The organism is Candidatus Amarolinea aalborgensis, from assembly GCF_900491745.1.
Taxonomy (GTDB): Bacteria; Chloroflexota; Anaerolineae; order SSC4; family Amarolineaceae; genus Amarolinea; species Amarolinea aalborgensis.
In genome coordinates this window covers 1-55546 of sequence record NZ_UETR01000021.1, presented here as the reverse complement: position 1 = coordinate 55546, position 55546 = coordinate 1, and the positions used below count along the sequence as shown (strand labels likewise).

Annotated in this window: 52 protein-coding genes and 1 tRNA gene (1 of these 53 cut by a window edge); 17 read left to right on the top strand and 36 right to left on the bottom strand. The window is 61.3% G+C overall.

What is annotated here, in order from left to right:
- Window positions 1-755 carry the 5' portion of a M28 family peptidase gene (locus tag ACPQ6D_RS18530; RefSeq protein ID WP_423225832.1) on the bottom strand. The gene continues 466 nt to the left of window position 1, outside the view, so 755 of the gene's 1221 nt are visible here — the first part of the coding sequence; the start codon lies at window positions 753-755; its stop codon lies off the left edge, out of view.
- Window positions 756-835: 80 nt separating this feature from the next.
- On the opposite strand from ACPQ6D_RS18530, the gene ACPQ6D_RS18525 reads away from it, so the two are divergent.
- The gene (locus ACPQ6D_RS18525; protein WP_423225831.1) at window positions 836-1285 is read left to right on the top strand and encodes an acyl-CoA thioesterase; all 450 of its coding nucleotides are present in this window, start codon (window positions 836-838) and stop codon (window positions 1283-1285) included.
- Window positions 1286-1437: 152 nt separating this feature from the next.
- On the opposite strand, the gene ACPQ6D_RS18520 is transcribed toward ACPQ6D_RS18525, so the two are convergent.
- From ACPQ6D_RS18520 to ACPQ6D_RS18485, 8 genes are all read right to left on the bottom strand, one after another.
- On the bottom strand, window positions 1438-1833 hold the full coding sequence (locus ACPQ6D_RS18520) for a DUF4760 domain-containing protein (RefSeq protein WP_423225830.1): 396 nt from the start codon (window positions 1831-1833) through the stop codon (window positions 1438-1440).
- Window positions 1834-1839: 6 nt separating this feature from the next.
- Window positions 1840-2235, bottom strand: a complete 396-nt coding sequence (locus tag ACPQ6D_RS18515; protein WP_423225829.1) for a hypothetical protein — start codon at window positions 2233-2235, stop codon at window positions 1840-1842.
- Window positions 2232-3161, bottom strand: coding sequence for a helix-turn-helix domain-containing protein (locus tag ACPQ6D_RS18510; protein WP_423225828.1), 930 nt, complete (start codon window positions 3159-3161; stop codon window positions 2232-2234). The genes ACPQ6D_RS18515 and ACPQ6D_RS18510 overlap by 4 nt, the downstream gene beginning before the upstream one ends.
- A gap of 62 nt (window positions 3162-3223) precedes the next feature.
- On the bottom strand, window positions 3224-3853 hold the full coding sequence (gene scpB / locus ACPQ6D_RS18505) for an SMC-Scp complex subunit ScpB (protein ID WP_423225827.1): 630 nt from the start codon (window positions 3851-3853) through the stop codon (window positions 3224-3226).
- A gap of 5 nt (window positions 3854-3858) precedes the next feature.
- Window positions 3859-4440, bottom strand: coding sequence for an Asp23/Gls24 family envelope stress response protein (locus ACPQ6D_RS18500; RefSeq protein WP_423225826.1), 582 nt, complete (start codon window positions 4438-4440; stop codon window positions 3859-3861).
- 114 nt (window positions 4441-4554) lie between these two features.
- Window positions 4555-7497 (bottom strand): YfhO family protein, encoded by a 2943-nt coding sequence (locus ACPQ6D_RS18495; RefSeq protein ID WP_423225825.1) that lies wholly within the window; start codon window positions 7495-7497, stop codon window positions 4555-4557.
- Between the two features lie 40 nt (window positions 7498-7537).
- Entirely contained in the window at window positions 7538-9751 is a 2214-nt protein-coding gene (locus ACPQ6D_RS18490; RefSeq protein WP_423225824.1) for a hypothetical protein, read from the bottom strand.
- A 53-nt stretch (window positions 9752-9804) separates the two neighbouring features.
- The gene (locus tag ACPQ6D_RS18485; protein ID WP_423225823.1) at window positions 9805-11238 is read right to left on the bottom strand and encodes a glycosyltransferase family 39 protein; all 1434 of its coding nucleotides are present in this window, start codon (window positions 11236-11238) and stop codon (window positions 9805-9807) included.
- A gap of 203 nt (window positions 11239-11441) precedes the next feature.
- Here ACPQ6D_RS18485 and ACPQ6D_RS18480 point away from each other — a divergent pair, with 203 nt between their 5' ends.
- Window positions 11442-11651 (top strand): hypothetical protein, encoded by a 210-nt coding sequence (locus ACPQ6D_RS18480; RefSeq protein ID WP_423225822.1) that lies wholly within the window; start codon window positions 11442-11444, stop codon window positions 11649-11651.
- 95 nt (window positions 11652-11746) lie between these two features.
- Here ACPQ6D_RS18480 and ACPQ6D_RS18475 read toward each other — a convergent pair whose 3' ends face one another.
- From ACPQ6D_RS18475 to ACPQ6D_RS18450, 6 genes are all read right to left on the bottom strand, one after another.
- A complete protein-coding gene (locus ACPQ6D_RS18475) occupies window positions 11747-12331 on the bottom strand; it encodes an ANTAR domain-containing response regulator (protein ID WP_423225821.1) in 585 nt (194 codons plus the stop codon).
- Window positions 12332-12397: 66 nt separating this feature from the next.
- Window positions 12398-13936 (bottom strand): sensor histidine kinase, encoded by a 1539-nt coding sequence (locus tag ACPQ6D_RS18470; RefSeq protein ID WP_423225820.1) that lies wholly within the window; start codon window positions 13934-13936, stop codon window positions 12398-12400.
- A 75-nt stretch (window positions 13937-14011) separates the two neighbouring features.
- Window positions 14012-14085 (bottom strand) — tRNA-Pro (locus tag ACPQ6D_RS18465).
- A gap of 815 nt (window positions 14086-14900) precedes the next feature.
- On the bottom strand, window positions 14901-15557 hold the full coding sequence (locus ACPQ6D_RS18460) for an endonuclease III domain-containing protein (protein ID WP_423225819.1): 657 nt from the start codon (window positions 15555-15557) through the stop codon (window positions 14901-14903).
- Window positions 15558-15575: 18 nt separating this feature from the next.
- Complete coding sequence (locus ACPQ6D_RS18455) at window positions 15576-16298, bottom strand: RNA methyltransferase (protein ID WP_423225818.1); 723 nt, start codon at window positions 16296-16298, stop codon at window positions 15576-15578.
- 9 nt (window positions 16299-16307) lie between these two features.
- A complete protein-coding gene (locus ACPQ6D_RS18450) occupies window positions 16308-17543 on the bottom strand; it encodes an aminotransferase class V-fold PLP-dependent enzyme (RefSeq protein ID WP_423225817.1) in 1236 nt (411 codons plus the stop codon).
- A 664-nt stretch (window positions 17544-18207) separates the two neighbouring features.
- On the opposite strand from ACPQ6D_RS18450, the gene ACPQ6D_RS18445 reads away from it, so the two are divergent.
- Entirely contained in the window at window positions 18208-18474 is a 267-nt protein-coding gene (locus ACPQ6D_RS18445; protein ID WP_423225816.1) for a hypothetical protein, read from the top strand.
- Complete coding sequence (locus ACPQ6D_RS18440; RefSeq protein WP_423225815.1) at window positions 18447-18779, top strand: type II toxin-antitoxin system PemK/MazF family toxin; 333 nt, start codon at window positions 18447-18449, stop codon at window positions 18777-18779. The genes ACPQ6D_RS18445 and ACPQ6D_RS18440 overlap by 28 nt, the downstream gene beginning before the upstream one ends.
- 94 nt (window positions 18780-18873) lie before the next feature.
- On the opposite strand, the gene ACPQ6D_RS18435 is transcribed toward ACPQ6D_RS18440, so the two are convergent.
- The 4 genes from ACPQ6D_RS18435 to ACPQ6D_RS18420 form a co-directional block, all read right to left on the bottom strand.
- The gene (locus ACPQ6D_RS18435) at window positions 18874-20787 is read right to left on the bottom strand and encodes a protein kinase domain-containing protein (protein ID WP_423225814.1); all 1914 of its coding nucleotides are present in this window, start codon (window positions 20785-20787) and stop codon (window positions 18874-18876) included.
- Window positions 20788-20961: 174 nt separating this feature from the next.
- A complete protein-coding gene (locus ACPQ6D_RS18430) occupies window positions 20962-21735 on the bottom strand; it encodes a hypothetical protein (protein ID WP_423225813.1) in 774 nt (257 codons plus the stop codon).
- Window positions 21736-21810: 75 nt separating this feature from the next.
- Window positions 21811-22647: a vWA domain-containing protein gene (locus tag ACPQ6D_RS18425; protein ID WP_423225812.1), complete on the bottom strand. Its 837-nt coding sequence runs from the start codon at window positions 22645-22647 to the stop codon at window positions 21811-21813.
- A gap of 103 nt (window positions 22648-22750) precedes the next feature.
- Window positions 22751-23383 carry a Uma2 family endonuclease gene (locus ACPQ6D_RS18420; protein ID WP_423225811.1) on the bottom strand — a complete coding sequence of 211 codons (633 nt, stop codon included), beginning with the start codon at window positions 23381-23383 and terminating at the stop codon, window positions 22751-22753.
- A 151-nt stretch (window positions 23384-23534) separates the two neighbouring features.
- On the opposite strand from ACPQ6D_RS18420, the gene ACPQ6D_RS18415 reads away from it, so the two are divergent.
- A complete protein-coding gene (locus tag ACPQ6D_RS18415) occupies window positions 23535-23822 on the top strand; it encodes a nucleotidyltransferase family protein (RefSeq protein WP_423225810.1) in 288 nt (95 codons plus the stop codon).
- Window positions 23819-24061, top strand: coding sequence for a HepT-like ribonuclease domain-containing protein (locus ACPQ6D_RS18410; protein ID WP_423225809.1), 243 nt, complete (start codon window positions 23819-23821; stop codon window positions 24059-24061). The genes ACPQ6D_RS18415 and ACPQ6D_RS18410 overlap by 4 nt, the downstream gene beginning before the upstream one ends.
- Here the strand turns inward: ACPQ6D_RS18410 and rarD are convergent.
- On the bottom strand, window positions 24022-24897 hold the full coding sequence (gene rarD / locus ACPQ6D_RS18405) for an EamA family transporter RarD (RefSeq protein ID WP_423225808.1): 876 nt from the start codon (window positions 24895-24897) through the stop codon (window positions 24022-24024). The two genes, ACPQ6D_RS18410 and rarD, sit on opposite strands and share 40 nt — an antisense overlap.
- Window positions 24894-26999 (bottom strand): molybdopterin-containing oxidoreductase family protein, encoded by a 2106-nt coding sequence (locus tag ACPQ6D_RS18400; protein ID WP_423225807.1) that lies wholly within the window; start codon window positions 26997-26999, stop codon window positions 24894-24896. Before ACPQ6D_RS18400 ends, rarD begins: the two co-directional genes overlap by 4 nt.
- Before the next feature lie 484 nt (window positions 27000-27483).
- Between ACPQ6D_RS18400 and ACPQ6D_RS18395 the strand changes: the two genes are divergently transcribed.
- From ACPQ6D_RS18395 to ACPQ6D_RS18385, 3 genes are read left to right on the top strand one after another with little or no spacing between them, the layout of a single operon-like run.
- Window positions 27484-28461: a hypothetical protein gene (locus tag ACPQ6D_RS18395; RefSeq protein WP_423225806.1), complete on the top strand. Its 978-nt coding sequence runs from the start codon at window positions 27484-27486 to the stop codon at window positions 28459-28461.
- Window positions 28451-29377, top strand: a complete 927-nt coding sequence (locus ACPQ6D_RS18390; protein WP_423225805.1) for a DNA-methyltransferase — start codon at window positions 28451-28453, stop codon at window positions 29375-29377. Before ACPQ6D_RS18395 ends, ACPQ6D_RS18390 begins: the two co-directional genes overlap by 11 nt.
- Window positions 29374-29826 (top strand): hypothetical protein, encoded by a 453-nt coding sequence (locus ACPQ6D_RS18385; protein ID WP_423225804.1) that lies wholly within the window; start codon window positions 29374-29376, stop codon window positions 29824-29826. Before ACPQ6D_RS18390 ends, ACPQ6D_RS18385 begins: the two co-directional genes overlap by 4 nt.
- 243 nt (window positions 29827-30069) lie before the next feature.
- Here ACPQ6D_RS18385 and istB read toward each other — a convergent pair whose 3' ends face one another.
- From istB to ACPQ6D_RS18370, 3 genes are all read right to left on the bottom strand, one after another.
- The gene (istB, locus tag ACPQ6D_RS18380; RefSeq protein WP_423222637.1) at window positions 30070-30825 is read right to left on the bottom strand and encodes an IS21-like element helper ATPase IstB; all 756 of its coding nucleotides are present in this window, start codon (window positions 30823-30825) and stop codon (window positions 30070-30072) included.
- Entirely contained in the window at window positions 30816-32363 is a 1548-nt protein-coding gene (istA, locus tag ACPQ6D_RS18375) for an IS21 family transposase (protein WP_423224337.1), read from the bottom strand. Before istA ends, istB begins: the two co-directional genes overlap by 10 nt.
- Before the next feature lie 223 nt (window positions 32364-32586).
- The gene (locus tag ACPQ6D_RS18370; protein ID WP_423223169.1) at window positions 32587-34251 is read right to left on the bottom strand and encodes an IS66 family transposase; all 1665 of its coding nucleotides are present in this window, start codon (window positions 34249-34251) and stop codon (window positions 32587-32589) included.
- 314 nt (window positions 34252-34565) lie between these two features.
- Between ACPQ6D_RS18370 and ACPQ6D_RS18365 the strand changes: the two genes are divergently transcribed.
- Window positions 34566-35138 (top strand): CPBP family intramembrane glutamic endopeptidase, encoded by a 573-nt coding sequence (locus ACPQ6D_RS18365; RefSeq protein WP_423225803.1) that lies wholly within the window; start codon window positions 34566-34568, stop codon window positions 35136-35138.
- A 44-nt stretch (window positions 35139-35182) separates the two neighbouring features.
- Here the strand turns inward: ACPQ6D_RS18365 and ACPQ6D_RS18360 are convergent, their stop codons facing one another.
- The 7 genes from ACPQ6D_RS18360 to ACPQ6D_RS18330 form a co-directional block, all read right to left on the bottom strand.
- A complete protein-coding gene (locus ACPQ6D_RS18360) occupies window positions 35183-35407 on the bottom strand; it encodes a type II toxin-antitoxin system HicA family toxin (RefSeq protein WP_423225802.1) in 225 nt (74 codons plus the stop codon).
- A complete protein-coding gene (locus tag ACPQ6D_RS18355; protein WP_423225833.1) occupies window positions 35404-35613 on the bottom strand; it encodes a type II toxin-antitoxin system HicB family antitoxin in 210 nt (69 codons plus the stop codon). Before ACPQ6D_RS18355 ends, ACPQ6D_RS18360 begins: the two co-directional genes overlap by 4 nt.
- A 451-nt stretch (window positions 35614-36064) precedes the next feature.
- Window positions 36065-36394 carry a HigA family addiction module antitoxin gene (locus tag ACPQ6D_RS18350; protein ID WP_423225801.1) on the bottom strand — a complete coding sequence of 110 codons (330 nt, stop codon included), beginning with the start codon at window positions 36392-36394 and terminating at the stop codon, window positions 36065-36067.
- A 13-nt stretch (window positions 36395-36407) separates the two neighbouring features.
- Window positions 36408-36686, bottom strand: coding sequence for a type II toxin-antitoxin system RelE/ParE family toxin (locus tag ACPQ6D_RS18345; protein ID WP_423225800.1), 279 nt, complete (start codon window positions 36684-36686; stop codon window positions 36408-36410).
- A gap of 225 nt (window positions 36687-36911) precedes the next feature.
- Window positions 36912-37214, bottom strand: coding sequence for a HigA family addiction module antitoxin (locus ACPQ6D_RS18340; RefSeq protein ID WP_423225799.1), 303 nt, complete (start codon window positions 37212-37214; stop codon window positions 36912-36914).
- A gap of 133 nt (window positions 37215-37347) precedes the next feature.
- Complete coding sequence (locus ACPQ6D_RS18335; RefSeq protein ID WP_423225798.1) at window positions 37348-39534, bottom strand: serine carboxypeptidase; 2187 nt, start codon at window positions 39532-39534, stop codon at window positions 37348-37350.
- 252 nt (window positions 39535-39786) lie between these two features.
- The gene (locus ACPQ6D_RS18330) at window positions 39787-40572 is read right to left on the bottom strand and encodes a hypothetical protein (RefSeq protein WP_423225797.1); all 786 of its coding nucleotides are present in this window, start codon (window positions 40570-40572) and stop codon (window positions 39787-39789) included.
- Between the two features lie 26 nt (window positions 40573-40598).
- Here ACPQ6D_RS18330 and ACPQ6D_RS18325 point away from each other — a divergent pair, with 26 nt between their 5' ends.
- On the top strand, window positions 40599-40769 hold the full coding sequence (locus ACPQ6D_RS18325) for a hypothetical protein (protein WP_423225796.1): 171 nt from the start codon (window positions 40599-40601) through the stop codon (window positions 40767-40769).
- Window positions 40770-40865: 96 nt separating this feature from the next.
- On the opposite strand, the gene ACPQ6D_RS18320 is transcribed toward ACPQ6D_RS18325, so the two are convergent.
- Entirely contained in the window at window positions 40866-41345 is a 480-nt protein-coding gene (locus tag ACPQ6D_RS18320; protein ID WP_423225795.1) for a hypothetical protein, read from the bottom strand.
- A gap of 142 nt (window positions 41346-41487) precedes the next feature.
- On the opposite strand from ACPQ6D_RS18320, the gene ACPQ6D_RS18315 reads away from it, so the two are divergent.
- Complete coding sequence (locus ACPQ6D_RS18315) at window positions 41488-42168, top strand: response regulator transcription factor (RefSeq protein WP_423225794.1); 681 nt, start codon at window positions 41488-41490, stop codon at window positions 42166-42168.
- Window positions 42169-42176: 8 nt separating this feature from the next.
- Window positions 42177-43637: a sensor histidine kinase gene (locus ACPQ6D_RS18310; RefSeq protein WP_423225793.1), complete on the top strand. Its 1461-nt coding sequence runs from the start codon at window positions 42177-42179 to the stop codon at window positions 43635-43637.
- Window positions 43638-44382: 745 nt separating this feature from the next.
- On the opposite strand, the gene ACPQ6D_RS18305 is transcribed toward ACPQ6D_RS18310, so the two are convergent.
- The 4 genes from ACPQ6D_RS18305 to ACPQ6D_RS18290 all read right to left on the bottom strand — a co-directional run bounded on the left by ACPQ6D_RS18305 (window position 44383) and on the right by ACPQ6D_RS18290 (window position 49873).
- On the bottom strand, window positions 44383-45615 hold the full coding sequence (locus ACPQ6D_RS18305) for an ABC transporter permease (protein ID WP_423225792.1): 1233 nt from the start codon (window positions 45613-45615) through the stop codon (window positions 44383-44385).
- 26 nt (window positions 45616-45641) lie between these two features.
- On the bottom strand, window positions 45642-47291 hold the full coding sequence (locus tag ACPQ6D_RS18300; protein WP_423225791.1) for an efflux RND transporter periplasmic adaptor subunit: 1650 nt from the start codon (window positions 47289-47291) through the stop codon (window positions 45642-45644).
- A 106-nt stretch (window positions 47292-47397) separates the two neighbouring features.
- On the bottom strand, window positions 47398-49092 hold the full coding sequence (locus ACPQ6D_RS18295) for an efflux RND transporter periplasmic adaptor subunit (protein ID WP_423225790.1): 1695 nt from the start codon (window positions 49090-49092) through the stop codon (window positions 47398-47400).
- 31 nt (window positions 49093-49123) lie between these two features.
- A complete protein-coding gene (locus ACPQ6D_RS18290; protein ID WP_423225789.1) occupies window positions 49124-49873 on the bottom strand; it encodes an ABC transporter ATP-binding protein in 750 nt (249 codons plus the stop codon).
- 321 nt (window positions 49874-50194) lie between these two features.
- Here ACPQ6D_RS18290 and ACPQ6D_RS18285 point away from each other — a divergent pair, with 321 nt between their 5' ends.
- From ACPQ6D_RS18285 to ACPQ6D_RS18270, 4 genes are all read left to right on the top strand, one after another.
- Window positions 50195-51418 (top strand): MFS transporter, encoded by a 1224-nt coding sequence (locus ACPQ6D_RS18285; protein WP_423225788.1) that lies wholly within the window; start codon window positions 50195-50197, stop codon window positions 51416-51418.
- Window positions 51419-51497: 79 nt separating this feature from the next.
- Window positions 51498-53003: a MutS-related protein gene (locus ACPQ6D_RS18280; protein ID WP_423225787.1), complete on the top strand. Its 1506-nt coding sequence runs from the start codon at window positions 51498-51500 to the stop codon at window positions 53001-53003.
- Window positions 53000-54505, top strand: a complete 1506-nt coding sequence (locus ACPQ6D_RS18275) for a MutS-related protein (protein ID WP_423225786.1) — start codon at window positions 53000-53002, stop codon at window positions 54503-54505. The genes ACPQ6D_RS18280 and ACPQ6D_RS18275 overlap by 4 nt, the downstream gene beginning before the upstream one ends.
- Window positions 54506-54606: 101 nt before the next feature.
- Window positions 54607-55533, top strand: a complete 927-nt coding sequence (locus ACPQ6D_RS18270; RefSeq protein ID WP_423225785.1) for a hypothetical protein — start codon at window positions 54607-54609, stop codon at window positions 55531-55533.
- The last annotated feature ends 13 nt before the right edge of the window (window positions 55534-55546 follow it).

The following is a 55546-nucleotide window of genomic DNA, read 5'->3' as shown; positions in this document are numbered from 1 at the left end:
GGGTAGGCCGCACTCTTGTAGCCAATCATGTCCATGATGAAAGCGCCTTTGATACGCGCGCGCTCGGCGGCGCTCAAAGAATTGACATAAGCCTGAGACCCGATCAGCCCCTGCTCCTCGCCGGCAAACGTTACAAAACGCACAGTGGCCTGCGGTGGATACTGCGCCAGGATGCGCGCCATCTCCAGCGTGCCCGCCGTACCGCTGGCATTGTCCTCTGCGCCAGGGGCGTTGGTGGCGGCAGAAGCCGAAGTGGAATCATAATGCCCGCCGATCAGGTAGACGTCATTGGGGCGGGTGCGGCCCGTGATCTCGGCCACCACATTGTGCGCAGTCCCATAGGAACTGCTGAAGGCCTGCAAGGTCGTGACATACCCCAAGGCTTCGAACTGAGTCTTCAGCCAGTCGCGTGCGAGCTGCTGGCCGACGGTGCCGGTTCGTCGTGTCGTGGTGGCCGGGGCCTGGATTGTCGCCAGGAGCGTGATGTCCGCCAGCGTGCGCGTGGCGCTCACAGCCGCCACCAAGTCGCCGCGGCTGTGATCGGGCGTCAACTGCTGCACCCACCAGGCCTTGCCTGACGTGCGCCACAAACTGTCACGCTGGGCGATTTGCTGTGCAAACGCCGGATTGGCGCCCCAGCCGCCAATGTCCATCGCAAGCGTGCGCCCAGGACTGGCCGCCTGCAGTGGCCCTAGGTCGCTCAGTAGAATCATGACCAGAAAGCCAACCAACAGGAAGCGTTTTCTGCGTGACATGCGCTGACTCCTTTTACTTTGCTTGAACCGATTGCCTATGCTATGCTAGGCCTTATACGGGATTCGAGACGGAGGAATCTGTGACCGATTTGCTGACGCGTCGTGAGTGGCTGGAAGGAAACGAGGCTTGCGTTCTTGTGTCGGTGCGCTACGCGGAAACAGACTCGATGGGGATCGCGCATCACAGCAACTACATCATCTGGTTCGAGGAAGGGCGCAGCAGTTTGATGCGCTGCCTGGGCCTTCCCTACAGCCAGGTCGAACAGGCAGGCTATTACCTGACCGTGGCGGAAGTGATGGCGCGCTACATCACTTCCGCCCACTACGAGGACATGCTCGTGATCCGCACGCGCTTGGGCGATTTGCGCAGCCGCGGGCTGCGTTTTGACTACAAGATCGTGCGCGCGCGTGACAACCTGACGCTGGCCACCGGCTATTCCAGGCATATTTGCATTACCCACGCCGGGCAACCGACGCGCATCCCCGAGACGATCATGACACACCTCGCGCCTGTTGCACCGGCGCCCTGACCACAAAATGGGCCGGGGATGAACACGGAGCGCCGCGGATTGCCTGGTCTTATCCATGTTGTGCGCCGAGCAACCGATCACCCGATCAATGCGCTCGCGACAAAAGACCACACCATCTTGTCTTCTGGCGTGGTCTTTTGATGATCCGTGAGCTACAGTTTCGGTGGATTGGCTGTTTTCCAGGCCCGGCAGCGCTGCACCAGAAGCTCAAAATTCTCATACAAGCGCGCGTCAATCTCCTGGCGCATGCCCTTGAGCACCGGCTGCACGCGTTCCCACAGGATTTCGATGCCCCCGAACAGGTCAAAGAAAAGATCGGCATCTACCAGGTCGCGAGTCACCAGGACGCCGAACAGTTCCATCATGCCGCACGTGCTGCTGAAATAGCGCCATTCGCGTGAGCCGATGGGATAACGGCGTTGAAAATCCGCATAGTCTTGAGCGACGAAGCTGGCGTACATCCACATGCGCGCCTCGTGCGCCTCGTCACGGTTGGCCAATTCCCACAATTTCAGGATGACATCCACATCCTGCCGATTAGGCGCCATGGCTCCTTACTCCCAACGATCTACAATATGACGCTGGACGACGACCGACGCGCCGTTTGCCTCTTGCAGCTCAACTGCGCCCAAATCCCACCACAGTATGGCGCCGGTGAATACCTCGCCGCTGCGTAGGATCAGGGTCAGTGGTCGCGCGTTTTCCTGCGCATCCACCAGGGCCGAAGTCAGGCCTTTGCGGGGCCAATTCTGCCGCCAACGCAACTCATCGGGCGCAACCTCATAATAGGTTGCCATCTTCTCCAACAGTTGCTCCTCGCCGATGGCTCGGTAGCGCTGCTCAATCTGCCGATAGATGCCGGCGGGGATTCCGCTGGCGGCTTCGATCTCCCAGGGCGTTGGCCCACCTTTGACCGCGCGCAGGTAGCGCACATAGTCCCCCAGGCTCATAACGCCGCCTTCTGGGGGGAATGGCGATAGTAGGCAATGGCCAGTTTCTGCACCGTCGTTTCTGCGCCGGACGCTTCACGGATGGTGATGGCGTAGGGACTGAAACCGATGACCTGGCCAACAATCTGGCTGCCATCAAACAGCTTGAAATCGAGCTGCCTTTGCTCCTCCTGGACTGCTGTCAGATACCGGAATTCGAACTCGTCCACCGATTCAGGCAGGTACGGACGCTGGCGTTTGCCTTTGGGACGCGACGGGTGCTCCTCCACGATCCGTTTCTGCAGCGTGCCGAGCAGCTGCGACGCCTCACGTCGGTTCAACTCGCTGAGCGGCTTGCCAGCCTGCGCTTCCAAGTCCGCCTGTTCCACGCCCAATCGCTTTCCCAGGTTGACCAGATGCGCGACCTGGCTGGCGCGTACGGGGCCGGGCACGGGCGGCGCGCGGCGCTCACGGTCGGGCCGTTCCGGGCGTTCACGTCGAGGCAGCCGGCGATCGGGCGCACTGTAGCGTGGCGCGCCGCCTTCTGGCCCTGGCCGCGGCCCTGGTTCGGAACGGGGAGGGCCTGGCGGCCGACTATAAGCGGGGCGTTGACCGCCCATCGGCGCGCTGTACGGCGCGATTGAGTCCGCGCCAGGGCCAGCATGCGTTTGAGGCGCTGGCGCCGTTGAGCGCGGCGGCGCTGAGGTGGGTGCGGGGCGTGGCGTGTTCGTTTCACCCGGCGGGGGCGACGGCGGCGGATCGGACTGAATCTTGATCTCCCAGGGTTCTACATAAAGCGCACGGGCCAGCCTTTCAATGTCTTCAAGCGGAATCGGAGTCTCGCCCAATTCATAACGCTGCAGGACTTTGGACGAGATGCCGGTGCGGCTGCTTAATTCTCCAACCGTCATGCGTTTGCGTCTACGCACTTTCCAGAGGTCTTCCATGATTGACTGCTCCTCGCTATTGGACGCGCCTGAATCTAGCGTATGGTCTTCATCGCCGATCTTCAGGCGCTCGCGGTTTTGTCGTCCGCCGACGCGACCGCCTGCGCATCACGTGCGGCCAATTCGGTAACCAGGGCTTCGGGCAGCGGCGGCAGGTCTTCGACGCGACTTAGGCCAAAATACTGTAAGAATTCAAAGGTGGTTCCGAACAGAATGGGGCGCCCCACTGCGTCCAGGCGTCCCTGCTCTTCGATCAGGCTGCGACTCAGCAGGGTGCGCAGCACGCCATCACAGTTGACGCCCCGAATGGCCTCCAATTGTGTGCGCGTGACCGGCTGGCGATAAGCAATCACCGCCAGCGCCTCCAAGGCCGCAGGCGAGAGACGCGGACTGGTGTCAACACCCAACAAACGCTCAATGGCAGATGCGGCTGCCGGGCGCGTCGCCAACTGGATCTTGTCATCCTTACGCTGCAGGCAGATGCCGCGGCCATCGAGATCGCGGTCCAAGGCTTGCAGCGCTTGCTCAATCTGTTCTGCTTCCACCAGCAGCACGGCGGCCAGGCGTGCCACAGTCAGCGGCTCCGCCGCGGCGAACAATAGGCTCTCCACCAACGCGCCCAGCGCCTCAGGGGAGGTGTTCGCCGCACCAGTCCCCCGCGCCTCGTCTCCTGTCACCTGATCTATGGTCATGAGGTCTAGCGCTGAGACTCCTTCTCGATGGTTGGGCTGTCGGCATACGGCGCATGGTCAATTTGCACCTCCGCCTTGCCCAAGCGCAGGCCCATGCGCTGCTCGATCACTTCACGCGTGACCGCTAGAATTTCCTCTGTCTTCATCGGCACTTCGATGTCCGGGGTTGTGCGCACGAACAGCCTGATATCCACGCTGCCGCCGTGCGCTTTGACCTCGGGCGTGACGCTCACCACGTCGGCTAGTTGGTCCAGATGCCACGTCAGCCGGCGCGTGACCGAATCAGCCGTCAGCGTAGCTCCGCCCGCGCCGGCGGTTTGCACTCGCACCGTGGCAGGCTTAGTGCGTCGTATCTCGAACCAAATGAGTGGAATGAAGAGCAACGCCGCCGCGACGACCACCGCAACCTGGGCCAGTCGGAAGCGGAATCCGAGGTCGTAAAACCCCTGCGTCAGTGATTCATTCAGAAGGCTGATGAGCTGCTGCGCGAGGCTCAGCGCGCCAAATGGAAAGATAGCGACGCCAACGACGCACAGAAAAAGGACAACAAAGAGCAGAAAGATGATAACGCGGTTCAGACCATTCATGCGCACATACCTCAAGCAGACAACCCTCATCTACCGCGGCGCTGGCAAAGGCCGCTCCTCTGACATTATACCCGACTTTCAGATTCGCGTCTATCTCTGCGCCCTCGCGTTGCGTCATGAGCGAGGCGAGCGTTGTGACCACAGCCACAACACACTGACCAACGCGAGGGTTGCCATCGTAATCAGCGCGCCGAGGCGGACTGAATCGGGCGCGTAATCAAAGGTAATGCGATGCATGCCCGGCGGTAGGCGCAGTCCCCTGAACAACAGGTTGGCTTGCTCGATGCGCGCAGGTGCGCCGTCCACCGTCGCATGCCAGCCAGGAAAATTGGCGTCGCTCAGAACGAGGATGCCGGGCGCGGTCAGCGTGGCGCTGATTACCACCTGTTCTGGCGCATAGCGCTCAATCAACGCATGACCGGCTTCCTGGCCATCCTGACCTGCGGCTGCAGGCGCCGTGCGGCCGGTTTCCAGGACGACGACCTGGTCAGGGGCAAAGCCTGGCTGGCGCAGCGCGGCCAGGGCCGCGTCAGCGTTGGCCGCCTCGATCACATGCGCCGCAGGAACGACGTAGACACGCGGCAGCACATCGCGTTTGTCGTAGATCTTCACATCGCCCGAATGCACGCGCTGAAAATCGCCTTGCCCTGGCGTGATGAGGGCTTGACTGGCGCTGCTGCGGGCATCAATCAAGCTGATCGCTTGCAGCACGAATCGGCCAGTGTCCGCCGCGCCTGTCACCTCGATGGCCGCAATCTGCGATGGGACTGTCAGCGTCAAGATCGTCAGATAGTCTTGGCCGTCCGCGTGGTCACGCCAGGGATGACCCACACGCGCCTGCGGATGGTTGGCCTCGCCGCTATGCCAGGCGCCTTCGGCGGTGTCCTGGCCCGCGCGCAAGACAAAGTCGGTTTGCTGACCGTTGTAACCCTTCACCCGCACCGTGGCGACGGGCGCGCCGTCGGGCAGGGCCGCCGCGCCGTCCAGGTGCGACATCACGCCAAGCCCAGTCGCCTCGAAGGACCGATCCACGCGCCAGGCCTGGCGCCAGACCGCCCCGGCCGGCAGCTCGGCGCTGAACTGCAGATCGTAGTAGACGCCGTCCACCCAGACATCGAACACCTTGTCGGTGACGATGAAGCGCGCATTGACCAAGTCGAGCAGGGGCGCGGATGGCACGCGGCGTAGTTGTTCGCGCAGGCGGCCGTCGGGCACGAGCTGATCGTCCGGCACAAACAGGCGCTGCAGCTCGACGTAGCGCGCCAACGGCAGCACGCCGCCATCGTAGCCATCCACGCTGGGCAGGCGCCAGAACAGCGGCAGATTGGGGGCCACGATCTCCTTCTGCTTGCTGGCGACGATCAGATCGTACATCGCCTCGGCGTCCAACTGCCCGGCGAAAAGGCTCGTCAGCTCGGCCTGGTCGCCCGGATCGTACGTGATGCCCGACATGCTCAGGAAGCGCCAAAGGCCCGGTTCGCTGCGCAGATAGGCCGGCGCGTTGCGCCACGAGGTCACAGCTTCAGGCGCTGTCGCTTTGGTGTGCGGCAGGAGGCTGCTGGCAGCCAGCAGTTCCGCGACCAGGATCGCCGCCGCGGCCAGGGCCAGCCACGGCGCCAGTGGTCTGCGGCTGGCCTGCAGCGCATCCGCGCCGAGTGCGACCAGCCCGGCCATGCCGGCTGTGTAGAGCAGCAGCCAGCGGGCGGGCGCGCGGAAGAGCGCCCAGCCCGGAATCAAGCGGTAGGCCAGGTAGTACAGCGGATTGTAGGCGCCGACGGCCAGCGCCAATCCGCCGAGCGCCAGGATGAGCAAGGGCCAGCGCCAACGGCCAGCCTGGCGAGCGCCCCACGCCCCTAGCAGCAGGCCGCTAAAGCCAATATAGGCTACGTACTCGGCAAAGCCCGCGCTGCCAAAACGCGCGGCCAGGTTCTGCCCGTAGGCCGGCAGCAGGGCCCAGGGCAGCCATTGGGGCTTGAGCGAAAACGAGACCACCTCGCGATAGGTCAACCCGTTGGCGCGAGGAGACAGCGCGCTCAATTCCAACGTGGGCAGGAGTTGAACAGCCGCCAATCCCAGGCCGATGACCAGGCCCAACGCGAGGATCAGCAGAGGCCACGCACGGGGGAGGAAGGAAGGAAGACGAGAGATGAGAGATTGGAGATTGGAGATCGGAGATCGGAGGTAACGATTCAGCCTCCGGGCGACCGCGGTCGCCGCAACGACTACGGAGCCTCCCTTCGGAGGCTGGCGATAATCGGCGACGGCCGACTTGGCAGCCGTTGCCGCGGTTTCCACCGCCCATACGCCGGCCAACGCGTAAAGCCCGGCGCCGATGGCGCTGATGTACCAGGCCTGGGTGTGGCCGGCGAACAGTTGTAGAGCAAAGATGGCGCCGATGGCCGCGGTTGGTTTGACCGCCGACGCGACCGCGGCTCGACTGAGCTCGCCGAAGTCACGGCCGATCTGCGCGTGACGCCAGGGTCGCGTGAGGAGCTGGGCCGCAGGCGCCCGCAGGCTGGTCAGCGCCCAGAGCAGCGCAGGAAACCAGGCGTACGCATTTAGTTGGTTGATCTGCCCTACATGGCCGCCGATGAAGCCGCTGCCGGCAAAGACAATGCCGCCCAGCCAGGCCGCGAGCGGGCGCATGCCCAGCCCCCGCCGCAGCCAGCCATACGTGAACGCGCCGCCCAGCCAGACGTGCAGAGCGATGGACCACACGATAGCCCGCGAGGTGCTCAGCCAGGCCAGCGGCCAGTGCAAAGGATAAAATACCGCCGCCTGGCTGTTTGCCAAAAATGGCGCCCCCAGGAACAGGTAAGGGTTCCACAGCGGCAGATGCCCCGCGCGCAGGGCCGCGGCCGCAAAATCGCGGTAGGGCGTGAAATAGGTCCACACATCGCCGTTGGCCAGCACGCGGTTGGTGAAGACCAACCTGCCGAATAAGGCAAGCACGAAGCCTGCCAGTCCGGCCAGCGCGATGGCATCGAGCCGCCGCGCACGTGCAGCGCTGTGGGTCGGATTGGATAATGGGGCGATGTGAGCATCGGTTGTAGTCATGATAGTAGGCTTTATTGTGCAATCCGGCGGATCACGCCGCTTACGGCGGCTGGCTGCTGTTGACCCGCGACAGTGTCCGGCTCACGCCCGCGGGGTCGCCATACACTGGTACATCGAGCACGGCCACCGGCGTCAAACCGAATTCGCGGTTGGTGGCCGCCAGCACGGGCGCCAGGGCCTGGCCGTCGTCCAGCAAATAGACAGGCCGGCCCTGGGCCTGCAAGGCTTTGATCACCGTGGCCCATTCTCCCGCGGTCCAGTCCGCCGGATGGAGGCTGCGGCGATCGCTGAGCAAATCGAGCGCGCCGCTGTTGAGGGTGGCGCCAATGACGGCGTTTGGCTCGGTCAGCGCAGCCACCTTGGCGAACGCGGCGCGCTGTGCAGTCGTGACGTAACCGAAACTGGCCTGGGGCGGCCGCCAGGGACTGGCCAGAACCGGGTAGGTGCGCGCGGCCAAGACGAAGATCATGGCCGCCATGACCGCGACGGCGACCAGTTGCCCGGCCAGCGAGCGCCGCGCCCAGCGGTGAACGAACCCGATGACAGCTACGACGCCCCAGGCCGTCCACAGCGCCAGGAGCGGGAAAAGGGTCAGCAGGTCGCGCAGACGCAGCGCGCCGTAGGGCAAATGGATCAGCAGTTGTCCGAGCACAGTAAGGGCCAGCACGGCGCTGGCACGGGGTGCACGCCGCGCCAGGCTCCACGCGCCCAGCAGCAGCAGCGGCCACAGCAGGCCCCACTCGTTGCGGCGCAGCGCGTCGGCCAGGACGCTCGCGGCGCTGTGCCCCACGTTGGTCAGACTGAACAGGAACGATTCGGGCGATTCCGGCTGCCAAACGTTTCCAGACAGACGGCCGTGATACCAAAGATCGGCGAGGCCCCAGGGCAAGGCGCCGACGGCAAATCCGACTGCCAGCTGCAGTTTGCGCTGCAAGGGCGCGTGAGGCGCCAGCCAGATGATGCCTATGATTGGTAAGGCCAAGAGCAGCTGGGTGTGGCGAATCAGGTAGGCCAGGCCGAAAGATGCGCCGCCAACCAGGCCCCACACGAGCACGCGGTTCGCGGCGCAGCGGCTCGACTGAGCTCGCCGAAGTCGCCAGGCTTTCAACCCACAGACCAACGCCAGCAGCGTGGTAATCTGCGCGCTGACATCGGCCATCGGCACCAGCAGGCGGTCAATCTGCTCGAAGCTGGTGGCCAGCAGGCAGGCGCTCAAGCTGCCGGTGAGAGCGATCTGGGCCAGGCTTGCCGGCTGCATCCGGCAGACAAGGCGGGCAAATCCGGCGCTGAGTGCAATCGCCAGCAGTCCGAGCAGCGGCGCGGTCAAATACAGGCCCGGCTCGCCCAAGAGCCGATAGGACGCCGCCAGCAGCAGGGGCCAGCCGGGCGGCCAGACAGTAGCGGCCGTGCCCGCGGCATCGAGCGGCAGCGCGTAGCCGACATGCACGATCGGATACCACGGCACGCCCGTTTCGCGCAGGATCGGAAACAGGGGGAAGCGGTGCAGTGGGCTGCCCTGGCGCGCGATGTCAACCGCCATTTGCGCGTAGGCGTAGGGGTCGCTGCCGCTGACGCCTGCTGTGCGATGCCCGAGGTAGAGCAGGCTGGCCCACAGCAGGGTGCCGACCAGGACCAGGGTAGTGAGGCGGCGGGCGCGCGGACGGGCCGGCGCAGCCGCCAGGCTGAGTACGGCCAGGCACAGGAGCGTGTAGCTGCCCCCGGTCAGGATGGCGGCAGGCAGATCGAACGGCAGAATCCACGGGTCAGGCAGCAGGTTGGCTCGCACCTGGGCTTCTAGCCCGCTGGGCAGCGCCACGCGCAGCGCAGCCACCAGAGCCGGGTAGGTCAGCGGCAGGCAAGCCGCCAGCCACGCTGCGGCGTGGGCGCGATCACTCGCCAACGGCTGCAGGGCCAGCGCGCGCACGATCCGGGCCGCGCGTGCATTCCACGGCCTGCGCGTCAACCGGTAGCCCAGGGCGACGACGATGGCCAGGCTCAGCGCCAACAGCGGCCACAACCGCGCAGACAAGGCGGGTAGGGCGGTCAAGCGCGCCAGCGCCAGCAGGAGACCAGCCGTGCACAAAACAGCCTCCCACTGGGCCACACGGCCGGCCGAACGCTTGCGCCAGCTCCAGAACAGGCCGCCTGCAAATAGGCCAGCCAGCAGCACGAACAACGGCCACGCGCTTCCCAAGGGTGGGGCAGGATCGAGCAGATAGTCTGGGCGCAAAAAGCGCTGCCAGGGAGATGCCATGGATGTATCCCAAAAATGCCGGAGATCAGAGACCAGCGACCGGAGGTCAGAGATCAGAGACCGGAGATCGGTTCAATACGATAGATCAGGAACGATGGTGAACCGTCGGGGCGGCAGGTCGTATGCAGCCAGTGCAGGCGCAGGCGATGTGCCGCAAGCGCTGCAGGCAGTTCATCATCCCAACGCCAGGCGGGGATGACGACCAGTCGCGTATAGGTCGCCGGGCCGGCCGCGTCAGCCGCCAGGAAGGCTGGCGTAGGATAGTAGACCTGTTGAAAGTGCGCGGCTGCCAGATAATACTGCCAGTGCCAGCCCAACTCGTGGTGATAGAGCACGCCGAATGGGTTGTCAGGCAATGCCTGGCGCACCACGGCCGCGGCTTCTTCGATGCCGTCATACGCGCCATGATCGCTGCCGATGGGATAGCCGCTGTGCGCCGCACGCCAGGCCGGGCCGGGCAGCAGGAGCAGGGCCAGCACAACGACAACCAGGCCCATGCGCCGCCACAACCAACGCAGGGCGACGGCGCTGAAGACCGCCGCCAGCGGCGCCAGCGGCAGCAGGTAGCGATCCCACACTTGAAATGATACCACAACCTGCGCCGTCAGGTAGATCAGGGCAAAGCCGAGCATCAACAGCTGCCACGGCGGCTGGCTGAACAGTCGTTGGCGCTTGCAGCGTTGCCAGGCGGCGCGGCAAGCCAGGCCCATGCCCATCAGCAGCAGCCCGCGCAGCGCCCAACCGGGCGCAAGGTACTGCGCAACCGCCAACCATTCATACAGGCGCGGCAGCCACGTCGCCAGCGGCGCCAGGGTCAATCCACCATAACTGACCGCACTTTGCGTCCAGACATCAGGCGGCCCGCCGGGCGGCGTCCATGCGAGGCGGCGCGCGTCCCAGGCCCATACCACGGCGATAGGCAGGCTCAGGCCCGCAAGACCACGCGCCACACGCCTCCAGCCCGGCTGGCGCAGGGTTAGCCAGGCGAGCAGCAGGGGCAGCGGCGCCAGCAGCAGCGCCTGCTGTTTGGCGGCCAGGCTCAAGCCCAGGCACAAGCCGAGCCAGCCCCAGCGTTGATGCACAGCAGCCAGGCATGCCGCCAGCGAGATCGTCGTGAGCAGCACATCGGTGTAGAGGGTGGGCGCAAAGAGAATGGCAAAGGGCGCCGACGCGTAGACAGCCAATGCAAGCCAGGCCGTGCGCCGATCGGTGAGGCGGTGCGCCAGGGAAACGAGCAGGGCGGCATTCAGCAAGCTGAGGCTGATGTTGAGCAGGCGCAGGGCAGGTACGCTGGAGCCCACAAGCGATTGCCAGACCGTGAGGAGCCACAAGTAGAGCGGCGGTTTGTCCACCGGTACGCCGAGCAGCCAGAAGTCGCCGTGCGCGATCTTGAGCGCCCATGCGGCATAAAGGGCTTCATCTTCGCGCAGGGGATGCGCGCTGAGCATGGCCAGCATCAAGCCCCAGGCTGTCAGCAGCAGCGGCAACAGCGTGGGCTGCCAACGGGCATAGACTCTACTTTTCAGCCTCAGGCAAACGGCGTAATTCGTCCCCACGCGCGGTGTAGATGGCGGCTGATCGTCCCTGCTGGGTGCGCCGGATTCTTGCTCTACCGTTTCAACTTGTGATATACTTTGACCCATCTGCCCGTAGCGTGGTGTAACCTGAGCCATCAAAGGAGAAGACAACGTTGACCGAGCCGGTTGTAACCGAGGTTGTTCCCGTGGCGGAAGAAATACGCAATCTGACGTTTGCCGATGGTTTTCAATTTGGCTGCGGCTTCATGGCTGCGGCGGCATTGGGAATCTTGATCCTGATTCTGCTGATTGCCTTGCTGGCATTCGTCTTGTCCATACTCGGCATTAGTGTGCTTGACCTGGGCGGCGGGCTGCGTCTGTAACCAGCGCGCGGCAAGCCCACGGCCTGGAACTCTTGAACGACCGCATCTACGTGCTGGCAACCCTTGAAAGGCGGCCAGCACGTCCTTTTTTGGGTTTACCCTTCGCCGACCTGGTGCGCCAGGATAATGGCCTCGGCGACTTCCTTCATCGGCTTGCGGTTGTTCATACTCATCTTTTGGATCTTGCGGAACGATTCGGCCTCTGTGAGGCCCTGGCGATCCATGAGGATGCCCTTGGCGCGATCCACCAGTTTGCGCGTCTCCAGCGCCACCTGGATGTCGCCGACTTGTTTTTCTAACTCACGGAATTCCTGGAAGCGCGCCAGGGCGACTTCGATGGCGGGCGCCAGATCTGCTTCACGAAATGGCTTGACCAGGTAGCCGGCCACACCTGCTTCACGTGCACGCAAAACCAGGTCGCGCTGACTGTAGGCGCTGAGCAGCAGGACTGGTGCAATCTTTTCTTCCGTCAGGATTTTGGCGGCCTCGATGCCATCCATATCGGGCATCTTGATATCCATGATGATGATGTCTGGACGCAGTTCACGCGCCAGGTTCACGGCGCTGCGGCCGTCTCCCACCTCACCCACAACCAGGTAGCCCAGGTGGGTGAGCATCTCGCGTAAGTCCATGCGAATGAGTGTTTCGTCATCGGCAATGATGATCCGGGTTCGTTCCACAGTAGTCTCCCTCTTCAGAACAAGAACGATTCACCCACTGACGGTTTATGGAGGCGTAGCCAGGTCTCAAGCCTCGGTCAGCGGCGCTTTTGGAAACTCCACCATGGCCGTCGTCCCTTTGGGGACGTTGCCATAAATCTCTAGCTTGCCTTTCAAGTCTTCTTGAGCCAATGTGCGCACGATTTGCAGCCCCAGGCCACGGGCTGTGCCCAGGTTGAAGTCATGCGGCAGGCCAGGGCCATCATCGGTGACTGAAAGGCGCACAAAATCACCGCCATCTTCAAGCACGACATCCACAAGTACGTCGCGCATGACTGGTTCGCTGCTGTGTTCAATGGCATTTGACATCAACTCGTTGATTGCCAGCGAACAGGCGGTTGCTTGGCGACTCGAAAGATACAGACTGGGGCCAGTCAGCGTGATCGTGATCACCTGGCCTGGCTTTTCTTCAATCCGTTTGACTTCTTCGACGATGCGCTGGCACACTTCTCGCATGTTGATTGGCCGGCCTTCGTCTCGCGCCAGGAATTCATGAATGATGGCCACGCTGCGAATGCGCTCTTCAGTGTCGGCCAGCGCAGTCAAGGCATCCTCCACGGAGGTAATGCGCCGCGCTTGCATTCTGACCAGCGATGCCACCGAGGCCAGGTTGTTTTTTACCCGGTGGTGCACTTCCTTGATCAGCGCGGATTTGACCTCTAGTTCCTGGGCGCGGTGGCGGGCCTCTGTGGCGTCATGAATCAGCAAGAAAACGCCAGCCGGCGCAAGGGGTAGGGCGTGGATATTGAACCATGTCTCTGGCTGTCGCCATCGCGGCCGCACCTGGCGCAGTGGAATGGCCTTGTGCACCCAATAGTGATCGCCAAATTCGACTGTATCCTCCAGGCAACGCTGCACGCGCAAGGCGCGCGCACAGACTGCTTCGTCGTTCGTCTCCAGGCCGCTGAGGCTGCGGCCGCGCAGATCGTCCAAAATGCCCAAACGACGATAGAGGTTCGTTGCGATGCCGCTGAGGTATTCAATGACCCCCTCTTCATTGATGTATAGGATCCCGTCATACTCTTTGAAAGGGGACAATTCCTCAGCGCCGCGTAATTCACCGTGGACCGCCATCCACTTGAGCCAGCGGACTGCGGTTTGGAAAATGCGCTTGCGGCGGCGATGACGTTCACATTCGATCAGGTTGGTCAAAACGCTGAAAGCTGCGACAACCACGCCATTGTTGTCTATCACCGGCCATACTTCTTCTTCGACGGGCGCGCCGCCATTGAGCAGATCGCGCTGCCGACGTGCATGCCTTCCCGTCGTCAACGCCTCTGTCACCAGGGGGCGTTCCCGGCGATGGTAGGTCCGGCCCAGGGCAGATTGGCGGTACAGCGACGAGATCGAGTTGGGCATGGCGTGGGCAATCACCAGCAGCCCATTGTCCGCCATCTGATAGAGTACGATATCGGCGCGACTAATGTCGGCGGCAATAGACATGCCCGCCTTAACCCGTTCCAGAAAATCGCTGGTCTGATTCGGGACAACAGCGGGCACGTGCGACCCATTGGTATTCTGTTCGATCTCTGCAGGTGCTTGACCAAGCATCGAGGCATCTTCCATAGATGCCGCCTTTCCGGTGCGTCCGATAGATAGCGAAAAGCCGACGGCTGTGCAACCATCGGCCTTGTCATCAGGTCGGGGCGAGAGGATTTGAACCTCCGACCACTTGAACCCCATTCAAGTGCGCTACCGGGCTGCGCTACGCCCCGTTTGACCAAGCGAATTATAACCGAGCCAGGGTGTTTTGGCAAGAAGGCAAGCGCCGACGGGCGCGTTTCAAATTGGGGGCAGATCGGACTGGGGGAGATTGAAATCCATGCAGCCACTGCCAAGCCCAACCTTCGTGGGCTACGTCCCGACATTGAAGTGCGCCCTGGCCCGGCTACGCAGCAGCGCCCCGTCAACGGGGCTTGATGCCAGACAGTACGCCAGCCCGGTTCACCGGGCGAACTTCTTTAGCCGGAGGACTTCATCCGTCCGGCGACGGCCGCCCGGCGGTGAATCGCGCCGCAGCGCCCTGTCAACGGGGCTTGGCTGGAGACGAACATCGCCCGCGGTGTGCGTCTGCGTCGTGCGGGACGCCGCCTGGCGATCAATCGCCAGGCTACGCCGCAGCGCCCCGTCAACGGGGCTTGATGCCGGACAGTACGCCAGCCCGGTTCACCGGGCGCCGTTTCGTAGCCGGAGGACTTCATCCGTCCGGCGATCCCACGGCGGCGCGGCGTCCATCTGAGCCAGACATCCGCCCAGCGACGGCCGCCCGACGGGTGCATTTCAAACGGGGGGGCCGTTCGGCTGAGACCTCGGCGAGCTCGGTCGAGCCGCTAACGGCGAAGCGGGTCGGACGTCGGGCGATTGAAATCGCGGCAACCACTGCCAAGCCCCCCTTCGTGGGCCACGCCCCGAAATTGAAATGCACCCGCGCCGACGGGCGCGTTTGCAACCGCGGCCGTGTTCACGAAGAGGGGTTTCTGATTGCGCGGCCCACAGCCAGCCCTGGCCTGGCTGCAGGTTGCGCAGATCGCTAACGACTGCGCGTCACGCCGACGCGGTCGCACCAGGCGCTGAGCGGGCATTGACTGCAGCGCGGCGAGGTGGGATGGCAGATGTTCTGGCCCAACGTGACGAGATGACCGTTGATTTCGATCCAATACGCGGGCGGCAGCTTGGCGCGCAAGGCAAACTCGGTCTGTTCCGGCGTCTTGGTTTGGACATAGCCCCAGCGATTGGTGATGCGATGTACGTGGGTATCTACGCAGATGCCGGGCAGCCCATAGCCCATCGTCAACACCAGGTTGGCGACCTTGCGACCCACCCCAGGCAGCTTGATCAATGCTTCGATCGTGTTCGGCACACGGCCATCGTAGGTTTCGAGCAGGATGCGCGAAACGTGCAGCACATTAAGCGCCTTCACTTTGTAGAAACCCACCGGATAGATGGCTTTTTCGATGGTTTCTGCGCTCAGGGTGAGCATGGCGGCTGGGGTGTCAGCCAGGGCAAACAGCCGTTGGCTCGCCGGGCCGGTCGTGGTGTCCTGCGTGCGCAGGCTGAGCATGGTCGCGATCAGAATCTTGTACGGGGTCTCGCTCTGCTGCGCCATGGCGTCTACAATGGGCGTCTGCCAGGCGGCCACGGCCGCGCGCAGAGCCGGCATGATGGCATGGATGTCGTTGTCTTGCATGGTCTGCCTTTTTCAGGTTCAGCGGCCGGCAAATTTGCTGATCTCACGGGCGATGGCATGCAGCAGGCGCGCCTCATCCGCGCTGGGCGCGGCGCGCTGCACCAGGTCCCGCAGCCGGCGCATCATGACCGGCGCCTGGCCGGTCTTCAGAAAGCCGACGGCTGTCAGCGCCTGCTGCCAGTCGCCAAACATGGCTGTGAGCATGCCAGCGTCGGCAGGCGGCGCCGCGGCTGGCGTTGGCGCAGGGTCCTCACTCGCAAGCCACAGCTCATAGCAGACGATCAGAACCGCCTGCGCCAGGTTGAGCGAGCGATAGCCCGGCACGGTCGGAATGGTCAGCCGCGCATGGCAGCGGTCGAGCGCTGCATTGGTCAAGCCGGTTGATTCGGGGCCGAAGATCAGCGCCAGGCGGCCGCGCTGCATATGCGAGATCAGTGTCGGCGCCAGCTCGCGCGGCGCATGCACGGCAATTGGCTCCGCGCGCGGTCGCGCAGTCGCGCCCACGACGTAGGTGGCATCGGCCAGCGCCTCGTCAAGCGTGCCGGTCACTTCAAGCGCGGCGATGATCTCCTGACTGCGGTGCGCCAGGTCGTCCAGCCGCGCTGGATCGAGCGTGGCCGCGGGGTTGACCACGCGCAACCGGCGCAGCCCATAGTTCAGCATCACGCGCATCACCGCGCCGACATTGACGACATCCTGGGGTTCAACCAGCACGAGTACGACCCGGTCAGCAGGCAGCATCGGCGGGCGCTAGGCCGGTTTGACATACTGCGCGGGTAAACCGGCAGCAAATGGCGGTACCGTAACCGCGGTTGGTCCCTTGATCAGCCACGCCTCGATTTCCGCGGCCAGGCCGAGCAGTTCATCGGTTGTGTTGAAGAAGCCGGTCGCCGCGCGCATGCCGAAAGGCGGGTGCGGGATCGTGCGAATGCCATAACCAGCCTGCCCGATGGCGTCGCTGAGGCCGGCCAACGCTTGCGGCGACCAGCCCTCCAGGTCAAAATTGACTAATCCCGCCTGCTGCCCTTGCGGTGTGAGAAGCGTCACGCCGGGCAGGCGCGCCAACGCGTCGCGCAGCGTCTGGGCATTGGCGGCGATGTTGCGGAAGATGAAATCGAAGCCGACCTCCTCACGCAGCCAGCTGAGCGCGGCCGCCATGCCGACGATGGTCGGGGGATAGAAGGTGATACTTTCGTAGCGGGCCGCGCCCGGCTGCGGCACAATCCAGCCCCGATGATCCTGCGCCAGGACCGTGGTGTAGCCGCCGAAGGTCGGCAGGATGTCGTCCAGGCGGTCAGGGTGTACGTAGAGCACGCCCGTACCTTCCGGCCCGCACAGCCACTTCTGGCCGGAGCAAGCGTAGAAATCAACACCCAGCGCGGTCACATCTACGGGGATGGCGCCCAGGCTTTGTGCTGCGTCCACCAGCACCCATGCGCCGCGGCGGTGCGCGAGTTCGACGATGTCAGCCAGCGGGAAGAGGGCGCCGCTGGAGTAGCTCACATGCGAGAGCGCGACCAGGCGCGTGCGCGGGGTGAAAGCCCTGGACAGCGCGTCGAGCACGTGCTCGGCGTCTCCCAGGCCCACATCAGCGAAGCGAACGATAACGCCAAAGCGCTGCCGCAGGAGCGCCAACGGCACCGTGACGCCCGGATGTTCCAGGGTGGTGGTAATGACTTCGTCGCCTGCTTGCCAGTTCAACCCCCAGAGGGCCAGATTGACCCCCTCGGTGGTGTTGTGCGCCAACGCCACACTCGATGCTGGCGCGTGCATCAGCGCAGCGAAATCCTCGCGCAGGCTGCGTTTTAGCTCAACCGATCCCATCCAGTGGGCCATGCTGATGCGCCCTGCGGTCAGTTCGGCTTCCGCGGCCGCAGTCATGGCGGCAGCAGCCCGCTGCGGCAGCGGCCCATTCGAGCCGGTGTTGAGGTAAGCCGCGCGTTGAACGGCTGGGAGTTCTTGGCGAATTTGGGATAGCGTGAGCATTGGGTTGTGGGTTTCTCCTTCGGCTTGAGATCGGAGATCCGAGGTCGGAGATCAGAGACCAGAGATCGAAGACCAGTGGGGCGTATTGTACTTGAAATGAGCGGGATTTGCAATCAGGGTCGAATGCGGGGGTGCATTTCAGTATGGGGGCGGGTCCGACGTCGAGCGATTGAGGCTTCGTCGTGAGCGGCTCGACCGCACGGTTCGACAGGCTCACCGCACGGGGCCTGAGCTTGTCGAAGGCCGCTGCAACCACTGCCAAGCGCAACCGAAGCCGGCTACGCAGCGGAACTGAAATGCACCCGCCACGAAATACAAACCCCTCGTGCGCCGTCAGGCCCGATAGGGCCTTCCACCTTGTAGCCCGATCCGTTCACGGTCGGGCGGCGTTGGTTGCGCGCACGCTATCGGGCCAGCAACCCCGCCGGAGGCCAAAGGCCATCCGGCTGCGAGGTGCAAGCCCCTCTGGGGCTACGCCCCGAAATTGAAATGCACCCCCAATGCGGGCGCCGCGCTCGGAAATAGGAGCGCACGTCGGTGAACTTGCGCGCAGCGCGATGGCGTCTATAATTCAACCAATAGCAGTTTTCGTTCGAATTCGAATCTGTCAGTTAGCGGCATTTACTGTGCGGCTCGAACTTCGCAAATGAGGTGAGCTATCGAAATGCAATCAACGATTCAGCCAGCAGGCTACGAACAGGCACTCATGAATGTGGTGCGTGCTTTGCCCACGTTCCAGCGCGCCCAACTGCTTGATTTCGCTCTCATTTTGAGAGAGCGAATGATTGCCACAGCCGAGGCAAAAGCTATTGTCACGGATGATGAAACGGATGAGCGGTTGTGGGAACGTGCATCTGTGCGGTCACTTGCCAAGTACTGGGATACTCCCGAAGAAGATGAAGCATGGGCCTATTTGCAAAAGGCGACGTAGTCGTCGCTCCACTTGATTTTTCCGATTTCAGTAACTTCAAGCGGCGTCCTGCGCTCGTCATTGCTGCCCCAAAGGGGCTTGACCCAATCCTGTGCATGATTACAAGTCGTGGACGCAATGATGGCTACGATGTGGCGATCACAAGAGCCGATTTTGAAAGTGGCGGTCTACGCGCTGATAGTGTGGTGCGATTCTGTCATCTATTTTCAGTTGACGAGAGCGTCATTGAGTATCAAGCGGGCAAGTTGAAGGCTGAGAAGGTGAAGGAAATTACCGCCCAAATCGTTGCGCTGCTTGACGCCTGACCTGATTGTCAGGCTGCCTGGATAGGGCGAACCGGCTTGGCGCGAACCGGTTCTCTTTTTTATGCTTCATAACGAAGGTACGAAATAGATACCCTTAACCGCGCAGGAAGAAAAGGCGGCGCACGAAGGTGGCGAAGTGGAGGGTTTCGTAGGCCGTCAGTTCATGGTTGATTTCCCGTAGGCGCTGTTCCAGGTCGGCGTGGTGGCGTTTTTCGGTGTGAATTTCGGGCACACGGCGTTGCTGTTCCTCGCTGTGACGCAGTTCCTGCGACGCGCGCTTCTGACCGAGCTGCGCCAGCGGCTTGCGATAGCGTTTCTCGATGCGCTCACGGTCGCTCGCCGCTTGCTGCTGCAGCGGCATGGCCTGGTCAGGCGGCAGAACGATGGGCAGGGTGGGCGCGATGCGGGCGTCAACCTGATGCCGCCACGCGGCCAGTTCACGCGCGCGCAGCTCACCCACACCCCGCACCTGGCGCACTCGATCGTAATCCACATCGGCCGCGGTGATGATGCCCGCTCCCGCCAGGCGCCTCAGAATCTCCGAGCCAATGCCTGGGATTGTCTCATCAGCCAGGCGAACCTGCGCCAAGGCCTCGCGGCGCTTTTGCTGCTGCCAGCGCTGCAAGCGGCCGGTCAGGCGCAACTGCAACTCATGGTCCACGGTCTGCAGTTCGGCGACCTGGCGTGCCTTCAAAGTGGTCTCTTCGGTAACAAGTTTCGTGAGCGACGTCTGGGCGCGCTGCGCCATGTCGTCCCACTGCGACTCCAGTTTTCTAAAGCGTTTAGCGCTGCGGCGGTGCTGCCGGTCGAGAAACGCGCGTTGGGTCAGCAGATCGGAGCGTTCACGAAACGCGGGCAAGGCGACATAACGATAGGCGAGCAGCAGAGACACCATGGCGAGGGTCGAGACAAACCATAGAATGGCCCATTCGGGCACGATCAGGCCTAGAATCGCCAGGTAGGTGAGCGCGCCGCTGGTCGCAATCTGCAGCCCAACCCCCAACCGTTCGGGCCACAGGTTATCCGGCAGCCACTTTACGGGCGGCCGCTGGTTGAGCGGGCGGTGATCGCGCAGCCAACTGCTATCGCCCGCAACGGCGGCGCGCGGGGCAGGCGCCAGGCTGGCCGGCGCGGTCACCGGCTGCGGTTTCAGGACGCCTGTCGGCGCCGACAAAACCCCGTGCGAGGCGCTTTCTTTGATCCACGATGAGCGCGCCTCCTGAATGGCGCGCGCCACCATTGGCCCATCCAGCGGCTGGACGTGGGTGGGCGGCACACGCGCCAGTTCACTGATGAACGCTGCCACGGGACGCAGCCCCGGCCTACGCGAATCACGCAGCGCCCGCAGCACAGGCGAGCGTCCCGGGGCGCGAAAGTCGTCCGCATCGAAGAGCAACTTCTCGTCGCCGCCGCCAAACTGCCGCCACAAACCTGGTTCGATGCTCAAGGCGATCAACGAGAGGTAGATCACCCAGGCAGAAAAGCGGTCGAGCGCCTCGTCAAACTGTTGTTCGGTGCGTTGGGGGTGTTGGTAGTTGCGATGCCCGATTTCGTGGCTGGCTTGACCTCGCAGGGCCGGCACGAACATACCGTCATAGTCAATCAGGCGCAGCTCATTGCCCGCCACCAGGATATTGCCATGCTGCAAGTCTCCGTGCGCAATGCCATGCGCCTGCAAGTTCGCCACCAGGGCCAGCCACTGATCCGCCAGGCGGGTCAGCGCGGCCGGCTGGGCCAGGTGTTTTTCGATGTGGTCATCCAACGGTTCCCCGTCAATCCAGGCCATTTTGAGCAAAGGGTACGTTCGGCCCTTGACGCGCATGCCTGCGGGCTGGAAGTCGAAGTCAACCATGTACGGGAGATTGGCGCTTCTGAGGTGGGCTGAGATGGCGCGGTAGCGCGCCTCCTGATCGTCATGCAGCCGCGTGAAGCACTTAACGCCCCATTGCCGGCCGTTGACCTGCACGTGGTAAGCCTGACCAAAGGAGCCGCTGCGTGGCCACGGCATACCAGGAATGCCGCGTCCAGGCGGATATGTTTCCACAACGCCCGCGCGTAATTCAGGGTCAGTGAAGCACAGACGCGGATTCTGAATGGCTTCATCGTACTCGTTCGGCTGTGGGGCTATGGGTGCGGTGGGCGTGGGCATCGTTTGGTTAAGAAACAGCGCGCAAGATACAGTTCATGCGGCTTGCGGCCCATCTTGCAGTGTGATGCACAACAACGTCGTGTCGTCGTTGCGGACCTGGCGGGCGCTGCGCTGGTCTGCCAGCCACGCGGCTGGCGCACCAGAATCCCGCGCCGCCAGCAACCCCTCAAGCGTGGCGGCCGGGTGGTTGCCGGCCGCATGGTCGGCCAGGAACCAGGCGGCCAGGGCATCAGTCAGCAGAAAGAAGCGGTCGCCAGGTTGCCATGCGCCGTGCGCGCGGCGCATCGCCCCGACCGCCTCAGCGTGATGCCGCGTCTGGCTGCCGATCAAAAACGGCCGGCTGTTGAAGGCATCCGCGCTGGTCAGCGGAAATGCAGCCAACACCGCGTCCTCGCGCACCTGAACCAGGCAACTGTCGCCTACGGCCCACGCTTGCCACGCGGCGCCGCGGCGACCTTCGGCCAGCTCCAGCCCCAGGAACGCGCAGAACGCGCCGGCGCGCAGCTTTTCTTCGGCATACCAGGGCAGTGGTTTGGATGCGACGGCCTGCTGCCAGGTCTGCTGCAACGAGGCAAGCTGCGCCAGCACGCGCTGGCCGCGTACCAGCAGCCGCTTGTGCACAAACGCTTCCACCAGCAGGCGCGCCCACAGCGCAGCAAACGAGCTTTCGGTGGCGCCGTCCGCGATGGCGACGCGAAAGCGAGTTACGGGTGTGGCCGGCGCCTCCAAGGGAAACGCCGCATCCTCGTAGTCACTGGCGCTGTTCCCGGCCTTGGGCAGCGCCAGATGGTTAAGAAGCACCTGCACGGCTATTCACTCCCCGAAAAGGCGCGCGCCCAGGCCTGCACGGTAACGAGGCCTGAGCGCACGCGATTGATCTTCTCAGCGCAGATTGCTGGGCCGCGTGCCGATGTCCAGAAAGCGGATCAGCGCGACCATGTCGGCGTTGAAGACGAAGCCGTGCGTGTTCGCGGTCACCGGATAGCCTTCCTGCTGTGCAATCTCTTGCATGTAGGGCGGCAGCTCGGACGACATGGCAAACAGGCTGCGCGCATGGTCATCAGGCAGACCATCGGCGTCGGCCGGGAATTCCAACGGGTTGGTGCGTTGCGATGAAACATGAATGTTGAAAAGCAGCGTCGGCCCGTCGTTGCTCGCCAGGGTTTTCAACGCGTTCGCCGCGTCGGCGGGGTTGCCGTCGGTGGACTCGCCGTCTGTGATGTGGATGACGATGGGTGGGAAGCAGTTGGGGTACTGCGCCAGCCAGCCCTTGATGATGGTCTGCGCCTGGTTCAGTGTCTGCACCATCGGCGTGCCCCCATGCGCCACCGGGTCGAGCCAGATCGGGAACTTGATCGTTTGCTCCACGATGCCGCCTGCGCCGTCGTCCATCTTGCGCACGCGCTCCTCGATGCGTACGGGGTTATTGGCGATCTCGCTGATCGGAATCATCTCGCGCCCGGCCAGCGCGCCGCCCAAGGCCGGACCAACCTTCGCGCCGTAGCCGATAACGCCGACGTGATAGTAGTCGCGCACGCCTTCGGACTTGGCGCATTTGATGACCAGGTTCTGCAGCAAACGGTTGACCACATCGGCCACGCCGTCGGCCTTACGCTTGCCGCCGGGGCCGCCGAACGGGTCGGCCATGGAGCCAGATTGGTCAATGAGGAACAGAAAACAGGACGGATTGCTGCGGCTAATCTCAGCCGTGTATGACATGATGAAATACTCCTTGTCTCGTACTGAGGCATCTCTTGACGCCTCTCAGACCCCTCGCCGATATAATACGTGCAGACGCGGCATTGGTTCCAGGGCCTGCCGTTTATTCAGCGTCGAACAGCGCGTTGACCTCGACATCGAGGCTGGCCAGGGTGGCTGAGGTCGCCGTATCGCCGCGCGCAAAGCGGCCATGCTCCCGATAAGCGTCGCCCTGCAGCGCCAACACGGTGAGGGTTTCGGCGCGCGGGTCAACAATCCAGTATTCGGGTATGTGAGCCTGGGCGTATTCGAATCGCTTGACGGACAAGTCGCGCAGCGGGTCGTCGTCGCGCAGCGGGTCGTCGTCGCTCAGCACCTCGACGACCAGGTCGGCGCCGGACCAAAACGCCTGTTGGCGACGCGGGTCGGCCGCATGGGCGATGAACATGATGTCTGGTTCGCGGATCTTGCCCGGCCAGAGACGTAATCGAAATGGTGCAAGAACAGCGTGTCCGCCAGCCTGTTTGGCAAACGCTTTGAACAACGCAGCCAGAAAAAAGACGATATTCTGGTGTGTTTCGTTGGGCATCGGCAGCACCTCCAGGCGTCCATGCGAAAACTCGACCAGGCGATTGGTGTCCAAGTTGAGGAATTCTTCCTCGCTCCAGGCCCCTTGGTCGGGGAACAGCAGCGCAACCTCCCAGGTTGGCTCGGTCCAGGGATCTGGTCTTGCAGTCAGGTTTCTGGTGGCAATCATTGGCTTTACTCCTTGGATGTCATCAGCCTGATGACCCTGCGCCGGGGACTATTGAAGTATAGCACAGCTTGGCGGCCTGGTGGTAATCGGTCAGTTCGATGCTTGAATTGACATAGTTGACACATCGGCTGTTCCTGGTTAGAATCCTGCTATGACGGAAGATATTGTCACTACGCTTAGATTCCTTAAGACAGACCTGATCTCTCACTATAAGCTGCGTACGATTGGGCTGTTTGGTTCCTTCGCTCGCAACCAACAACATCCATCAAGTGATGTTGATTTGTTGGTTGATTTTCAGGATGGCGCTGACCTATTCGATTTGATCGGTTTGAGCCAGTTTCTGGAAGAACGACTTCAGCGCTCTGTAGATGTTGTTCCTCGTCGTGCGCTCCGTGAGGTATTACGCGATGCTGTACTGAAAGAGGTAGTCATCCTGTGAGAAATATTCGCCTTTATTTGTGGGACATACTACGCGCAATTGACAGCATTGAGTCGTTTGTTGTGGATATGGATCTGCAAACCTTTGAGACCGACGACAGGACGTCTAGCGCTGTCGTGCGAAAGTTCGAAATTATTGGCGAAGCCACGAAGCAAATACCTGACTCGATACGTCTGAGTCTGCTTGATGGACAATTTCCCTACGTGCGTCCCCTTTGCCGGAAGCTGTCGCGCCAGTAGAGCGCCAGCGCGATCCAAATCAGGCTGAAGCCGATGATGCGGCTGGGCGTGAAACTCTCACCATAGAGCAGCACACCGATCAGAAACTGCATGGTGGGTGCGATGTATTGCAGCACCCCCAGGCTGGTCAATGGCACCTGGCGCGCGCCATAGGCAAAGAGCAAGAGCGGCACGGCCGTGATGACGCCTGAAAACGCCAGCAAGATCGTGATTGAGGGCGAGCCGTGCGCGAAGGCGGCTTGCCCGCTGCTTTGTAGGAACAGGGCGTAAGCCAGCGCGGGGAGGCTCAGCACCGCCATCTCTACAGTCAAGCCCGGTAAGGAACCGAGCTGCGCCGTCTTGCGCAGCAGGCCGTAGATGCCGAAGCTAAACGCCAGGGTGAACGAGATCCAGAGCAGGCCGCCGGCGTTGAGGATCAGATAGAGCACGCCGGCCGCGGCGATGCCAATCGCCAGCCACTGCGCCGGTCGCATGCGTTCGTGCAGAAAGACCAGGCCGAGCACCACATTGACCAGCGGGGTGATGAAGTAGCCCAGGCTGGCTTCCACGATGTGCCCGTTGTTGTTGGCCCAGATGTAAACCAGCCAGTTGATCGCCAGCAGCACCCCGGTGATGACGAACGAACGCAGGATGGCTGGCCGTTCACGGCTGGCGCGCAACCACTGCCATTGCCTTTGCACCGTGAGTAAGAGCACGACCGTCGCTAACGACCAGAGGATGCGGTGGATCAGAATTTCCTGGGCCGAGACGCGCTGGAGGAATTTCCAGTAGATCGGTAAGAAGCCCCAAAGCACATACGCACTGGCGGCTGCCAGCATACCACGACTGATTCTCATGTGTTTGGCTCTGTCGAAAGCGTTGGCGCGCTGGCATCGTGTGCGGGGCGCACCCACACGCGGTTGCTGTGAAACGTGCTCTGTCCGGCCATGTCCCCCAGGGCATCGGGCGTCGTCCAGTTGACATTGCGCCCGTTGCCCTGGCGACTCCAGCGGCCTTTGGGCGACACCACCACGCCAGGGCGCACGGCCTCCGTCACCACGGCGCGCAAGGAGCACCAGCCGCGCCGGTTTTCCACGATGACGATGTCGCCCTGCGTAATGCGCCGGGCTTCGGCATCCACTGGGTGAATTTCCAGGAAGGGTGAACTCTCGCGCGCCAGCAGACTGTCCAGGTTGGCCAGACTGCTGGTCACAAAATGGTGCGCGGCGCCGGAGATCAACTGCAAGGCGTCCGCCGTCGCATAACCGTCCGGCGGGGCCGCGTCGTCGCCTGCATTGACATAACCTGGGAGCGGGTCGAGGCCCTGGTCGGCCAGGGTCTGGCTGAACAACTCCACCTTGCCGCTCGGCGTGGGGAAATGCAGGTCGGCGAAGGGCGTCGTTGAGGCCATGGTCAGCGGCAGCGGCTGGCCTTCTTGCAGCCGCGCCAGGGTGATGCCCTGCAAGCCCGGTTGACCCGCGGCCGTGGCCGCCAAGATTTCCTTGATCACCTCGTCCGCGCTCTGCCGCAGCCAGGGGTCGTTGAAGCCCAGGGCCTGCGCCAGCAGCCGCATCACATCCCAGTTGCTCTTGCTCTCGCCCAGGGGCGGGATGGCCGCAGGGTTGTACTGCACGTAGGTGTGCCCATACGCCTTGTGCAGGTCGCTGTGTTCTAGCTGCGAGGTGGCCGGCAAGACGATGTCGGCCAGGTCGGCCGTATCGGTCATGAACAGCTCGTGGACGACGGTGAAGAGATCGTCGCGGCGCAGGCCGGCTACGACCGCGCCTGCGTTGGGCGCGATGGCCGCCGGATTAGAGCCAAAGACGTAAAGGCTGCGAATGGGCGGATCGCTGACTTCGCCCAAGAGGGCTGCGCCCAGGCGGTTCATGTTGACGCTGCGCGCCGGCGGCGGGCACGCAGCCCAGTGATTGACCGCCTCGCTGTCCCAGCGCAGTGTACCGCTGGTGCTGTAGGCCAGGCCGCCGCCGCGTATGCCGTACTGGCCGGTGATGGCCGGCAGCGCGCAGATCGCGCGCACGGTCTGTCCGCCGTTGGCGTGACGGTTGATGCCATCGGCGATCTTGATCAGGCCGGGGCGTACGCCGGCATAGCGCCGGGCGAGCGCGACGATGGTTTCTGCGGGCAGACTGGTGATTTGGGCCACACGCGCCGGCGGGTAGTCGGCCAGGCGGGCCTTCAACTGCGGCCAGCCCACGGTATGCGCCTGCAGCCATGCTTCATCATGCTGACCGTCCTGCACGATGACGTGCGCTAAGCCCAGCGCCAGCGCGCCGTCCGTACCGGGAATCGGCGCCAGGTGGAGGTCAGCGCCGTGCGCGCTGCGCGTCCGCCGCGGGTCAATGACAATCAGCTCGGCGCCGGCCCGCTGCGCGGCGCGCAGGGCCGGCATGACGTGCGGCGCGGTGCTGGCCGGATTGTGGCCCCAAAGGATGATCAGTCGGCTGTGCGCCAAATCGTCATAAGCCGGGCTGTGCCGAAGGCCGAGTGTGCTTTCCACGGCTAGCTCCGCGGCCGCGCCGCAAATACTGCGCTGCAAGCGGCTGGCGCCCAGGCGATTCCACAGCCGTGCGCTGCTGACCGCCATTTGCACCAGGCCCAGCGTGCCGCTGTAGGAGTAGGGCAAAATCGCCGCCGCGCCATGCTCCGCGGCGATGGCGCGCCAGCGCGCGGCGATTTCGCCAATCGCTTCGTCCCAGGTGATGCGCGCCCACTGCCCACCGCCCTTCGGCCCCACATGACGCAGCGGATAGGTCAGGCGATCGGGGTGATAGACGCGCTCCAGATAGGGCCGCACCTTGGCGCACAGCCAGCCCTGCGTTACCGGGTGATCGGCGTCGGCATAAAAATTGACCGCACGGCCATTCTCAACTTCGGTTACGATGCCGCAGGTGTCGGGGCAGTCGTGCGGGCACGCGCCGTGAATCAGCTCGATCGGCATACAAATTCCTCTGTAACGATATGATTCAGGTCCACCATCGCTCCACGTCGCACTGAGAGAGCGATTATACTACAGGCGAGACCAGCGCATACAATCCAACTGTGGCCCTGCCAAACTGCAAGGACAGAGGCTTGATATTTCTCTCGCTGTGATGTAGAATCGTGTCAGGCGTGTTTGCTGCTTAGTTGCGCATAGGATAGGCACGCAAGTCGGTTCTCAAATTCCATATCCCACGTCTTCCAGACGGCTTAGTTCAACTCAGATTATGCCGCGGCTCGACCGTTACGGAAAGTGCGATGTCAGCTTACTTTCCGCCGCATAACCCATATTTGTTCATGGCAAACCACAACCTGTCGGCTATACCGGCCGTGCAGGTCATGGAGGCCCAGCCGCAGGTGAAGCGGGCCGTTAGCGGTTTCCCCGTTATGCGGCCAATGAAAGCAGATAGCAGCCATAGAAGGCTGGCAGAGGAAACGCGACTGAAATGGATGACCTCATTGTTCACCAAGTCAACATCGCACATTATCGCCTGGTGGAACTTTCCAGGCTTGTTGATCAAGCCAAACCATTTTACGATTGGATCGAGAAACATGCGCGACGTATCAGTGGCTCCCACAAGAGTCTCAATGAAATACTGCTTCAATGCTCACGAGATGAAATCGCGAGGATGATAAACGCCTGCTATCTAGACAGTACCGACGAGAAGCCATTTCTGTTTGATGGCATTGGCCGTACTTATCCCCATGCCAAAGCCTGCTTCTATTTTCTTGCCTGGATGATAAGAGATGCCCCGCAGCAGCGACTTTCTCCGCTGATTTCTCGCATGCAGAAGGCGGACAATGTCTCCAAAATGGTTGCGGAAACTGATTCCTTGGTCGAACTCATTCTGGAGTACAGAACCGTCGTAAGAAGTTTCGACTGGCAGACAGTACGAGAAGTTGTGCTCGACCGGCTGGAAGGGTCTCGCCGCAGCATCAGCGGTCACCAGATAGAAACCTACGTAAGAGCCAGTCTGATTACGGCCCTGCAGTACTACTATTCAATTCACGGAAACTACGGACGGTACAAGCAGGTAGAAATTGCAGACAAACAAATCAAGATTGGAAATCATACAATAGATGTTTCCGTTGATCTGATCCCAAGGGCAGGTGGCGACAGAACCAGGTTGTTGATTCCAGTCAAGACCAGGGAAACTGAAGGTGGTGGTCACTCGCACCTGTTTTCTCGAGACCTCATTACTGCCATTCGCGATCTCAATCGAGACGCAAATGACTATCATGTAGTCGCTGTCATAATCGCCGAGAACTGGTCAACCTTAGAGATCGGTACTATAGGCACTCATATTGACCTGATCTTCCATTTCAACATGAGTCCAAATAGATTCATCGGATTCGATGAAGACGCCCAGATCAAGTTCAACAGATATGTCGCTTCTATTCTCGGAGGCGGAAATGTCGAATAACATAGAAGGTAAGGTTATTCTCGGCGACATACTCAGCGTTGCTCCCACACTCCCCAACGACTTTTTTCAGGCGATAGTGACTAGCCCGCCTTACTTCGGACACAGGAATTACTCCGGATCGAGCAATCCAAAAGAAATCGGGCAGGAAAGCGAACCGAGTCAATACATAGAGAACCTCGTGTGCATTTTTAGGGGCTTAAGAGAAAAGCTAAAGTCGGACGGGTTGTTGTGGCTGAATCTCGGCGATACTTATCGCGGCAAATCATTGCTGGGTATCCCATGGAGAGTTGCGCTGGCCTTGCAGGATGACAAATGGATTCTACGAAGTGACATCATATGGCATAAACCCAATGCGATGCCTTCTTCAGTTACGGATCGTCCCACCACAGACCATGAGTATCTATTCATGTTCGCAAGATCCCCCCAATACTACTATGATGCGGATGCAATTCGAGAACCTCACATAACTTTCACCGAGAAATCAAGAATGCAAGGTGGCCGCAATCACTTTGGGAAGGTGGGCGGAACACCCGAAGCTGGGAAAAACGCGGGAAATAGCAACCTGCACGATGGAAGATGGGATCAGGCATTCAATCCGAAAGGGAGAAATAGGAGAACCGTCTGGGAAATACCCCTAAGCAAGTTTCGAGAGGCCCATTTTGCTGTTTACCCGGAGAAGCTGGTTGAGACGTGCATACTCGCTTCCACAAGAGAGCAAGACTTTGTTCTTGATCCATTTACTGGTTCCGGCACGACTGGCGTGGTGGCTAGTAGGTTATCAAGGAAGTTTGTTGGCGTCGAACTGGTAGGTGAATACCAAAAAATGGCTCAGAAGAGAATCGATGATGCGAGTTCGCAACTCGGGCTTTTTCAGTCCTGGTCAAACGGCACAGAACTAAGAGGTGATCGCAGATGAACGACGGTGTGGATGTCAAACGGGTGGGTATTTTCCTGGCGTTCGCCTTTGGCATCGCCTGGGTGATCGGCCTGATCATTTTTCTCACAGGCGGCCTGGTCAACAGCCCCGTGTTGGTCCCTGCGCTGCGTTTAACCCTGGCGACCGTGCTCCTGGCTGTGGGCTACATGTGGGCGCCGGCGCTGGCGCACGTGTTGACGCGGCTGCTCACGCGTGAGGGCTGGCATGACACATGGCTGCGACCGCATTTCAAGCAGGGCTGGCGTTACTGGCTGGCGGCCTGTCAACTCGCGGGGTATGAGAGCCACGCGTTCGCGGGCTATGGAGCCAGGGAGAGCGTCGAGAATACCTGGTTTCTCCAGTTGTTAGAGATCGACTTGGGCAGTCCCGAAACTGCAATCCGGGTGCCGGTGTCGGCTCAATTTGAGCGTTGTTTCATGGTGATCTAAAAGTCGTTGTTAACGAGTGCGCCCGGTGTCGGGCGCAGACGATCAAGTGAGCTGCTCGACTTGACATGGTGCTTGTCTTGCCTAAAATGGGAGTTACCCACCCAGAGAAGGCGAGAGGGTCAGGTCGCCGACCAGACCACCTCGTCTTTTCGTTATCTTTGGCCTGATAGGTGTCCAGTTGGATGGGCCACTCTGAACCAGTGTCACCGGCGGCGCCCTGGGCCTGGCTGAATAAAGCATGTATCACTCCTTGTGCGCCGCCAGGAAGTGGCGGTCACGTGCGCGATAGCTGGCGCCCGTGATGATCATGATCTGGGCGTTGTCCACGAGGCGATCGAGGGCGGCCGAGGCGATCAAAGGGTCTTGAAAGATCTCAGGCCATTCACTCGGTGCGCGATTGCTGGTTATCAGGATCGAGCCCCGTTCGTACCGTTCGAGGATGACGTCAAACATGTCCTCCGGCGCTGGGGGACGCATGGGCTTGAGGCCGAAATCGTCGATAATCAAGAGCGCAGGCCGCAGATAGGTCTGCAGACGCCGGTCGTAGGTTCCATCAGCGCGGCCGGCGTTGAGATGAGCGAGCATCTTGTGGGCGCTGACGAACAGAACGTCGTGGCCGCGGCGACACGCTTCGTGCCCCAACGCTTGAGCCAGATGACTTTTACCTACCCCGGTCGGCCCACAGATCAGGGTGTTGCGGTGTCGCTGGATGTAGGCACAGGTGGCGAGGTCAAGCACCTGCTGACGGTTGATCGTCGGGTTGAAGCCAAAGTCAAAGGCCTCCAGCGTCCTGTCGCTATGGAATGCGGCGCGGCGCAGTCGCAACTGGAGCTGCTTCTGGGTCCGCCGCTCCACTTCGTCCTGAATGAGCCGGTTCAGGAATTCGACGTAGGAGAGCTTGTCCTGGATGGCCTGCTGGTTGCGCAGTTCCAGCGTGTCAAGGATGCCTGACAACCGTAACCGCTTGAGATGGGTATTGAGTTGGTGCGTTAGTTCCATGACATGTCTCCCAGGCCGGGCAAGAGCTCGTGGGCCGAGCGACCGAAGCGCCGCGGCGTCAGTTCAACAACCAATGGGGGGAGTGCAGCCAAGTCCAGGCGCTTTTCCAGGATCTGGCGGATGGTGCGAGTCGTGCAATCCTCGAAGTGCAGCGCCCGCATACAGGCTCGTTCCAGCCGGGGTGCGCCGAACTCCTCGGCCAGGCGCAAGATGCGCCACACCATGCGCAAGCGGTCAAGCGGACGCTCGGCCAGCAGCCGTGCGACCACATCGGCGGTGTGGATGCCGATCTCGTCGGCGCGTTTTTGGCAGGCTTCACGGGTGTTGAGCAGACCGGCGGCCTTGTGAGTCGGCAGATGGTCCGGGTTCGTGAGCCGTTCGCCTGGCGCCTTGGCCGGTTGATGCGTGGCCACGAGGGTGTATTCGCTGAAGATCTGCACGGACTGCAGACCGCCACGCACCCAGACCTGTTGGCCGACCAAGCGAAACGGCGCCGAATAGTAGGCTTTTTCGAATACGACGTAGCAGTCGCGGTGCACCAGGACTTGCTTCCAAACCGCCAGATCGTAGCGGGTGGCAGGTAGAGGTTGCAACGCCATCTTCTCGATCCCCTCGAAACGGTCCGTCGGTTTGGCTTTCGTCGTGCCATGAATCCGTTGACTGGCTATCTTCTCGACCCAGGCCAGCGCCTTGACATTGGCCTCGGTCAGATCGGTGAAGGTTTGACCGGCGAGGAAGTTGCGCTTCACGTAGTGAACGCCGCTCTCCACTTTGCCCTTATGCTGGGGCGTCCGGGGCCGATTGGGTGCAATCAGGAACTCATAGTGTTCGGCAAGGTCTCGGTAGCTGCGCTGCACGACGGGATCTTCCAAAGAAGCTCGCACAATCCCGGCCTTGAGATTGTCCAACACGACTCGGCGGGGCGTGCCGTCAAAGTAGGTAAACGCATTGATGTGCAGCTTCAGCCAGGTCTCGACGGTCTGGTCGAAGACCAGTTCGGCGTACTGGTGTCGGCTCCAAGAAAGCGTCATGACGAACACCCAGGCCTTGCGCATCTCCCCGCTTTGCGGGTCGCGGATCAACCCAGCATAGCCAAAGTCGACCTGGGCCTCTTCGCCTGGCTTCGTTTCGATGCGGATCGTCACGTCGGGCGTCGCCGGTTCCATACGGCGCACGAAGCGCCAGACGCTCGAATAGGTGCCACGATACTGGTGCTGTTCCTGCAGCCGTTGGAAGATCACTTGGATTTCCAAACCCCGTGTTCGCCATTCCCGAATGACTTCCTGAAAGGGAACAATGGTCGAAGCCACTGTAGAGGTTCCGGTGTCTGGCATGGTTGATTGTAAAAGAGCGTGTATCTCGTCTGTCGGGGGAAGATCTCCCGCCAACAATCCCGCCTTATCGGCCCATTCGCGATATTTCTTGACCGTATGCCGGCCAACTGATAGCGCCTTGGCCGTGGCACGATCGCTTTCGCCAGCGCGCAGCCGACGCAAGATTTCGCGTACATCTAACACGTTCGTTCTCCTTCCACTCATCGTCATTCCTTTCTGTTCCGCAATAGCTGCTTGCAAACAGAAGGAATTATCACCGTCTCAGAAGGAGAAACCAAGTTCTCGATTCGCCTTAGTGGCGCCGCATCACGCGAACGACCGGCGTCATTGGCCGCGAATCGGTGGCTCCATATGCTCGCGAACGCATAGCTCCGTATCCTTGCGAACACATGGCTCCCGTATCTTCTCAATAATCCGGGGTAACCAGTTATGTTGGTTCCCAGGAAGCGCCGAGTGACAGTTCGATGGCGCGCTGCGTGATGAGGTCGGCGAGATCAGGCATCTGGCAGGCGCCAGACACGCGATCATGGATGTAGCGATAGATGCTGACGCCCAGCTTCTTGGCTGTGGCCGTCAGAGTCATAAAGGTATCCCAAGCGTTGGCGCCATCGTGCGTACGCGGGCCAAAGCTGACATCACGTTTGCGCACGCGCTGGCGGGCACCCAGTTCGGCCGGGTTGTTGTGCAGCGGGATTTCGGGATGGTCGAGGACCAGCAAGAGGTTGGTCTTCTTGAACTTGGTCTTTTCAATGCGCTCATCCAAGGCTCGGTAGCCAGTCACCGTGGCGAACAAGGTATCGAACTTGGTCTCGAGTCGCGCTTTCTCGTCTGTGCTGGGCTGCTGACGGTAGGTCAGCAGTTCGTCGTAGTATTTCCAGAACTGCTTGGTAAACTCGGTCAAGAGGTTGCGGAACGGCGGACTGCTCGGGTCAAGTTTCTTGTAGTGGCGGCCTTCGTGAATCCAACACAGCGCCAGTTGCTCAGTCACCCAGTTGAATTGGGGAGCGTCATCGCACAGCAGGAGTTTGACGACCGGGAACTCCAATTGGGCATGGTAGGAGGCAACGGTCGCCGCTTCCAAGATGTGCGACCGCTGCTGCGGCCCCAGGGCCGGCAGACGTTCGTCCAACAGAGCTTTGAACTCGGCTTCACTCAAGTCCTGGTCTTGCGGCAGACCTTGTACGATGCGTACGGTGCGCTGCGCCAAGCCGAACACGTACAGAAAACTGATGGCTTCGGCATTGACCCGGAAGGTACGGACGTGCAGATTACGCAGTACGTCCACAATGGTCAGCCGGTCTTTGTGGGCCGTCGTGAAGTACGCCGTATACAGCGGATTACATACCACATGACAATGCTCATTCTGGCCATTGACCCGCGTTGCCGTATCGTCCAGGTGTTGCCACGGGCTGCTGCGCAGTCCCGCTTCGTAGATGGCAGCCTTCTCGGCGTGCAGGTCCGGCCAGTCTTTGATCAGCCAGTTCGACAACTCACCCGCCGACAGTTGGATACCAACATTGGCGAAGAACTCCAGGATCTTCGGCTCGGCCACGTTGCAGGCGAAATACTGCACCAACGCCAGCGCTTTGATCCCCGGCCCAAACTGTCCTGTGTAGCCCGGCGGCAGTGCCGCCAGATACACCCGGCGCTCGCTCGGTGAGTAGTACTTCTCTTTGTGGTACAGCACGTTGTCGGTGTGGATGACCACATCCTGCACAACGCTGTCTTCGTAACCCTTGAACTCCGCATCGGCAGGCAGTTGCGTCTTATCAACCGTCAGCACTTCTTCGCGATCAATCGTGATCTTGGCCAGCTTGCTGCCCTTCTGCCATGCCTGTGGCTTGCGCCGCTCGGCCTCTGACGAGTGGTTCTTATCTGCCCCAGGCGTCTTGCCACGCCGATTGGGCTTGATATCCGGCTTGCCTTGTTCACCCTTCAGGTGGTTGTTCTCGTCGCGCAGTCGCTGCACCTCGGCTTGCAACTGGCGCACCGTCGCCTGCAGATCCTCAACCAAGTTCAGCAACCCAACGATGGCACGCTTGGCCTGCGCTACATCCTCGAGCTGATCCAGATCAAGCTGTTCGAACAACATAATCCCTCACCACCTGCACGGGTCAGACTATTCAGCTTCACGGCACCCGGCACAACGACTCGCAGTATAGCACGACTGACAGCCGCTTGTCTATGATCATTGTCCTTGACACCGGGCTCAGTTCACTCCCCCCGGTTTATTGAGAAGATACTGGCTCCCTATGCTCGCGAATCACTGGCGCTCTATGCCCGCGAACAGGTGGCAACTTTACCACGCGAAATGACACGGCCTGGATTGCGCCGGCGCTGCTGACGATCGTCGGCGCGGCGATTTTCTTTGCCCTCCTGCCGCGCTACTTCGATGCTAACCTCACCATGCTGCGCGGCCTCCTGGCGCAGAACGCGCAGACGGCCGCATTGAATCCCTGGCTGATCGTAGCGGCGCAGCTGGGCAGCGCGGTGCTGATCGCACCGCCGATCAATGGGTTGTTCACCTTTGGCGAGGAATTTGGCTGGCGAGGCTATCTGTTGCCGAAGCTGCTGCCGTTGGGTGAACGGCGAGCGATGCTGGTCTCAGGCGTGATCTGGGGCGTATGGCATTGGCCGGTCATTGCCATGGGGCACAACTACGGCTTTGGCTACCCTGGCGCGCCCTGGAGCGGTATGCTGATGATGACGTGGTTCACCGTCGTCACGGGCTGTTTCCTGGCCTGGGCCACCTTGCGCGCACGGAGCGTGTGGCCGGCGGTCATCGGGCACGCCGCGATCAACGGCATCAGCGCGTTAGGCGCCCTCTTCGTGCAGGGAAGCCCCAGTTCGCTGCTCGGCCCGCTGCCCGTTGGTCTGCTCGGCAGCCTGGGATGGGCCGCGGTCGCCGGGTGGATTTTGTGGCGGCACGCCAGGGGAGATCAATTGGGTGACGCCCCAGAAACGGTCGCGAATCGCTGATCAAACGGTCAAGATCAATCTGGTCGTTCGGCAGAAACGCCGACTCAGAGTTTCTCCTGAAGCTCCTCGCTTGAAAGCTCGCAGTCGCGTAGAATTTGGGCGAGTAAGCCACGTCCGATCGTTTCACCGCGATGTACTGGCACCACCGTGCAACGCCCGTCATTATGTTGGAGGCAATGATGGCTGCCCTTGACTCGGACGACCTCAAAGCCCAACTTGCGCAAAGCCCTGATAAGTTGCGCGCCGGTGACGGAAGGAAACTTGCTCATACCATGACTGCGACACGTTGCACACCGATGAATTCATTGGTGACAGGTTCTTGAACTTCCAGGCAGAGCTCGATCGCCTCTTTGATGCGCTTCATCAGCGCATCCAACGATTTAGCCTGTGTGTGACACCCACGCAGGGCAGGTACCGATGCCACAAAGTAGCCATCTTCATCCTTTTCAATCACCACGCTGAATTCTCGCATCATCATTCACGCCTCCGAATGGCATTTCTGAAAGATCTATGTCGTCGTCACTCGACTTAATTGCCCGACGGACAGGCCCCGCGCTGCGAAGGCGCAAGACGTTTGACCCGGTGATCGCCCTGAGTTGGCCGTTCCCACACGATGAGGCGCGTTCCTTTGATAACAGGCTTTCCCCCATGACCTTGGAGTTGATCGTAATTCGCTCAAGAAGTTGTTGATCGCTAATAATTCGCCTCCCACGCGCATCATACACCCAACAGGCAATTCGGCAAAGTTTCGATAATCTGGCTCTTGAACTTTGCTGTGACGGATGGTTGTTCTGGCCTGTTGGCACGCCCTGTCGTGAGCAGCATAGTCTGGCGCGGGAGGTGTCTAGATTCAGAGAAGCAGTGCAGCCTTCACCGGCACGGGGTGGCGTCCCGCTGACTGCCAGTGATTACTGCTAACTATGGCCTCAGGCGGACGGCCCTGTCGCATGGCTGTTGGAGGCAGGCAGATCAGGCACGAAAAGCGGCACGGCCCGCAGCGTGTCTTTGTGTTGTTCGATCTCCCACAGATCATAAGCGGCTTGATGGCCTAACCAGGTTTCCGCACTACTGCCCAAAGCCACAGATAGGCGCAGCGCAATCTCCGGCGTCACACGGCCGTGGCCATTCACGATTTTGGATAAGGTCTTGCGGCTTACGCCCATCGCCTGCGCGGCGTCCGTGATGCTGGCGCCCATAGGATCAAGCCATAGACCCTTGATAATCTCGCCAGGATGGGGAGGATTGTACATCTTCATCGTTTCTCAAACCTCAATGGTAGTCCTCGTACGCCACATCATCGGCATCACCAGACGTAAAGCGAAATGTAATACGCCAGTTTGCCTGCACCGTGACCGACCAAGTGTCTTTGCGATCACCTTTGAGTTCATGCAGGCGCAGAGTGGGGATGCGTAGATCATCAATAGTCCTGGCTTGCTGCAACTGGGCCAGTATCAGACGGATGCGATTGGCGTGCAGCGGTTGAATGCCTGCCTTGCTGCCGGTGAGAAAGAACTGCTCCAGCCCCTTGTGCGCAAAACTCTTGATCATCCGTTATTGTAACCCAATACTTCCCAGTGTGCAACTTGAGTGAAATCAGATGCTGCCGATCAACTGCCGGCGCCTGATTGATCCCCTTGTTGACTCAAGCAGGCGTGACTCAGCCTGTCCACCTGACCTGTCAACCGGTTGAGGCGCGCCGTGTAGTAGGTCTGGCGCGCGAACTGTTCAGATTTAGAGAAGCAGTGCAGCCTTCACTGGCATCGTGGGCGACTCTCAGGCTGCTTTCAATATGGGCTGCAATTGCATAATTTCGCGGCGCGGACGCTTCTTGGCCAAATCATGATTGGCTTGGAGATTCATCCAAAACTCCGGTGTGGTGCCAAAGGCCTGTGCAAAAAGCCAGGCCGTTTCCGGCGTGATGCCGCGCTTGCCATTGACAATTTCGTTGATCCGCTGCGTAGGGACGCCAATATGCTGCGCAAACTGCACTTGGGTCAGATTCATCGGCTTGAGAAATTCTTCTAGCAAAATCTCACCAGGGTGAGGAGGGATGCGGTTCTCAGGAATAGTGTTCACACCTTTCTCAGTTCAAAGGTTGGAGACCAGAAACCAGAGACCAGAGACCGGAGACCAGAGACCCATTACGGGCGCAACATGCCCACTCCTGATCTCCGATCTCTGGTCTCCGATCTCCAATCTCCGATCTCGCTTAACTCTTCTTCCGCCCCGCCAGCATCAGCCCGCCGATGACCCCAACCCCGGCCATCAACGGCCCCCACTGCTTGAGCGAATTCTGCTTGGTTTTGACGCCCTTGGACATGCGTGGAATTTTCTCCAGCTTGGCGCCGGCTTCTTTCTGCATGGCCTTGAACTCTTCCGGATGCGCTCGCCAGTGATCGGCCTGCACGCGCTTCTGCGCCACTTCTTCTTCGGTGACAAATTTGCCGTGTGAGCGCAGGCCGCCCAACTGATAGCCATGCTTCTTGAACAGCTTGTAGATTTCCTTGACGCGCTCCATCGTGATATTGCGCCCCAGCGTGTAGTCCTCGAAGCGCCCTTCCATGGCCAGCAGCGACGTTTCGGCCAGGCAGGCGTATACTGTCTTGGGCGGCAGGCCGATGTCATAGCCGATGTGGATATCGCCGGGGATGATCACCTCGCCTGATTCGATCACGAGCACATCGGGGCGCAGCGCGGCTTCCTGCTCGCTGATGTCGGGCGGCCGGGCCACGTCGCAAATCACGGCCCCCGGCTTGCACTTGGTGATGTCCACGATGCGCTGGCCGAAGGCTGAAGTGGCGGTGATGATCAGATCGCAGTCGGAAACCAGGTCGCCGGCCCGGGTTGAAATCGTCACCTGCGCGCCGGGCGTCTCCTCCTCAATCATGCGCTTGAATTCGATCAACCGCTCTGGTTCGATGGAAACGAGCACGACATCCTTGATGGCTTGCGCAATCAGGCGCGCACAGACCGAACCGATGGAACCGGTGCCGCCGATGACCATCGCCTTGCCCTTAGTCAGGTCGGTGGCGCCCATCTTGATGACCGCCTGCTTGGCCGCTTCCAATGTCGCGGCGACGGTCAGGCTGTTGCCGCTGGTAATGGCAATGTCGCATTGATGCGCGGTGGTGATGCCGGCATCGCCAATCACCGAGGTGAAGGCGCCCAAGCCCATGATGCGCGCGCCGAAGCGCTCGGCCATCTTGGCCGACTGCACCAGCTTCTTGTAGGTGAAGTTCTCGTCGCGGCTCATCATCTCGCGGGGCGTGGTGCCGAGCGAGATGAGATAGCCCTCGATCTTCTGGCCGGTGGCGGGAGACTGCCCGCCCGTGATCTTGCCCACGTACATGGGCGGAATCAGGGCCGCAATCGGCTCCACGATCTCATCGGGCAGGTATTTCGTCCAGCGGAAACGGTCATGCTTGTGAATGAAACCAATGTTGAGTGGATGGATCACGAAGGCAAACTTGTTGAGGCCCATCTCCTCCGGCTGCAGGTAACGGACGCCCGGCGTCCACTGCAGATCGGCCATCAGGTCAAGATACGTGTCTTCGTTCAGCGGCGCGTCCGGATGGCGCCTGGCGGCCACCAGGCAGCATTCAAAGACCGAGGCTGACCAGGGACTCAACGCGCCTTTTTCGACCAGCGCCGGTATCATCGTGACCACGATGCTGGCGCCGCGGCGCTTCAAATCCTCGACATCTTCTTCGGTGGCCGATTCCACCACGATTGTTTTACGCTTCAGATCTTCCGGTGCGTAGCGGCGGATGGTGCCGATGTCACCGGCCAGCAGGTCGGCCCATTCGAACGGCGCCTTGCTGCGCTCTACGCCGGGTTGACCGGCTTCGGGCAGCAGACGGCGGAAGGGCGCATCCTGCAACTGCTCCAACGTGGGCGCGGCCGCCTGTTCCAACATCCACTTGGCGCCGACACCCGGCACATCGGGCAGGGCAAAGAAAATTTCCGGGTCAGCAAAGCGCATCTGATCGCTGCGCCGGCTGAGTGATTGTGAGAGGCCGGCGTGGTTCAAGCCCGGCACCATCAAAATACGCTTGCCGGCAAAGATACCGGGCTGTGCACGGTCGGCCAGGATGACGCCCCACCGCTCGATGCCGGCGCGGATGCCGCTGCCGTCCACGACCGGCGTCTGCGTGGCAATCTTCGTCAGGCGGGCGCCGACAGGATGCTCGCGGCGTGCGGGACCAAGCTCTAGCCAATGGGGCATGCCTTCCAGGCCGATCACATCCACCGTGCCGTCAAACTGTTTGATCAACGCTTCGGCCTTGTCAGGGTCGCCATGGCAGCCAATGCGGTGAATTTCCATCGTCTGCCCCAGGAACTCGACGGCGGTGGTGCTTTCTCCGTCGTTGATGTGAATTACAACGATCTTCTTCATTTTCAAATCCTTCCATGCATCATCGCACGGTTTGTATCACGCCTGGCCTGTCGCGCGCCGCCGGACATATCCGCATGGCGCTGACTGCGGCGCAGGCTGTTTCTTACCAAAAATCATCTCACGGTCATTGCGCTACAGTATGCCAGAGACGCGCCGGCTATACACTGATTCAGGTCATAAGATGGACGTTTGGGTTTGGCGGGGACAGCGTGGCCCCCGATCGGTTTGGCGCGTCCGGGAACGAAGACACCCCTAGCGGGCAACGACCCGGTAAATGCGGACTTCGTAATCGCCATCGGTGAAGATCTTGACTGGCTCAAAGGCCTGGAAGAGAGCATCATACTCTGCGATTTGCGCGGCGTATTTCTCCGGCTCGCGGTAGAAGCGTTTGAACATCCCTTCGCTGAAAACCAGGTAGTCAAACTTCTCGTCAATGTACCAGGTCGGTGGGTAGAGGATGAGCCGATACATGCCCTGTACGGTGAAGCGCTGCGGATCTACATAGGGCGCGTAGGACTCCAGGGCCACGCGTGCGCCGGGCGGCAGGTTCTGCGCGATCCAGGCGCGCGCGGTTTCGCGGCTGTCAACCGTGGTCAGGCGGCGCGCAGACTGGATAGTGCCCATCAGCGGGACGACGAGAGTCAGCGCCAGCAGCAAGCTCGCCGCGCCCAGGGCCCAGAAGGGGCGCGCGCCTGGCTGCGCGCGGTCCGGGCCAGGCGCGCGCCGGCGCAGCCAATCCCAGGTTTGCACGAGGAAAAGGGCCGCCAGCAGAAACAGGAAGGGCGTCAACGGCGCCAGGGTGCGGTCATTTCGCACCATGAAGTTGCTGATGAACACGAAATAGGCGACAGGGAAAGCCGCCGCGACGATCACCGGCTTGCTGCGCATCCAAAGACCGCGCGCCAGCGCGGCCAGCGCCAACAGGGCGGTCAGCCCCTCCGCTTGCCACAGGTACGTGACGTACCACAGGGCCGCGTTCCCTTCGCCGCCAGCATGGCCGGTTGCGTAGTGGCGCGCTTCCAGGCTCAAGTCGGCCATGAATTTCGTCGGGTCAAGGATGGCAAATGGGTGGCGCAGACAAAGGCCAGGGCGCTGGCCGCCGCCAGGTAGAGCCGTCTGTCTTGCCATCCGCCAGCCGGCGCGCGGAAAATGGGCCGCGACGAGGCACACCAGGATCAACGCCGTTGTATTTGGTGGCTGCGGTCAATCCGACCATGACGCCGGCCAGCACGTAATCGCGCGCGGCCGCGCTGATACACTGGACCGCAACCCACAGGCTGAAACGGCAAAGAAAACCACGAAGGTATCTGGCGTAATGTAGCGACTGTGCGTCACATTCGTGGGCGAGATCGCCAGCAGGAGAGCCGCCAGCAGGAAGCGCGCCGGCTGGCAAACAACTGGCGCCCTACCAGGAATACGAGCACGACCGCGCCAGTCCCGAAGGCCAGGGTCAACAGGCGCCCTAACCAGAAGGTGGCCGGCAGCGGCGTCATGCCATCGCCGCCCACCAGGAGGATCGGGGCGGGGATGTCGGCCAGTGTGTGAAACACGCCGAACATCCTTCCGACCGCGTAGAAGGGCAGATAAGCCAGCGCGTTGAGATAGAAGAACAGACTTGGGTAGTTGAAGAAGTGCGGGTTGAGGTCGCCTGTCTTGACGATCTGTTGGGCGATGGCGACATAGCCCGGCTCATCGGGATGATACAGATAGGGTAGGCCGAAACCGATTCCCCACAGGCGCAGCGCGACGGCCATCAGCGTGATGGCCGTCAGCGCCAATCCTGCGCCGGTCAAACGGGTACGAGTGAGCATGATACGCCATGATAACACACGAAACAGAAAGGGATGAAATCTCTCAGCATCTTCACAGCATCGGCTTACCCACGCCACAGACGGACTGTGCTATAATCTGAGCACAAGTTTTGGATGGTTTGGGCCGCAGATAGGACACGACATGGCAACGGTACTGATTGTAGATGATGATCCCAAGCTGTTGAAGATGCTGCAGCGCACCTTGATGTATGAAGGCTTTCGCGTCTTCAGCGCCAGTAACGGCCATGCGGCCCTGTCCGAAGTGCAAGCGCGCCGCCCTGACGTGATCGTGCTGGACTGGCTGATGCCCGGGCTCGATGGCCTGGGTGTGTTGGAGCGCTTGCGCGCGGCCGGCGACAAGACGCTTGTGCTGATGCTGACCGCTCGCGATGCCGTTGAGCAGCGCGTGGAAGGACTGGAGAGCGGCGCGGACGATTACCTGGTCAAGCCGTTTGCGCCCGCCGAGCTGCTGGCGCGTCTGCACGCGCTCTTGCGCCGCCCCGCGGTCGTGGCCCGTGATGAAGTGTTGGCTTACGCCGATCTTTCCCTCAACCCGCTGACGCGTGAAACGCGGCGCCAGGAACGCCTCTTCGATCTCACGTCCAAAGAGTACGATTTGCTGCAATTTCTCATGCGCCATCCCCGCCAGGTGTTGACTCGCGAACAGATTTTGCAGGAGGTGTGGGGTTACGATTTCGGCGGCGATGACAACGTGCTCGAAGTCTACATTGGTTATCTGCGCAAAAAAACCGAAGCCGGAGGCGAACCACGCCTGATTCATACCGTGCGCGGGGTAGGCTACGTCTTGCGTGAGGAGGCCTGAGGCGCACCATGTCCATTCGACTGCGGCTGACCCTGCTCTACAGCGCCATCCTGGCCGTGACGTTGATCGCCTTCAGTACGACGCTCTATGTCACGCAAACGCAGGCGACTTACAACGGCATCAAAGCCAATCTGATGCGCCAGGTTAGCTTCTTCACCAACAATGGCGAACGCTCGCCTGGCCCGCCGCCGGATCAAAACACCGGCGTCCCCGCGCCCGATCAATCGTCCGCGGGCAGTCCGCCCGTTGGCGACCTGCCCAGCGGCACGCTTCCCGGCCGCTGGACGCAAACGCGCAGCATTACCGGTACGGTGACTGGACAGACGCTCGACCTGAGCGGCGCCAACTTACCGTTGAGCGACGCCGGCCTGCACACTGTGCAGGCCGGCTCTGGCTGGTTCGAGACCGCGCAGGTGCAAGAGGAGCCGCTGCTCATCTACAGCACGCAGGTCACCACGCGCGCGGGTGTGAACGAGATTGTGCAGGTGGCTTTCCCGGTGGCGCAACCGCAGCAGACCCTCAATACCTTGCGCTTGATTTTGGTCGCCGGCAGCAGCCTGGCCATCCTGGTGGCATTTGCCCTGGGTTGGGTGTTGGCGGGTATGGCCTTGCGTCCCATCCAGCGCCTCACGCATACCGCGCAGACCATCGGCGCCGAGCGCAACTTCCGGCGCCGGGTCGAATACCACGGGCCAACGGATGAGGTCGGCCAACTGGCGATGACCTTCAACGACATGCTGGGCGAACTGGAGTCAGGCTACCTGCAGCTTGAAGACGCGCTGCAGTCGCAGCGCCGCTTCGTGGCCGATGCTTCGCATGAACTGCGCACGCCGTTGACGACCGTGCGCGGCAATATCGAACTGCTGCGCCGCGACCCGCCCCTTGACGCCGTGGAACGCAGCGAAGTCCTGACCGACACGACCGACGAAGTAGACCGCCTGATTCGCCTGGTCAACCAGTTGCTGGTGCTGGCGCGAGCGGATGCGGGTCAGACCCTGCGTGGGGAAGTGGTTCCACTGGCATCCGTGCTGACCGAAGTATGCCGCCGCGCCAGGCTGATGGCGCCGCAGCACACGATCGTGTGTGAGCCGCCGCCAGACCTCGTCGTGCAGGGCAATCGAGACGCCCTCATCCAGGTGCTGCTGATCCTGGTTGACAATGCGCACGTCCACACCGCGCCCGGCGCCGCCATCACCCTCTCGGCCAGCCTTGCGGCCGATCACGCGACGATCAGCGTGCGTGACACCGGTCCGGGCATTCTACCCGACGCACTGCCTCACATTTTTGAGCGATTCTACCGCGGCGAGGTCTCGCGCACCGGCAGCGGCGCGGGCCTGGGGTTGTCCATCGCCCGTGAGTTGGTGGAAGCCCAGGGCGGCGCGATCACGGTTGCCAGCGAGCCGGGGCATGGCAGCACCTTCAGCGTGACACTGCCCGTGGCCGCGACATCAACCGCAGCCGGCGTGTGACATCCATCCCCTTGCGCAGGCTGGCTGCTCCACACTGCGCCGGGCAAGCCGATATCGTCCTCCACGACACTTGTTCCTTCCCCGGCGAGCCTGCGCAAGGTTGGCCGATTTCTCCCCTGCCAACCCCCGCAGGGGCCAGGGGACATCGCCACGTTGACTTGCGAGCGCCTCGCGCGCCTCTGAGGTCGTTATCTTGGCGCAGCCCTGCGAGGGGCATCCCCTTGCGCAGGCTGGCTGCACAAGAGATCGCCGGGCAAGCCGACTTCGCCCTTTGCGGCATAGGTTCCTTGCACGGCGGGCTTGCGCAAGGTTGGCCGATTTCTCCCCTGACAACCCTCGCAGGGACGCGTGGACATCAATGCATTGGCTTGTGGCGGCGCTGCGCGTCTCTGAGGTCGTTATCTTGCTGCAGCCCTGCGAGGGGCATCCCCTTGCGCAGGCTGGCTGCTCCACACTGCGCCGGGCAAGCCGATATCGTCCTCCACGACACTTGTTCCTTCCCCGGCGAGCCTGCGCAAGGTTGGCCGATTTCTCCCCTGCCAACCCCCGCAGGGGCCAGTGGACATCGCCACGTTGACTTGCGAGCGCCTCGCGCGCCTCTGAGGTCGTCATTTCGTCGCAGCCCTGCGAGGGGCATCCCCTTGCGCAGGCTGGCTGAGCGAAACAGCATCGAAACGCCACGCCGCCAGCAATAATTTCTGCCGGCGGCGTGGCCTGTCTGCGGGGGTGAGTGGACTCTGATTGTTTATTCGTAGCGCAGCGCGTCGATCGGGTTCAGACCCGCGGCGCGGTTGGCCGGGTAGAGCCCAAAGAAGACCCCGATCGCCAGCGACACGGCCAGGGCCAGCACGACGCTTTGGGTGGTGACGATGGCCTGGCTGCTGCCCAGCAGCGGCGTGATGACTTGCGCGCCGACGACGCCCAGCACCACGCCGATGATCCCGCCCAAGACGCTGATGACAATCGCCTCCGTCAAGAATTGCGTTAGGATATCGCCGCGCTTGGCGCCCACCGCCTTGCGCAGACCAATCTCGCGCGTGCGCTCGGTCACGCTGACCAACATGATGTTCATGATGCCGATGCCGCCCACCAGGAGCGAGATGGCCGCAATGCTGCCGAGCAGGGTCGTGAAGGTTCCCGATGTCTCTGCGACGCTGCTCAAGATGTCGGCCTGGTTTTGCACCAGGAAGTCATTGTCCGCGCCGGTCGCCAGGCCATGCAGGCTGCGCAGAATCGCGGTCACCTGCGCCTGCGCCAGGTCCATCTCGTCGGCCGTGCGCACTTGCAGGTTGATCGAACGGACGGTGTTGGTGCCTGCGCCGCCCAGCTTCAGTTGCGCCGTGCGCAGCGGCATCATGATCACGTCATCCTGGTTTTGCGGCCCGCTTTGCCCCTTTGACTTCAGCACGCCGATCACCTGGTAGTTCTGACGGTTGATGCGCACCGTTTCGCCGATCGCATTCACCTCGCTGCTGCCAAACAGGTCCTCCACCACCGACGTGCCAAGCACCACCACCATCGCCATGTTATCATTGTCTGCTTGGGTCAGGAACCGTCCGCGTGTGACGGTTGTGTTGCGCACGGTGCCATATTCCTCGGTTACGCCGTTGATGGTCGTTGAGGTCGTGCTGCCGCCGTACGTCACCGTGGCGTTGGTGCTGTACAACGGCGCTACCAGGCTGACCGAGGTGGCCAGGCTCTTGATCGCACTCACGTCTTTCATGGTCAACGTGCGGCTGCTCTGCTGCAGGCCGCTCTGCGAGAAGCCGTAGCTTGGCATCGCCGTCACCGTGACCAGGTTCGATCCCAACGACTGGAATTGGCTTACCACCTGCGCCTGCGCGCCTGTGCCCACTCCCACCAGCGCGATCACGGCGGCAACACCGATCACGATTCCTAGCATGGTCAGTACGGTTCGCATCGTGTGTGCGGTCAACGAACTCACGGCCACGCGTAACACCATCAATAGCTTTTTCATTTTCGTCTCCTTTTCATGCCTGTTTTCTAGCGGCCGGTCAACTGGCGACTGACATTCATGATCGTGTTGCTGCTGCGGAAGTTGCTGCCGCTGCTGCTAGAAGCGGTCATCTGGATGACGACCTGGTCGCCAGGATTGAGACCCTTGGTAATCTGCGTGTACGTGCCATCGCTGAGGCCGACTTCGACGGGGACGGCGATTGGATCGCCGTTGGGATCGCTGGTGTTGGGCACGAGCACCCGGTAAAGGCCATTCGCTTTGGTCAAAGCCAGGGTCGGCACGAGCAGGGCGTCCGCGGCCTGACCGACCTGGACTTCGACGTTGGCGGTCATGCCGACGAGGAGGCCCAGGTTGTCGGCGCCGGTGAGGGAGACCGGCACGGCGTAGACCATGACGCCGCCTTGCAGAGAGCCTTGCAGGGGGACAGAGAGCACCTTGCCCTGGAAGGACTGGCCGGGGAAGGCATCGAAGGTGATGCTGGCATCCTGGCCAGCGCTGATCTGGCGGATGGTGGTTTCATCCACGGAAGCAACGACCTGCAAGGTTTTGAGATTGGCGAGGGTGAGGATGGTGGTATTAGCGGTCACCTGGTCGCCGGCGCTGACGTTGGTTTGCAGGATGGCGCCGTCGAAGGGGGCGACGAGTTGGGCGCCGGCGAGCGCGGCCTCGGCGTCGGCCAGGACAAGGCGCTTCTTGTCCACGGCGGCCTGGGCGGCGGCGATCTTGGTAACGTCGGCGCCGGTATCGAGATCGGTGCGCGCTTCCTGGGCGGCCTGCAAGGCGACTTCGGCCTGGTGGACGGCGAGTTCGGCCTGCGCCAGCGCCAGCTTGTCGCCGCCGGCCTGCGCCTCGGCCAATACCTCCTGCGCATCCGCCAGCGCGACGTTGGCTTTCGCTAACTCGGCGGCCCTGGACTGGCGCGCCAGCTCGCGCTGAACCTGCACGCGTGCCAGGTCAGCCTGCGCCGCGGCCAGCGTCACCTGGTCGTCGGCGATCTCTGCGGTCTGCTCCGCGTTCGGGTTGCTCAGCGCTTGCAGTTCGGCAAGGCGGCGCTGATACCAGGCCACGGTGTACTGCAAATCGCGTTCGCTTTTCGCCAGGGTGTCATGGTCGGCCAGCGTCGCCTGAAGCTGCAAGAGAGCCAGGCTGTCTTGCGCGTCTTGCACGGCGGCCTTCAGGCTGGTCAGGTCTGGCGACTTCAAATCGGCCAGGTTGGCCTGCGCCTGGGCCAACGTCTGCTTCGCTTTGGACACCGCCACGTCGGCCTGGGCAATTTCCAGGGCCGTGGCCGGCGTCTGCAGGTCGCTCAAGGCATCCTCGGCCGCCAGCAGATCGCTCTGGGCCTGATCGCGCGCCTGCGCATACGGCGCCGGGTCAATCGTCGCCAGGACCTGCCCGGCCGTCACCACGTTGCCGGCCTGCACCGCCAGCGTGAGCAGATTGGTTACGCCGCTCATCTGTTCGAAGGCCAGATCAGCGCTCTGCTCGGCCGCCAACTGCCCGACCACACTCAGGCTCGAGCTGAGCGCTCCCTGGGTCACTGCCACAATCTGTGTGTAAGTCTGACCGCTGGCGCTGCTGGTCGTGGTTGCGGCCCGGCTCTGATACGTCCAATACCCACCGGCTGTGATGGCAACCAGCACGGCTGCCAGTAAGATTCTTATCGTCCGTTTCATGTTTCTTGCCTCGTTTTCGTTGTTGGCGGCGTCTTGACCGCCGCTCTCGCAAATCCCTGGTGGTCGTCCAGACGGGCTGGCGCAATACCAGTCCTTTCATTTACTGCTACTGCCCCGGCCGCGCCCCACCCGAAGATGAAGAAGGAGGCGCTGGCGGCGCGCCGCCATCCATAGCGCCCATGCCGCCCGGCCCGCCCTGGGTCTGCGAACTGCTGGTGGTGGAGGCGACCTGGACAACGACCTGGTCGCCAGGGTTGAGGCCCTTGGTAATCTGGGTGTACGCGCCATCGCTGAGGCCGACTTCGACGGGGACGGCGATTGGATCGCCGTTGGGATCGCTGGTGTTGGGCACGAGCACCTGGTAAAGGCCGTTCGCTTTGGTCAAAGCCAGGGTCGGCACGAGCAGGGCGTCCGCGGCCTGACCGACCTGGACTTCGACGTTGGCGGTCATGCCGACGAGGAGAGCCAGGTTATCAGCGCCGGTGAGGGAGACCGGGACGGCGTAGACCATGACGCCGCCTTGCAGCGAGCCTTGCAGGGGGACGGAGAGCACCTTGCCCTGGAAGGACTGGCCGGGGAAGGCATCGAAGGTGATGGCGGCATCCTGGCCGGCGCTGATCTGGCGAATGGTGGTTTCATCCACGGAAGCAACGACCTGCAAGGTTTTGAGATTGGCGAGGGTGAGGATGGTGGTGTTAGCGGTCACCTGGTCGCCGGCGCTGACGTTGGTTTGCAGGATGGTGCCATCGAAGGGGGCGACGAGTTGGGCGCCGGCGAGCGCGGCCTCGGCGTCGGCCAGGGTGAGTCGTTTCTTGTCCACGGCGGCCTGGGCAGCGGCGATCGTGGTAGCGTCAGCGCCGGTATCGAGATCGGTGCGCGCTTCCTGGGCGGCCTGCAAGGCGACTTCGGCCTGGTGGACGGCGAGTTCGGCCTGCGCCAGCGCCAGCTTGTCGCCGCCGGCCTGCGCGTCCGCCAATGCCTCCTGCGCATCCGCCAGCGCCTGTTGACTGCGGCGCAGCGCCATCTGCGCCTGCAAGGCGCTCACCTGGCGGCTCGTCACATATGCCACGCGCGCATCCTGCGCGTCCATCATTTTGTTGTAAGCCACCTGCAGCCGATCCCGGTAGTAGTCGTCGGTGTACGTTTCCGCGGCCAGCCGTTGATAATCAGCCGTCGGGGTTGCCTCGGCCGTTTGCAGCCTAGCCAGCTGCTTCCTGGCGGCGCTGTCCTCTTGCTGCGCCAGCACGTCAGCCTGGGCTTTGGCCAGCGCGCTTTGCGCGCTCGCCACGGACGCTTTCAGGCTGGGCAGATCAGGGTTCACCAACGCATCGAGCGCCTCTTGCGCCTGCTGCAGTTGAACCTTCGCTGCGGCTACGGCCACGTCGGCCTGCGCCAATTGCAGAGATGTCGCCGGCGTTTGCAGATCGCTCAACGCCTCCTCGGCTGCCTGCAGATCGCTCTTGGCTTGATCGCGCGCTTGCTCATACGGCGCCGGGTCAATCGTCGCCAGGACTTGCCCTGCCGTCACCACGTTGCCGGCCTGCACCGCGAGAGTGACCAAGCTGCTTGTTCCACTTACCCGCTGAAAGGCCAGATCCGCGCTTTGCTCGGCCTCCAACTGCCCCACGACGCTGAGGGTGGCGTTCAACTTCCCCTGCGTCACCGTCACCACCTGGGTGTAGGTCTGCACGGCTGCCTTGCTGGCGGTCGCCGTGCGACCGCTAAAGTACCAATATCCGCCGCCGGCGACGACCAGCGCCGCCAGCAGAACACCTACCATCGTACGCCAATTGCGCTTCATACCTGGCTCCCTTCGGCTGTTTGGATCGTTCCTAAACCCTTGACTTTGATGTCGGTATGCCCGTTTGCCCCCGCGCGTCGCGGCGCGGCGCGGCGACGGGCGTATCGCTCACGATCAGGCCATCCTGCAGGCGCACGATGCGCCGCGTGTGCGCGGCGATGTCCGGCTCGTGGGTGACAAACATGATCGTAATGCCTTTCTGTTCGTTCAACTCCTGGAAAATGCGCATCACCTCTTCGCCGGCCCTCGAATCGAGGTTGCCGGTCGGCTCATCGGCCAGGATGAGGCTGGGGTGATTGACCAGCGCACGGGCAATCGCCACGCGCTGCTGCTGACCGCCGGAGAGCTCGTTGGGCTTGTGATGCAGGCGATCGCCCAGCCCGACCATCTCCAGGGCCGCGACGCAGCGGTCGTGCGCCTGGCTGATGCCGGCGTAGATCAAGGGCAGCTCCACATTAGCCAGGGCCGAGGTGCGCGGCAGCAAGTTGAAGCTCTGAAAGACAAAGCCGATCTTCTGGTTGCGGATTTCCGAGAGCGCGCCAGGGTCCATCCGGCTGACATTCTGTCCCGCCAGCAGATACGTGCCTGCGGTCGGCACATCGAGCGCGCCCAAGATGTTCATCAGGGTTGATTTGCCCGAACCGGACGGCCCCATGATCGCCATCATCTCACCGGCGTGTACGTCCAGCGAGACCCCGCCCAGCGCCTGCACGGTGACCTCGCCCATTTGATAGGTCTTTGTCACATTTTCGATTGAAATCAGAGCCCGGTCCTGACTCATGATGTGTTCTCCTCTCGCTTTCTGTCGGCTGCGGAAAGCGCGCCTGGCTTTCCATATACGACCATTATCACGCAGGGGCCTGAGACGCGGCTAAGCGAAAACTGAGGAGAAACTGAGAAATCTCAAGTCCGATTTGTTCGTAGCGGCAGAGTCGTGGTAAAATAGGGTCAATGTCATAGAGGATGAGGCTCCTCGAGGACCAACCGTCGCAAGACTAATAGCTTCTACCAGTGCGGGCAACCGCTGGTAGAAGTTTTTTGTTTTAAGGCGAGAAGCCCTTACACACGTTCATCATGAGGACGGATCGAGGAGTGAGGTGTGATGAATCAACATCTATCTGAGCCTGATGTGAATCCCGAACCACATCCGGAAGCATCAAATCATGTCGGTCTTGGCCGCAACGTGATTGCCCTGGGTTGGGTGGCGTTCTTCGGAGGCCTGGCGCAGGACATGATCCAACCCATTCTGCCCACCTTCTACACGGCTGTGCTAGGATTGAACAAGGAGTTCATTGGCCTGATCGAAGGGTCGCTCACAACGGTGGTCAGCTTGATGAAGATCGGCGCTGGCTACCTGTCGGATGCGTTGGGCTTGCGCAAAGGGCTTGTTTTCATCGGTTATGCACTCTCCGCGTTGGCGCGCTTTTCGCTGGGCCTGGCAGGCAGCCGCGCGGTGATATTTGGGCTGCGCGTCACGGACGGCATCGGAAAGGGGCTGAAAGATGCCCCGCGTGACGCGCTCGTCGCCGGATCGGCGGGAGACCGCAAGCTGGGTTTTGCCTTCGGCGTGCAGCGCACGCTGGATACGCTCGGTTCGGTCGCTGGGCCGCTCATCGCCTATGCGCTGTTGCGCGTTTGGGTGGATCACCCCCACAAGTACCAAGAAGTATTCCTGGTCGCCGGCGTGGTCGCGGCCATCCCCCTGCTCATCATCGGTCTGGTGGTGCGCGAACGCAAAGCCGGGCAGGTCAAACAGCGCGTGGCGGTGACTACCTTGCGCGGGCCGTTTGCCTGGTTTCTGGCGGTGATGCTGCTCTTCACGCTTGGCAACTCCTCCGATGCTTTTCTGTTGTTGCGCGTCCAAGACGTTGGGATTGCCGCAACGACCGTCCCGATCATCTATGCGCTGTTCAACCTGGTCTCCGCAGTGGCGGCCATCCCGGCCGGCAGCCTCTCGGATCGGATTGGGCGGCGCAGAACCATCACCCTGGGCTGGATCGTTTACGTACTGACCTACTTGGGGTTCGCGCTGGCAGCTAAGCCCTGGCTGATTTGGGGCCTCTATGCCTTCTACGGTCTCTATTACGCGTTGACAGAGGGCGCCGCGAAGGCCATGATTGCCGAACTGGTGCCGGATGCCGGGCGCGGCGGCGCGTACGGACTTTACAATGCGGCGATCGGCGTGATGGCGCTGCCTGCCAGTTTGATCGCCGGCGTACTGTGGACGCGCGTGGGGCCGGCGGCGCCATTTGCGTTCGGATCGGCCGTCGCTGCGGCGGCTATTGTGGCTCTGACCCTGGCGCCGAGATCTGAAACGGCGCGCTAATCGGCGCAAGAACCGTTGTCTACGTGATGCTCCGGGAGATGTTATGCCGACGACGTTTCACAGCATCCTATTCGTCACCATGGAAGATGACGCCAAACACGAGGCGCGTGAGGCGCCAGCCTTCTTTGTTGACTTGAACCTGGATCAAATCATAGACACGATTACGGCCGGCAAGGACGAGTATCATTTGCAGCCGTTCTTCTACGCGCCGTTGAAGGACCCTGATGCGATCAGGTACCGTTACGAGGTTATGCAGGATCTGGAAGACAAGGCGCTATTCACGCACATCGAATCTTTTGCCCAGAAGATGCGTGTGATGCGCGAACACCTTGCCCAGGCAGACAAGCTGCATCACCGATACCAGAAGGAACGATGGTTCTTGGACGCAGTGCAGGTGTATGGCGATGCGGTTCAATGCCTGGTAGACGACTTGTCCCTTGCCAATCTACGATCACGCGGCCTGCTGGCTTTTCGCGAGTATCTCACAGATTATGCTGCTTCTGACCGTTATACATCGCTATTGTCAGACACAAGGCGGCTCAAAGCCAATCTATCGGCGGTGATATACTGTCTGTTCATACAGGAGAACCGCATCAAAGTGCGCAAGTATGAATCCGAGGCTGATTACAGCGCAGAGGTGCAGGCAACCTTCGAGAAATTCAAGCAGGGAGGCGTCAAGGACTATCGCGTCAAATTCGTCGAATGGCCGGACATGAACCACGTGGAAGCGCAAATCCTGGATTTTGTCGCCCGACTATATCCCGACGTGTTCTCGAGTCTCGATGATTACTGCACGCAACATGGCAGTTACCTGGACGAAACGATTGCCGTCTTCGATCGGGAAATTCAGTTTTACATCGCCTACCTGGAGCATATTGGGATATTTAGGCGTAAGGGCCTGCCATTCTGTTATCCGCAGCTTTCCGTTCAGCGCAAGGAGGTGTTTGACCATGACTGTTTTGACTTAGCCCTGGCCTATAAACTCCTGCATGAGACGTCGCCCATTGTCTGCAATGATTTTTACCTCGAAGGCAGAGAACGTATCTTGGTGGTATCCGGCCCGAACCAGGGCGGTAAGACAACCTTCGCGCGCACGTTCGGACAGGTGCACTACCTGGCCTGCCTGGGCTGCCCTATACCAGGCCGAGAAGCTCAGCTTCTTCTTTTCGACAGACTCTTTACGCACTTCGAAAAGGAAGAAAACATCAGCAACCTGCGCGGCAAGCTGCAGGACGATTTGGTCAGAATTCATGATATCCTGGACCAGTCTACCGGCAACAGCATTATCATTGTCAATGAGATCTTCACCTCTACCGCATTGAAAGACGCGATTTTTTTGGGCAAAGTGGTCCTGGAGCGCATCATCCAATTGGATGCGCTGTGCGTTTGCGTGACGTTCATAGACGAATTGGCTACCTTAAGTGAAAAAACTGTCAGCATGGTCAGTACGGTTGTTCCCGAGAACCCGGCCTCGCGCACGTACAAAATTGTCAGACGACCGGCTGATGGGCTTTCCTATGCCATATCCATTGCCGAGAAGTATCGGCTGACGCACGGCTCGCTCAAGGAGCGCATTAAGCCATGAAGGCCTTTCTCATGTACCCAGATCGCGACTTTGATCTGAAGCGGAAGTTGCCGTCGAACGAACACGCCCTGATGCAAGACCTGGAGCTAGACATCTTGTTCAATGCGATGGCCCTTGGCGACAAGTTCCTAGCTGAAGTGGTAAAGAGCGCTGTCTTATCCGGTTTGCGTGATGATCTGGACACCATAGGCTATCGTCAACGTGTTCTCCAGGATTGTCTGAAGAACCGTGCTGTTGTCAGGGAAATCTACGATGTCGCTGTCAAGGCAATCGAAAAAGAGAAAAAGGTCTACTACGGAATTCTCGGCCGGCACGCCGATTCTATCCTGGCGCGATCTATCGAAGCATTGCAGATGTTTGTGGGCATGCTGCGACAATTGAGACGTGTCGCCGATGAACACGCCGAGCGTTTTGAATCAGAAGGTTTTACGGCGTTTTTCGCGATGGTCAACCAAGAACTGAGTGACGACTACTTTGCCAGCGTCCAAAATCACCTGCGGGAACTGAAACTGCGCGACGGTGCGTTGATTAGTGCTGAACTGGGGGCAGGCAACCGGGGAGCCAACTACACACTGCGCAAATCGCAGGTCAAACAGAGTTGGATGGAGCGCTTCTTCGCCAAGAGACCGCCGGAATATACCATTTATATCGCCGATCGCGATGATAACGGCGCCAGGGCTTTGTCAGAAATAAGAGAGCGGGGGATCAACCTGGTGGCCAATGCGCTTGCCCAATCGGCTGATCATATCCTCAGTTTCTTTAACATGCTGCGGACCGAATTGGCCTTCTACGTGGGTTGTTTGAATCTACAGGGGCGGCTTGCCGACATGGGCGCGCCTATCGTCTTCCCCCAACCCGCTGCGCTTGGCGAACGCAGACATTCTTTTGCGGGACTGTACGATGTCTGTTTAGCTTTGGCCCTGGGACAGCGAATTGTGGGCAACGATCTGCGTGCAGACGATAAACACCTTGTCATCATCACCGGCGCCAACCAGGGCGGCAAATCAACGTTTATGCGCAGCATCGGGTTGTCGCAATTGATGATGCAGTGCGGTATGTTCGTACCGGCTGAGTTCTACTGCGCCAACGTTTGCGATGGTCTGTTCACACACTACAAACGCGAAGAAGACGTAACGATGAAGAGCGGAAAACTTGATGAAGAACTCAGCCGCATGAGCGACATCATAGACAATATCACGTTGGGTTCCGTGGTGTTGTTCAATGAATCTTTTGCCGCCACCAACGAAAGAGAAGGCTCGGAGATTGCAAGCCAGATAATCCATGCGCTGCTGGAAAAACGCATCAAGGTTTTCTTTGTGACGCATTTGTACGAATTTGCTCACGGCTTTTATGAGAGGAAATTGGAGGCCGCCATTTTCTTGCGAGCTGAAAGGCAAGCGGATGGCGGACGCACTTTTCGAGTTACCGAGGCCGAACCACTGCAAACCAGCTATGGCGAAGACTTGTACAAGACGATCTTTCGAACAGGCGATTCATTCTAGATTCCAATACATGGCCAGATGTTCTAACTTTTCGTGGAGGGAGTATGGCCAGCGGAGATCAGTTGCGTTCTTCAGATCGTCGCCGTAGAGCGCCCCGGCGTGTGAACCCGGGCCACATGGGGCGTCCGCGCCTGTTCCGCAACCTGGCCGACTTGAGCGCCGACCTGGCCGACTTGAGCGCCGACTTGGCCGATGCGGCGCAGACCGTGTTGTCGCCCAATGACGAGGTGCGGCGGATCTTCGTTGTGCCGCCGCAGGAGTTCCCGTCGTGGGCGAAGTATCGCTATGGCCCCGGCCACGCGCTGATCTTCACGGACGCCGGGGTGATCCATGTGCAGACGGCAGCCCGCGGCCAGCCCGCACAGGCGCGCGTGGTGCCCACGGCAGCCGTGCACTACGTCCAGGTCGGCCTGTTATTGCTCTATGGGCGCCTGGAAATCGGCTATGCTGTGGAAGGCCGCGCCCAACAGGTGGCGCTGGAATTCAACACGGTCGGGTGGGACCTGCTGCAGCCTGGGCTGATGGATCTGCTGCGGGACGTGAACATCGTGTCGCCGCCCGTCGAGACGCAGGCCTCTGCGATCAGCGCGGCCGTAATCGAGCGGCTGCCCTACAAGTTCGCAAACGGAGTCAAGATTTACATCCTCGCGCCGGGCGAACGCCTGCTGGGCCTGGTATTTCAGCCCGGCATCTGGACGCGGCGCCTGCTGATCTTCCGGCGCCAGGTGACGCCTCCCATCGTCCTGGCGCTCACCGATCGCTGCGTCAGCCTGATCGAAGAGGAACCCAGCGTAGGCGCATCGCACTCCTACGGTTGGACGTTCACCCTTATCCCGCGGCGCGGCGTAACGGGCATGCGCAGCGAGCCGACGCCGTTGGGCCGTTTGATAAGCATCGAACTGCTGGTTGAAGGGGCAGTGGCGACCCGCGAGTTGGAGCTTACGGCCGAGGTGGCCGCGACGTGGGAGGCGCAGTGGCGCAGTCACGGCGGCGAGTGGCGCGTCGAAGCGTCGAAAACGGCGCAATGAATGTTGAGACGTA

What these genes read in the sequence shown, in the direction of transcription:
- ACPQ6D_RS18400 (WP_423225807.1), bottom strand. Translation starts at nt 26,999, where the DNA reads ATGCCGATCGAGCTGATTCACGGCGCGTGCCCGCACGACTGCCCCGAC.
- ACPQ6D_RS18325 (WP_423225796.1), top strand. Translation starts at nt 40,599, where the DNA reads ATGGGTGGCGCAGACAAAGGCCAGGGCGCTGGCCGCCGCCAGGTAGAG.
- ACPQ6D_RS18515 (WP_423225829.1), bottom strand. Translation starts at nt 2,235, where the DNA reads ATGAGCCTGGGGGACTATGTGCGCTACCTGCGCGCGGTCAAAGGTGGG.
- ACPQ6D_RS18310 (WP_423225793.1), top strand. Translation starts at nt 42,177, where the DNA reads ATGTCCATTCGACTGCGGCTGACCCTGCTCTACAGCGCCATCCTGGCC.
- ACPQ6D_RS18455 (WP_423225818.1), bottom strand. Translation starts at nt 16,298, where the DNA reads ATGCTGCCTGCTGACCGGGTCGTACTCGTGCTGGTTGAACCCCAGGAT.
- ACPQ6D_RS18360 (WP_423225802.1), bottom strand. Translation starts at nt 35,407, where the DNA reads ATGAGCAAGTTTCCTTCCGTCACCGGCGCGCAACTTATCAGGGCTTTG.
- ACPQ6D_RS18290 (WP_423225789.1), bottom strand. Translation starts at nt 49,873, where the DNA reads ATGAGTCAGGACCGGGCTCTGATTTCAATCGAAAATGTGACAAAGACC.
- ACPQ6D_RS18285 (WP_423225788.1), top strand. Translation starts at nt 50,195, where the DNA reads ATGAATCAACATCTATCTGAGCCTGATGTGAATCCCGAACCACATCCG.
- ACPQ6D_RS18345 (WP_423225800.1), bottom strand. Translation starts at nt 36,686, where the DNA reads ATGATCAAGAGTTTTGCGCACAAGGGGCTGGAGCAGTTCTTTCTCACC.
- ACPQ6D_RS18520 (WP_423225830.1), bottom strand. Translation starts at nt 1,833, where the DNA reads ATGGCGCCTAATCGGCAGGATGTGGATGTCATCCTGAAATTGTGGGAA.
- ACPQ6D_RS18495 (WP_423225825.1), bottom strand. Translation starts at nt 7,497, where the DNA reads ATGACTACAACCGATGCTCACATCGCCCCATTATCCAATCCGACCCAC.
- ACPQ6D_RS18440 (WP_423225815.1), top strand. Translation starts at nt 18,447, where the DNA reads ATGGGCCTATTTGCAAAAGGCGACGTAGTCGTCGCTCCACTTGATTTT.
- ACPQ6D_RS18355 (WP_423225833.1), bottom strand. Translation starts at nt 35,613, where the DNA reads ATGATGCGAGAATTCAGCGTGGTGATTGAAAAGGATGAAGATGGCTAC.
- ACPQ6D_RS18315 (WP_423225794.1), top strand. Translation starts at nt 41,488, where the DNA reads ATGGCAACGGTACTGATTGTAGATGATGATCCCAAGCTGTTGAAGATG.
- ACPQ6D_RS18295 (WP_423225790.1), bottom strand. Translation starts at nt 49,092, where the DNA reads ATGAAGCGCAATTGGCGTACGATGGTAGGTGTTCTGCTGGCGGCGCTG.
- ACPQ6D_RS18385 (WP_423225804.1), top strand. Translation starts at nt 29,374, where the DNA reads ATGAACGACGGTGTGGATGTCAAACGGGTGGGTATTTTCCTGGCGTTC.
- ACPQ6D_RS18500 (WP_423225826.1), bottom strand. Translation starts at nt 4,440, where the DNA reads ATGAATGGTCTGAACCGCGTTATCATCTTTCTGCTCTTTGTTGTCCTT.
- ACPQ6D_RS18445 (WP_423225816.1), top strand. Translation starts at nt 18,208, where the DNA reads ATGCAATCAACGATTCAGCCAGCAGGCTACGAACAGGCACTCATGAAT.
- ACPQ6D_RS18470 (WP_423225820.1), bottom strand. Translation starts at nt 13,936, where the DNA reads ATGGAAGATGCCTCGATGCTTGGTCAAGCACCTGCAGAGATCGAACAG.
- istB (WP_423222637.1), bottom strand. Translation starts at nt 30,825, where the DNA reads ATGGAACTAACGCACCAACTCAATACCCATCTCAAGCGGTTACGGTTG.
- ACPQ6D_RS18305 (WP_423225792.1), bottom strand. Translation starts at nt 45,615, where the DNA reads ATGAAAAAGCTATTGATGGTGTTACGCGTGGCCGTGAGTTCGTTGACC.
- ACPQ6D_RS18415 (WP_423225810.1), top strand. Translation starts at nt 23,535, where the DNA reads ATGACGGAAGATATTGTCACTACGCTTAGATTCCTTAAGACAGACCTG.
- ACPQ6D_RS18350 (WP_423225801.1), bottom strand. Translation starts at nt 36,394, where the DNA reads ATGAAGATGTACAATCCTCCCCATCCTGGCGAGATTATCAAGGGTCTA.
- ACPQ6D_RS18370 (WP_423223169.1), bottom strand. Translation starts at nt 34,251, where the DNA reads ATGTTGTTCGAACAGCTTGATCTGGATCAGCTCGAGGATGTAGCGCAG.
- ACPQ6D_RS18425 (WP_423225812.1), bottom strand. Translation starts at nt 22,647, where the DNA reads ATGTCATACACGGCTGAGATTAGCCGCAGCAATCCGTCCTGTTTTCTG.
- ACPQ6D_RS18365 (WP_423225803.1), top strand. Translation starts at nt 34,566, where the DNA reads ATGCTGCGCGGCCTCCTGGCGCAGAACGCGCAGACGGCCGCATTGAAT.
- scpB (WP_423225827.1), bottom strand. Translation starts at nt 3,853, where the DNA reads ATGACCATAGATCAGGTGACAGGAGACGAGGCGCGGGGGACTGGTGCG.
- ACPQ6D_RS18275 (WP_423225786.1), top strand. Translation starts at nt 53,000, where the DNA reads ATGAAGGCCTTTCTCATGTACCCAGATCGCGACTTTGATCTGAAGCGG.
- ACPQ6D_RS18330 (WP_423225797.1), bottom strand. Translation starts at nt 40,572, where the DNA reads ATGGCCGACTTGAGCCTGGAAGCGCGCCACTACGCAACCGGCCATGCT.
- ACPQ6D_RS18335 (WP_423225798.1), bottom strand. Translation starts at nt 39,534, where the DNA reads ATGAAGAAGATCGTTGTAATTCACATCAACGACGGAGAAAGCACCACC.
- ACPQ6D_RS18300 (WP_423225791.1), bottom strand. Translation starts at nt 47,291, where the DNA reads ATGAAACGGACGATAAGAATCTTACTGGCAGCCGTGCTGGTTGCCATC.
- ACPQ6D_RS18280 (WP_423225787.1), top strand. Translation starts at nt 51,498, where the DNA reads ATGGAAGATGACGCCAAACACGAGGCGCGTGAGGCGCCAGCCTTCTTT.
- ACPQ6D_RS18510 (WP_423225828.1), bottom strand. Translation starts at nt 3,161, where the DNA reads ATGGAAGACCTCTGGAAAGTGCGTAGACGCAAACGCATGACGGTTGGA.
- ACPQ6D_RS18320 (WP_423225795.1), bottom strand. Translation starts at nt 41,345, where the DNA reads ATGCTCACTCGTACCCGTTTGACCGGCGCAGGATTGGCGCTGACGGCC.
- ACPQ6D_RS18395 (WP_423225806.1), top strand. Translation starts at nt 27,484, where the DNA reads ATGGATGACCTCATTGTTCACCAAGTCAACATCGCACATTATCGCCTG.
- ACPQ6D_RS18460 (WP_423225819.1), bottom strand. Translation starts at nt 15,557, where the DNA reads ATGCAAGACAACGACATCCATGCCATCATGCCGGCTCTGCGCGCGGCC.
- ACPQ6D_RS18390 (WP_423225805.1), top strand. Translation starts at nt 28,451, where the DNA reads ATGTCGAATAACATAGAAGGTAAGGTTATTCTCGGCGACATACTCAGC.
- ACPQ6D_RS18435 (WP_423225814.1), bottom strand. Translation starts at nt 20,787, where the DNA reads ATGCCGTGGCCACGCAGCGGCTCCTTTGGTCAGGCTTACCACGTGCAG.
- ACPQ6D_RS18420 (WP_423225811.1), bottom strand. Translation starts at nt 23,383, where the DNA reads ATGATTGCCACCAGAAACCTGACTGCAAGACCAGATCCCTGGACCGAG.
- rarD (WP_423225808.1), bottom strand. Translation starts at nt 24,897, where the DNA reads ATGAGAATCAGTCGTGGTATGCTGGCAGCCGCCAGTGCGTATGTGCTT.
- istA (WP_423224337.1), bottom strand. Translation starts at nt 32,363, where the DNA reads ATGAGTGGAAGGAGAACGAACGTGTTAGATGTACGCGAAATCTTGCGT.
- ACPQ6D_RS18450 (WP_423225817.1), bottom strand. Translation starts at nt 17,543, where the DNA reads ATGCTCACGCTATCCCAAATTCGCCAAGAACTCCCAGCCGTTCAACGC.
- ACPQ6D_RS18490 (WP_423225824.1), bottom strand. Translation starts at nt 9,751, where the DNA reads ATGGCATCTCCCTGGCAGCGCTTTTTGCGCCCAGACTATCTGCTCGAT.